This window comes from Pseudomonas sp. MM211 (assembly GCF_020386635.1).
In the GTDB taxonomy this organism is placed as follows: domain Bacteria; phylum Pseudomonadota; class Gammaproteobacteria; order Pseudomonadales; family Pseudomonadaceae; genus Aquipseudomonas.
Genome location: NZ_CP081942.1, coordinates 980,418 through 1,038,088, shown reverse-complemented (window position 1 = coordinate 1,038,088; position 57,671 = coordinate 980,418). Strand labels below are relative to the sequence as shown.

Below are 57,671 nucleotides of genomic sequence, written 5' to 3'. Positions count from 1 at the left end.
GTCGGTAATCAAAGCGCCGCCTCGACGGTGCGGGTAGACGCCACCTTGCCACCACGCCCGAGCATAGCGCCGAGTGATGGCAACGAATTGAGCGGCACCGCCCTACCGGGCACCACCGTACTGCTCACTGACGCAGCAGGTACGCCTATCGGCCAGGCGCCTGTCGATGGCCAGGGCAATTGGGTGTTTACACCAACGACTCCACTCGCGAACGGCACCACCGTAAACGCCACGATCAATGTCGGGGGTATCAGCAGCACGCCAGCTACCACCGTGGTCGACAGCGTCGCTCCAAATACCCCTACCATCAACGCCAGCAACGGCGCGCAACTGAGCGGCAATGCCGAAGCTGGGGCCACGGTGATTCTCACAGGCTCGGGTGGGGTCAGCATCGGTCAGGCTGTCGCTGATGCCACTGGTAACTGGACGTTCACGCCGGATACCGCGTTGGCCAACGGCACCGTGGTTACGGCAGTGGCTCGCGATGCCGCTGGCAATACCAGCGGCCAGGCAGCAACCGCCATCGATGCACTGGCGCCAGCAACGCCGACAATCAACGCCAGCAATGGCGTGCAGCTGGGCGGTAGCGCCGATGCAGGCAGCACGGTGGTGATCACGGATGCCAGCGGGCGCATCATCGGTCAGGTGACCGCCACGGCTGAGGGTACCTGGACGCTCACACCCTCCCCCGCACTGCCCAATGGTGCAGTGATCAGTGCCGTCGCTCGTGATGCACTTGGCAACACCAGCGCCGCAGTCAGCACCACCATCGATACCGTAGCTCCGGTTGCACCGACGATTTCGCCAAGCAATGGCATCGAACTCAGCGGCACCGCGGAAGCAGGCAGCACGGTGATCATCACCGGTGCAGGCGGAAGCCCAATTGGCCAAACCACGGCAAACGCGGGGGGTATCTGGAGTTTCACGCCCACTACCGCGGTGCCCAACGGCACTCAGGTCAGCGTGGTTTCACGGGATGCGGCGGGTAATACCAGCCCATCGGCGAGTACCGTCATCGATTCACAGGTGCCGGATCATCCGACCGTGAACCCGAGCAATGGCCTCTTACTGAGCGGTACCGCCGAAATCGGCAGCACGGTGATCATAACGGGTGCAGGTGTTATCCCGAGCGTCACCGTTAACGTCGACGCCAATGGCAATTGGAGCTTCGCGCCGGCCCAGGCACTGGCCAATGGCAGCCTAGTCACAATTGTGGCCCGAGATGCCTTGGGTAATGAGAGCGCGCCGGCCAGCATCCTGATCGACAGCGTCGCGCCATCGGCACCGCTGATCAACCCAAGCAACGGCCAGATCATCAGCGGCACCGCCGAAGCTGGTAGCACGGTGAACATCCGGGTGAACGGCAGCAGCATCGGCACCACCGAGGTCGATGCCAATGGCAATTGGACGTTTACCGCAACACCGCCCCTGGGCAACACCACCCAGATCAGCGCCACGGCGACCGATGCAGCAGGCAATGTCAGCCTTGTGGCCGAGGCCATAGTCGATGCGCTGGCTCCTGCCACCCCGGGCATCAACTCCAGTAACGGCGTGGTTCTGAGCGGTACTGCAGAGGTAGGTACCACGGTAATCATCACTGGGGCCGGCGGTGCCGCCATTGATCAGGCCATAGTCGATGGCGCCGGCAATTGGTCGTTCGTTCCACCCGTGGCGCTGACCAACAATACCCAGGTCACCGTGGTGGTTCGCGATGCGGCAGGCAACACTAGCCCATCGGCGAATCTGGTGATCGATACCGTGGCACCGATTGCCCCGACCGTTCAGCCGAGCAACGGCATATCACTGACCGGTAGCGCCGAGGCTGGCAGTACGGTGATCCTCACCGGCCCCGGCGGGGTCATCATCGGCCAGGCCACGGCGGGGCCTGGTGGGGATTGGAACTTCAGTCCACAACCACCCCTGCAGCACGGCGCCTTGATCAGCATCAGCGCACGGGATGCGGCCGGCAATACGGGAGCGTCTGCCAGCATCACCATCGACGCCATCGCCCCTGCAACACCCACCATCGCCGCCACCAATGGCGCATTGCTGCAGGGTACAGCGGAGGCTGGTAGTACCCTGACCCTCAAGGTCGATGGCAACACCCTCACCACGCTGATAGTGGGTGCCAGTGGTACCTGGAGCTTCGCCCCGTCTACGACACAGCCCAATGGCGCACTGGTCAGCGTGGAGTCCCGCGATGCGGCAGGCAACCTCAGTGCCTCGGCCAGTACCAGGGTCGACTCCATCCCACCGCCTCCGCCCTTCATCGCCGCCAGCAATGGGGCCGATTTGAGCGGTACCGCAGAGGCAGGCAGCACCGTGCGGCTGAGCGTCGGGGGTCTACAAATCGCCCAGGTCACCGCCGACGCCAACGGCAACTGGCACTTCACTTCGACCCCGGCACTGCCAGACAACACACTGGTCACCGCCATCGCCGTGGATGCCGCCGGTAACACAAGCGGCCCGGCCAGCGTGACGGTGGACGACTCCGGCCCTGACCTGCCAGTCGTTGCCCCCAGCAACGGCAGCCTGATCAGCGGTATCGCTGAACCGGGCAGTACAGTCACCATCCGCATTGCTGGTCAGCCAGACGTTCAGGTGACGGCCGACCCGATCTCCGGTGCATGGTCATCGACGTTTTTACCGGCACTCGCAAATGGCACTTCGGTCAGCGTCACGGCCACTGACGCCACCAACAATGTCAGTGCGCCGGCCGTCATCGTGATCGACAGCATGCCACCCGCGGTGCCAACCATCCAAGCCAGCAACGGCACCCTGCTGACCGGCACGGCCGAAGCGGGTAGCACGGTGATTCTCACCGGCACGGGCGGCGTGCAGATCGGCACCACTACCGCCAATGCCAGCGGCAGCTGGAGCCTCAATCTGGGTACCCCGCTCGCCAATGGCACGGTGGTAACCGTGGTCGCCCGAGATGCGGCCAGCAACATCAGCCCATCGGCAACCACTACCATCGACAATATCGCCCCCAATGCGCCGACCATCGTGGCAAGTAACGGCACCCAACTGAGCGGTAGCGCCGAAGCGGGCAGTACGGTAATCCTCACCGGCACGGGCGGCGTGCAGATCGGCATCGCCACCGCCGATAGCAACGGCGCCTGGGCATTCTCGCCAAGCCCCGCCCTGGCCAATGGCGTGGTGGTAACGGCGATTGCCAGAGATGCCGCTGGCAATAACAGCGGCTCGGTCAGTACCACCATCGACGCCGTGGCACCCGTTGCCCCGACCATTCAGCCGAGCAATGGCACGCTACTCACGGGCACAGCCGAAGCGGGTAGCACGGTGACCCTGACGGGTGTCAACGGCACCCTGATCGGCACAGTGGTCACTGGCACCAATGGCGTCTGGACGCTTTCTTCACCGCCCAACTTGGCCAATGGCACCGTGGTCAATGCCGTGGCTCAGGATGCCGCGGGCAACACCAGCCTCCCGGTCAGTACCACCATCGACAAGGTGGCACCCAACACGCCGAGCATTTCAATCAGCAACGGCACTGTGCTGACCGGCACCGCCGAGGCCGGCAGCACGGTCATCATCACGGGCCCTGGCGGCGCAGCGATTGGCCAAACCACGGCCAATGCCAGCGGCGCCTGGAGCTTCACCCCAGGTACGCCGCTGGCCCATAACACCGCGGTCACTGTGGTCGCCAAGGATGCTGCCGGTAATACCAGCACATCGGCGACCACCAACATCGACAGCCAGGCACCGAGCGCGCCGAGCAATCTGTTCGTTACGGCGGACGGTACGCTGCTCACCGGTAACGCCGAACCCAACAGCCAGGTGCGTATCGTGGTTAACGGCAACGTCGCCAATCCGATCACGGTGACGGCGACCGCAGCGGGTACGTTCGCCGCGGTACTGATCCCGGCACTGGTGGCCGGCCAGCCAATCGGCGTGACGTCCATCGATGCCGCAGGCAACGTCAGCGTATCCGCGAGCACCAACGCGCCCAACCTGTCGGCGCCGACCATCAGCGTTCCCGAGGCGGCCGATACCTACATCAATGCTGCCGAGGCCGCGGATGGTATTCAGGTACGCGTTGGCCTGGCCACCGGCGTACGCGCCGGTGACGTGGTTACTGTTACCTACACCGGCACCGGTGGTTACCAGTTCAACCAAGCCCATACTGTGACCGCCGCCGAGGCTCTGGCAGGCAGCGCCGTCGTGTCGGTAGTGCCACCCTCTGGCAGCTTCCCCCAAGGGGCGGCTTCGGTGACGGCGCATATCAACAATGGCGCCAACTCCCAGGCGGCGAACTTCACCGTCGATACCATCCCGCCGTCCTCTCCGGTGCTCGGTCTGGTCGGTAACCTGCTGACCATTTCCGGTGAGCCGAACAGTGAACTGACGATACGCATCGACCTGGGCGGCACGGTAGCCACCGCCACGGTTACCGCAAACAACGCGGGCCTGGCCTCGTTGAATCTGCTTACCGGGCTGAATATCGGCCTGAGCTACGATCAGCTGCTCAGCGCTCAGGTTTCGGTATCCGCCAAGGATCAGGCGGGCAACCAGAGCAACGTCGCGACACTGGGCCTGGGTACCAGCTTGCAGCAGCAACCCATCACCCTAGGCAACCTGGCCGTGGACGCCAATCTCAATCTGCTCAATCTTCCAGCCGCCCGGCTGGGCATCAGCGGCAAGACCGTGGCCGGTGCCGCACTGGCCGTCGAAGTGCTCACGCCGCTTGGCTATATCGGCATCGCCCCGCTGGCAGCCGATGCCAATGGCAATTTCTCGGTCAACCTGCTCAGCCCCACCGTGCTCAGCCAGCTAGGCTTGTCGCTCACCAACATCCTCAACCTTGGCGGCGATCTTGCACTGCGCATCACCGCAACCTCCGCCGGCAAGACCAGCGGCGTGTATACCGTCGACCTCGACCCGTTGGGCCTGCTCGGCCTGACCATCGGCAACGTGCGGGTCGATGGCACGGCAGCGGACGACATACTTTCCGGCAACGCGACCATCGCAGGCGAGCGCATCTTCGCTGGCGCCGGCAATGATCTGATCCTCAATGTCGGCTCCGGCGACCGCGTGGATGCAGGCGCAGGCAACGACACCATCCAGATCAAGGCCACCAACTTCGGCAACGTCGATGGCGGAACCGGGTTCGACACGGTGGTCTTCGATGGCGGGATCGACATCAACTATGGGGCCGCGGGAATCGGCACGTTCAGCAATATCGAGCGCATCGATCTCGGTACTGGTGATTCAGGCAGCACGCTGACCCTCACCGCTGCCGCCGTCGACGCCATGACCGACTCGAGAAACACCCTGCAGATCACCGGCGAAAGCAATGATGTGCTCAACCTCACGGCCAGCGCGCTGAAAACCGGGGCGCAGCAGATCGACGGCATCACCTACGACGTCTATACCTACGGAAGCACCACACTGTTGGTGGAAGAAAATACGGTACAGGTCGTGGTCAGTTGATAGGGAAGCCGTTGCGCAGTATGGATACACGTTGTTGTCACTGGGTCATGCGCGTCGCCTTCGCCCTGTGTTTGCCCGCCTCGGCGGCGGCCATGCCGGTCGATCAGGCGGTGCGCAGCGGGCTGGCCATTCACCCGCAAGTGCGTGCAGCGCTGTCTGAAGTCTCGCGCGCCGAAACCGAGGTGAAGATAGCCAGGGGCGGCTACCACCCATCGCTGTCACTCTCTGGCGGCCCTCAGGAATTCAACCTGGGCGAGACCGTCTACGACGTTACCGTCTCGCAGATGCTCTACGACTGGGGCCGTGTGGAAAGCCAGGTCGACACCGCCAAGGCAACGCAGCGCCAGCTCTCGGCCACCGCCGAAGTGACCCGCGAAGACGCCGCCCTGGATATCGTCGAAACCTACCTGGATGTACTGGTCGCCGACCGCCGCATCGACGCGGTACGCCGCCATATCCGTCTGCTCGACGACATCCGGGCGATGACCGAGGCGCGAGGTGCAGATGGCTATTCGGATCGCAGCGAACAGGATCGCGCCGGCCTGGAAATCTCCCGGGCCCAGGAGCAACTGGCCCTGGAAAAGGGCGCACGGCTCGATGCCGGCAACCAGTTCAACCTGCTGGTCGGAGCACTACCGGAGGGTCTTGCCGAGCCCCGGCCGCCCTCCATGCAGCGCTACCTGGCAACACGAGACCTGCCACGCATCATCAGCAGCTCGCCGCTTTATCAGCGCGCCGTGGAAGATACCAGCCTGGCCGAGGCCGAGCTGCGCGGCACCAAGGCGGCGCTGCTGCCGCAATTGAACCTGGAGGCCTCGGCGACGCGCCGGGAAATCGGCGGGCGCCTGCAGAACGATTCGATGGTCAACCTGCGCCTGCGCATGGACACCATCCAGGGGCTTTCCAATTTCCAGCGCCCCACTGCCGCCGCGCAGCGCCTGGAGTCGGCCAGTTGGGGGCAGGACGCCATCCTGCGTGACATCCGCCGCCAGTTGCAGAGCCTGTTCGATATCGGCGACTCCCTGCTCTGGCGCGAACATGCTCTCGCCGTGCAGGTGCGGGATTCGGAACAGGTCGGCGGCCTTTACCGTGAACAGTTCGAGGTCGGTCGCCGCGATGTGATCGACCTGCTTACCGTACAACGTGAACGCTTCGAGGCTGAGCGCCAGTTGATCGTGCTGCAGGTCGAACGCTTGCGCCTCGAGTACCGTGCCGCCGCGCAGATCGGTCTGCTCGGCCCCCTGTTGGAGAATGGCCTGAATGGATCCTGACAACCTGGCAACAGCGGGCAAGGGAGGCGATCAGGACCCACTGCGCCAGGGTCTGGTGTTGCTCTGCCGCCAGCTCGGCAGACCGGTGACAGGAGCCGAACTGGCCGATGGCATCGCCCTGGAGCAGGGCCGCCTGCCCCTGCGCATGGTCGCCCGCGCCCTGCGCCGTGCGGATATCGTCGCGCGGGTCGCCGAGGAGCCGCTCAAGCGGATCGACGATTACCTGCTGCCCGCCTTGCTGCTGCTCGAAGACGGACGCTGTGTGGTGCTGGTCAGCCAGCACGACGAACACGCCGAGATCCTCGTGCCCCATAGCGATGGCGGCGTACAACGCCTGACCATCGCCGACCTGCAGAGTATCTACAGCGGCATGGCGGTGTTCGCCAAATGCCGCTATCGCCCCGATGGCCGCGCCGAAGAATTCGCCAGCCCGACTCGCGAACACTGGTTCTACAGTGCGCTCAAGCGTCTGCGTCGCTCCTATGTCGAGGTAGCCGTAGCGGCCTTCATCGCCAACCTGCTGGCGATTGCCGCAGCGCTGTTCGCCATGCAGGTCTATGACCGCGTGGTGCCCAACGCTGCCTTCGACACCCTGTGGGTACTGGCCAGTGGCGTGGCCCTGGCTATCGTCCTGGAAAGCCTGCTGCGCGGTTTGCGCGCGCACTTGCTCAATACCCTTGGCAAACGTCTGGATCTGCAATTGTCGTCGCTGCTGTTCGAGCGGGTGCTCAATACCCGACTGGGCGCCAAACCCGCTTCGGTCGGCGCCTTCAGCACGCAGATTCGCGAGTTCGAGTCGGTACGCGAATTCTTCACCTCGTCTAGCGCGGCGGTGATCAGCGACCTACCCTTCGTGCTCATCTTTCTGCTGATCATCGCGCTGATCGGTGGGCATGTGGTCTGGGTGCCTGCGGTCGCCGCAGTGCTGATGGTGTTGCCCGGGCTGCTCGCTCAAGGTCGCCTGGCGCGGCTTTCCCGACAGAATCTGCGCGAGGGTGCAGTGAAGAACGGCATCCTTCTCGAATCCATCGAGCACCTGGAAACGGTCAAGGCCAGCCGCGCCGAAGGCCGCTGCATGCACCTGTGGGAAACCCTCACCGCGCAGCTGGCAGGCAGTGCCATGAAGACCCACAGCCTGACCTCGGCGCTCAGCTACGGGGTGAGCACGGTGCAACAGCTCTGCTACGTCGGCGTGGTGGTGTTCGGCGTGTACCGCATCAGCGATGGCTACCTGAGCATGGGTGCTCTGGTGGCCTGCTCGATTCTTTCCGCGCGAACCATCGCGCCGCTGTCACAGATCGCCAGCATTCTCGGCCGCTGGCAGCACACCAAGGTCGCCCTCGAAGGCCTCGACCAACTGATGACCGGATACCGGTGGAACGGCCCGCCGGCCAGCGCTTCGTACGCAAGGAAAACCTGGCAGGCGATTATCGTATTGAGCAGCTGCGCCTCAGCCACGATGACGCCCCGCCTATCGTCGACGTCAACGCCCTGAGCATTCGCGCAGGTGAGCGCATCGCCCTACTGGGCGGCAATGGCGCCGGCAAATCCACGCTGTTGCGCCTGCTCGCCGGGTTACTCGACCCCACTGCCGGGCGGGTGATGGTCGACGACATCAGCCTGACCCAGATCGACCCCGCGGATCGCCGCCGGCATATCGGTTACCTGCCTCAGGACATCGCCCTGTTCTACGGCACGCTGCGCGACAACCTCAATCTTGAAGGTGCTGCGGTCAGTGACGAGGAGCTGTTCGAAGCCCTCGACGGCGTCGGCCTGGGCGCCTGGGTGCGCAGCCACCCGCTGGGGTTGGACATGCCCATTCAGGGCAATGCCAGCCTGTCTGGCGGCCAGCGCCAGGCGGTCGGGCTGGTGCGCGTGCTGGTGCAGGATCCGCCCATCGTACTGCTCGACGAACCGACATCCTCGTTCGACCAGACCAGCGAAAAGCAGGTGGTCGAGTACCTGCAGCAGTGGATCACCGGGCGTACCCTGATTCTGGTCACCCACAAGAAGGTCATGCTCTCGCTGGTGGAGCGCGCCGTAGTGATGCGTCAGGGCCGGGTGATCATGGATGGCGCTCTGGATCAGGTGGTGCAGGACAACGTGGTGAACGCGCCAGCGGAAAACCGAGGAGGCAACCATGCCATCCAATGATCGCCTGCGCCGACAGCTCGAAGACCCGTTGCTGAGTGCCACCCACCCGCTGTTCCGGCCCCTGCTGTGGACGATTCTGGCTACCGTATTGTTGGCCATCGCGTGGGCTACCTGGGCCGAGCTCGATGAGGTGACGCGCGGTGATGGCCGCGTGGTGCCGTTCACCCGTATTCAGAAGATCCAGAGCCTGGAGGGCGGCATTCTCGATCGCCTGCTGGTCGGCGAAGGCGATCTGGTGGAGGTCGGGCAACCGTTGGTGCGGCTGGACGAAACGCGCTTTCGTACCTCGTTCCAGGAGTCGGCCAATCAGTCGGCGGCCATGCGCGCCACCATCGCACGCCTGGATGCCGAAGTGCTGGGCAAGGATCGCATCGCGTTCCCCGAGGATATCGACCCCGCGAGCCCCCTGGCCCGCTCCGAGCAGGAACTGTTCAAGTCGCGGCGCGACAAACTGCAGGATGGCGTCAGCGCCATCAACCGGCAGATACGCCTCTCGCAGCAGCAGCTGAACCTGGTCGAGCCGCTGGTGGCCAAACGTGCCGTGAGCCAGATGGAAGCGCTCAAGCTGAGCCAGGAGATCGCCACGCTCAACGGCAAACTCACCGAGCTGCGCAGCAGCTACTTTCAGGATGCTTACACCGAGCGGCAGAGCAAGAAGGCCGAACTCAGCGCCCTGGAGCCCATCGTCCAACAGCGGGAAGATCAACTACGCCGTACCGAGATCCTTTCACCGGTGCGCGGCCGGGTGAACACCGTGCTGATCAACACCCGAGGTGGGGTGATCCAGCCTGGCGAGCCGATCATGGAAGTGATCCCCGTGGAGGATCGGTTGCTGATCGAAGCGCGGATCAAACCCCGCGACGTGGCCTTCCTGGTGCCCGGCATGCCCACCAAGGTGAAGATCACCGCCTATGACTACAGCATCTACGGCTACCTGAACGGCACCCTGGAACAAATCAGCGCCGACACCATTGCCGAGGAAACGGCACAGGGCAAAGAGTTCTACTACGAAGTGCTGATCAAGACCGACGGCAGCCAGCTCAAGCGTCGCGATGAAATCCTGCCGATCATTCCGGGCATGGTGGCCGAGGTGGATATCCTCAGCGGCAAGCGCACGGTGCTCAACTATCTGCTCAGGCCGCTGCTGAAAGCGCAGCTTTACTGAGGGCCTGGCCAACACTCGCACGGCGGGTGAGGGTGCTTGGTGTTAGTCACAAAGTGCTATGGCGCCGTGCATATCCGCTTGCTATTACATATCTACTGGCAAGCCCTCTGTGTGTCATCGGCATCATCTCCCCGCCGACTTCATGTACAGGTGACCTGTGCCCAGCGGAACCAGCAGCTCGGGTTATACCCGCTGTATGTCCGCCGCATTGAGCGACTGCAACGGCGCGAGGATCAGGGAAGTGCCTCACTCTTCAGAAATACCTTCGGCTCACAAGCAGCGCGGTGCCGTCGCCGTCGAGTTTTCCATCGCCTTCATCATTTTCTTCCTGATTTTCTATGGCCTGGTGGGTTACAGCATTCCTTTCCTGCTTGGCGCTACCTACCAGGAGTTGGCCACCGAAGCCCTGCGCGATGCCATCCACTCGCCCGATACCCGCGCGCCCACGCCGGAACAACTCGCCCTCCATCAGCAGCGCGTGTTGCAGACAATGCGTAATTCCTGGCTGCCGGAGGCCTGGACGCAAACCTGCAACGGCTACGACGGCTTCCTGAAAACCGGCACGGTGTGGAGCGTGTGCGTACGCCACGGCAACCCTGAAAGCATCATGCCGCCGTTCTCCATCTTCGGCTGGAAGGTTCCACAGCTGCCCAGCGAGATACGCGGCGAAGCGACCATCCGCTTGTACAACGCAGGGTCGGGGAGCTGAGCATGAGGCGCATTCGATCCGATCTGCAGCGCCAGCGTGGTGCTTTCAGCATCCTCAGCGCCGCGACCCTGGTCATGGCGATCCTGTTTCTCGCCCTGGTGGTGGATAGCGGCCGCCTGTATCTGGAACAGCGCAAGCTACAGAAGCTCGCCGATACCGCAGCCCTGGAATCCATCTCCCGGCTTGAGTCGGGTAACTGCGCTCTCGATACCGCCAAGGCCCATCTCTATGCCCTCGAAAACGCCGCGTCCTACGGCTTTGTAGATGGGCTGACATCGTCCTGCGCGAGCATCGCGATCATCGACGGCCTGCGGGTACCGACAATCGATGCCGGTGGCAGAGCCGTCAGGGTCGTCACCAGCAGCCAGGTGCCTGCCAGCATCATCGTACGCACCGGTGGTCTGTTCGGCCTTCCCGGCAACTCCACCGTGAACCTGCAAGCCGTGGCGGTAGCCGAGAAAGACAGCGATCCGCTGACGGTATTCAGCGTCGGCGCCCAATTGCTCGACCTCAATGCCAACGGAGCGCTGCCAAGGCTACTGAAAGCCGCCGGGGCAGACATAAGCAGCCTGACGCTACTCGACTCCGAAGGCCTTGCGAATGCTCAGGTGACACCGGGCGAATTACTAAAAGCGCTTGGGGTGGAGGTTGGCATCAATCAATTAAAAGCGCTTACGCCAGAGGGATTGGCAGAATTAGTGGGTACCAAAGTCAATGCGGTCGGCATTCAAAAGCTGATCGATGTATCTGCAAAGCTGGTGACTCATAACGAGGCGTTGGCTGCTGATATCAGAGCGCTTGGTAGCGAGCTGGCCAACTCTACGTTGAAGGACGCCACGGTCAATCTGCTGGCGACCGATGAACGTCCCGGACTGTTGAAGCTCGTCACCGGGCCGGGCCGGGCCGTCGGGTCAGCATTGGATGCCAAACTCGCGCTTGGTGACGTGTTATCCACAGGCCTGATGACTGCCGTTCAGGGGCGCGGTTTGCTGGTGGATCAACTGAATCTTCTCGGGCTGGTGAAGGTGGAGCTTGGCGTAGTAGAACCCCCGGCCATCGGTATCGGCCCTCTAGGAACGACAGCATTCAACGCACAGACTCGCGTGCACATCAATATCGACAGCACGGGTGTTCCTCTAGCCAGCTCGCTGCTCAATATATTGGGCACCTCGATCAAGCTACCCATCATCCTCGACTTGGTGAGTGCCAGGGGCGAAGTGACGGATATCAACTGCTCTCTGGCAGAGCCGGAGGCGACCATCGAAGTCGAGTCCACGGTCGGCAATATCTGTATCGGCAATATGCCCAGCGGCACGCTATGGTCGACCCGCGCCAGTTGCACCGAATCAAACCTAGAGGACGCCAGCATTCTCAGGCTGCTGAACACCGACCTGATCAAGGGCAAGGCTGCAGTGCCACTGATTGGCACCGGCACCAATCCTGTTCGAGATGAGGTGACGCTAGCCGTGGACGAGTCCGATATAACCCAAGTCAATCAGTTGAAGATTGGCGACTCGATCGCCAACCTGCTTTCACAGGTCACCAGAATGATAGGGCTCGGGGTGCCAAAGGGGTCGGACGGCTCTCCAGGCTTTACCGCCGCCCAGGCTGCTCAGATCGCGGATAAATACCTCGCGGCTTACAGCAGCAAGGATGCCATTCGAGCGGCCATGAAAGCGGATGGGCTTAACTGGCCCAGACCCGTGCTGCTTTTACTGGATACGACGATGCCCGATGAGTGGCACAGTAAATTGAGTCTTATCAACTGCGCCACCAACAAGACTCGCTGTCGCGATGAACTGATTATCTCTTTGCAGACAAAAGCTCAGGGAGGGCTGCTGAACAGCGTCCTGACGGGCCTCGCCACCGCGCTCGGCCTGAGCAGTAACTCCCAGCCCTTGCTACTCACCATCCTGAATCCTGTGCTCGATCTGCTAAAACCACTGCTCAACTCCGTGGGCAGCGCGGTCAGCAGTCTGCTAACCAGCCTTGGCCTGGAACTGGGCAAAAGCGAAATCAAAGTCCACAGCATCAGCTGCGGCATCCCGCGCCTGGTTCAGTGAGGTGTGATGTGAAACGCAGCAAACGAAAAACCCAGCAAGGCGCCGTGGCCATCGAATTCGCCATGCTGTTCGGCGTGTTTTTCGTGGTGGTCTACGGGATCATCGCCTACAGCATTCCCATGCTGCTGATGCTGACCTTCAAGCAGGTCAGCGCCGATGCCGCCCGCGCCACCCTGCAGGTCGACCCCGGCAACGCCGCCTACACCCAGTTGCTCAGCCGGGAAGTCACCCGTGTGGTGGAACGCAGCTGGCTGCCGGACAGCTGGCTGGGTGGCAACTGCCCACCACCGGAGCAGGATGCCGCCGGTTTCAGCTGGACCAGCCTGCCCGGCCAGAATGGCCACCCCTCGTATGGCAATATCGCCCTCGATGCCCGCGACCCCAGCGCACCACGCTACGTGCTGCACGTGTGCCTGCAACGCCTCTACAACCACGAGGGCGCCAGCGATCAGAGGGCCATCGTGCCTACCCTGAGGTTGCTCGGTATCAGTATTCCCAGCCTCCCGGAGGAAGGCGGCAATGTGGTGATACGCGGCGCCACGACGGTTACCCTCTAAACAACGTCAGGCGCCGATCACGCCGCCATCGTCACGGCTGATGACCATCACCGAGGAGCGTGGATAGACACCGGGACGATGATCCGGGAAGGTCGAGCCGCCCTCTTCACCGGGATGCTGAATGCCCACGAACATGGTTTTGTAGTCCGGCGAAAAGGCCAGCCCTGTCACCTCGCAGCCCACCGGGCCAACCATGAAACGGCGGATCTCGCCTGTTTTGGGGTCGGCACAAAGCATCTGGTTGTTGCCCATGCCGGCGTAGTCACCCTTGTTGCTGTACTTGCCGTCAGTCTGGATCCAAAGGCGACCGCCGCCGTCAAAGCCGACACCATCCGGGCTATTGAACATGTTGTCGGCATTGATCGCATGGCTACCAGCCTGAGCCGTACCGGCATGCACAACGGGGTTGCCGGCGACCACGAACAGATCCCATTCGAAATCCGCCGCGGCCGCATCGTCACCGTGCTCGCGCCAGCGCAGGATCTGCCCGTACAGGTTGTTGGCTCGCGGGTTCGGACCGCCGACCGGCTGACCCTCCTCGCCACGCTTGCTGTTGTTGGTCAGGGTGCAGTAGACCTGGCCGTCCTGCGGGCTGACGGTGATCCACTCCGGGCGATCCATCCGCGTGGCGCCGACCTGAGTACCCGCCTGACGTGCACGAATCACCACGTCGGCCTGGCTGGCGAAGCCCTTCTCGGCGCTCAGGCCGTTCTTGCCCGCCGTCAGCTCGATCCAGCGGCCACGACCTTTGGGATGATCGGCATTGCCGTTACCTTCGTCGAAACGCGCCACATACAGCGTGCCATGGTCGAGTAGATGACGATTGGCCTTGGCATTACCGCGATCGAGGCGATCACGGGTGATGAATTTGTAGATGAACTCACCACGCTCGTCGTCGCCCATGTAGACCACCACGCGACCATCGCGGGTGGTCGTCAGAGCAGCGTTCTCATGCTTGAAACGGCCAAGGGCGGTGCGCTTGATCGGTTTGGCTTGCGGGTCGAACGGATCGATTTCGACGATCCAGCCATGGCGGTTCAACTCGTTGGGCGTCTTCGCCACATCGAAACGCGGATCGAAGTGGTGCCATTCGTTTTCCGCGCTGGCATGCAGCACGCTGAAGCGCTTCTGATCGGCAGTGAACTGCAGGCCTGCATCGCTGCTGCCGAAGCAGTCGCTGAAGTTCTCTTCACAGGTCAGGTAGGTGCCCCAGGGGGTCTGGCCGCTGGAACAGTTCTGGAAGGTACCGAGAACCTCGATGCCAGCCGGGTCGGCGGCGGTCTTGAGCAGCTCGTGGCCACGTGCCGGGCCGCTGACGTCCATCGGCAGGTTGCCATGCACCCGGCGGTTGTAAGGCGAGCCCTGAACGAACGCCCAGCCACTGGCACCGCGACGCACTTCGATCACCGTCACGCCCTCGGCATTCTGCGCCTTGCGCACGTCCTCGGCGGATTTCGGCAAACCGCCGTGAACCAGCAGGTAGCGGTAATTGACGTATTCATTGTTGATGGCCATCAACGCGCGATCCGCGTCGCCCGGCCAGGGAAAGAAACTCATGCCATCGGTGTTGTCACCGAACTGCTGCAGTTGCTCGGCTGCAGTGTTGCTGCCATCGCCCTTGAACGCCGGGCCACTGGCATGCAGCGGCTGGCCCCAACTGATCAATGTGCTGAACGAATAACCGGGCGGCAAGGTGATGGTATCGGCCGCGGACGCAGCAATGTTGTTGAAGCCGAGCAGCGGGCTGCCGACCGTTGCACTGATCGAGTCGGCCAACACGCTACGGCCCAGCAGACCACCACCGAGAAACAATGCGGCGCCAGTCAGCGCGCCTGCGCCGATGAAACGGCGTCGGGAAAGGGTCAAACGTTCAAGGTCAGTCAATTGATCGTCATGCATCACGGTGCTCCTGCTTTCTTCTGATGCGCAGGGACGCTATGTCACTAACATGACGATTGGATGACGAGTGGTTGCAGCGCGTGTCTGGCCACGGCGAAGTTATCGACAGGCAGGGTGATGTTCACAATTACCGTGACTTAGTCTGTGGATAACCTGGTAGCTCTCAGCCACAGGCCATATGAAACAAGCGCTCCAGGGATCTGTACAGAATCTGACCAGCAAACGTTCTTTATTCACAGGGTCTCTGGATAAATCTCGTGGGTACCTGTGCATAAGTCTGAAAAGCTCTTGTATTCAGTGGCCTGCACAGCATTGGATACTTTTTGAACAGCCTGCATCGCCACCCAAGCGGCTATGTCTAGAATCAAAACCGCCGTGTGCTGATCAACTCGTCCAGCACCCGCGAAGCCACCCGAAACACTATCGACGTGTGATCCTCGCCTGCTTCTACATGGAAATCGCTACGCAGCCCGTACTGCGACAGACCTTGCAGGCGCAGCTGCAGGGCGCGGGCATCCTGAATGCCCTGGGGCGCTTCGCGATCCCCTATCAACAGCGTCAGGCTGCTGTGGATAAGATCCAGCTGACCTGCGTGGGCCCGTTTGAAGAAAGCCTGCTCATGCTCCAGCAGGTAGCGATCACGCCACCATAGACTCGGGCTGATCGCCACCACGTGCTGGAACAAGGCGGGGCGGGTGAACAGCGTATAGATGCCAAACATCCCGCCAAAGGAATGGCCGACCAGGCTGCGCTGATCCTGATCGACCTTGAAGCGCTCGGCGACCCTGGGCATCAGGCGTTTCTCGATAAAGTCGAGAAACAGATCCTGCCCACCCTGGGGTGGCGTGTTGCGCTCGGCCGATTGCGGCGGCGACAGGTCGAACGCGCGGCGCTCGAAGTCCAGGGGCGTGTCGCTCGGGTAACCGATGGCCACCAGAATCGACCCGCGCAGCCGCTCCTGAGCACGCTTGGCGGCATGCAAGGCCGGGAAGTAGGCATTGCCGTCGAGCAGGTAGATCACCGGGTAGCCGCCGGTGTACGGCACATCGCCCTCCGGCTGGCTGATCATGATGCGGTACTCGCGCCCTTCGGCGCTTTTCATCATCCATTGCTCGGTACCGTCCAGCGCCACCGGCTCGGCCTGGGCGACCGCCAGGCTGCCCAGCAGTAGCGCGCTCAGCAAGGCACGCCGCCAACCTGCTGCGATCACCAGTTGTAGCTCAGGCTGGTGACCACGCTGCGCGCTTCGCCGCGGTAGCAATTGCTGTCCTGGCAATTGATGTAGCGCTTGTCGGTCAGGTTGCGGGCATTGAGGGCGAGGCGCACGCCATCCAGGCCACCGCCGAAGTCGTAGTGCACACCGGCATCGATCAGGGTGTAGGCCTCGTTCTTCAGGGTGTTGTCGCCGTTGCCGTAGGTGCTGCCGGTATAACGCGCACCGCCCGACACGCCGAGTCCGAACGGCAGACGGTAATCCAGCCAGAGTGATGCCATGTGACGCGGCACGTTCTTCGGCGCCTTGCCCTGATAGTCACTGTCCTTGGTGACTTCGGCGTCGTTGAAGCTGTAGCTGGAGGTCATTCGCAGGTTATCGCTCAGGTCGGAAACTGCTTCCAGTTCGAGGCCGCGAGAAACCTGCTCGCCAGTCTGAACCTGAAAGCTGCTGTTTGCCGGATCCCGCGTCACCACGTTGGTTTGTGTCAGGTGGTACAACGAGGCCGTGAGCAGGGTGCTGCTGCCCGGCGGCTGATACTTGAGGCCAATCTCGTACTGTTCGCCCTCGCTCGGCTCGAACAGTTTGCCAACGGAGTCGGAACCGCTCTGCGGCAGGAACGAAGTCGCATAGCTGGCGTAAGGGGCAAGGCCGTTGTCGAACAGATAGAGCGCACCTAGCGATCCGGTAGTAGCCGAATTGCTGGTCTTGCTGTTGACGTCTACGCCGAACTGGTCGCCATTGGAGCGCGCATGCACCCAGTCACGACGTAGCCCAGCGGACAGGCGCCAGCGATCGAGCTCGATCTGATCCTGCAGGTACATGCCTGCACGGTGCTCAAGGCCGTCCCTATCAACCAGAATGTTGTCCGGGTCAGAGATCGGCTGATGGTAGTCAGGCGCATCGAGATCAAGCGACGGAGCAGCACCCGTGGCATACACCAGGGCCGTGTCGAGCCAGGCGTAGTCCACCCCACTAACCACGGTGTGCTGCAGATTACCGGTGGCGAAACGGCTCACCAGACGAGTATCTGTGGATAACGTGGACATATCCTCGTAGCTGCCGGCGGTGCTGCGAGGAAGAATGTTGTCGACGCTAACCGGCCCAACATCCAGGTACTGATTGGTGGTATCCAACTGACCGTAACGCAGGTTCTGCTGCAGGCTGAAGGTCTCGTTGAAGGCGTGCTCGAACTCGTAGCCGATCGACCACTTGCGCTGCTCGAGCTTGTCGAAGTACTCGTCGCCCTGCCAGATATTGGTGAGGTGGCCGCCATCCTGATAGAGCATCGGCGACGCAGCCGTCTGCCGTTCCTGATACTGGGCCAGCAGCGTCAGGCTGGTATCCGGGTCGATCTGCCAGCTCAGCGAAGGCGCCAGCAGGCGCGTGTTGTTGTCCATCTGCTCGATGGAATACTCGGCATCACGATAGATGCCCACAGTGCGGAAAAGTACATCGCCCTCTTCATCCAGCTTGCCGCCGATGTCGAACTGGCCCTGCCGGTGGTCGTAGCTGCCGGCCTGCACCTCGACCTGGTTTTTCGCCAACAGGCTAGGCCGCTTGCTCACCCGATTGACCATGCCACCGGGGCTTATCTGTCCGTAAAGCACGGATGCCGGGCCTTTGAGCACCTCGATGCGCTCCAGGCTGTAGGCCTCGATGGAAGGCAAGGCTAACCAACCACTGCCAGCCTGACGCAGACCATCCAGAAAATCGGCGGACTGGGTGGTCTCAAAACCACGCACGTTGATGGTGTCGAACCGCGGATCCAGGCCCGAGCCGCCAACTCGCACGCCTGCCGTATAGGCGACCGCATCCTCGACCCGGTTGACCTTGCGATCGGCGATCTGCTCGGCCGTCACCACGCTGATGCTCTGGGCGGTTTCCAGGATCGGCCGGTCGCTCTTGGTCGCACTGCTGGCGTTGCTGGCGAAGTAACCGCCCGCCGGCTCGAAGGCACTCTGCGTCGCTGCGGCTTCGATGCTGGTGGCGTCGAGCTGCACACTGGATTCGGTTTTGCCCGGCAGCACCACGTACCCCGATGTGGTCTTGCGGGCGACCAAGCCACTGCCGCTGAGCAGCGTCGCCAACCCTTCCTCCAGCGAGCCGCCACCGGAAAGGCCCGGGCTACTCAGGCCGCGACCACATCGGGGGAATACGACAGGGTGATGCCCGCACGTTCGGCGAAAGCACTCAACGCCTGCTCCAGCGGCCCAGCCGCGATGCTCGGCGCGACGGCAGCGATAACTGGCGAGGCAGCCTGCACGGTGAGGCTCGCCGTGCCGCCGAGCAAGGCCAGCGCCAGGCAGATGGCACCCGACAATGTACGAGGCTGAGGCTGAAACGGCAGGGGGCTGGCAGAACGCATGACAGTATCCATTGAGAGAGTGATTCCCTCTAACCGGGCGAGCCGGAAAAGTCCGACAGGTTATTTCGCAAGACGCTCGCTGCATCGGCGCCTATAAGGCGAGAGCGGCCGGTCGCGATCTCGTGGGAGGGGCTTTAGCCAAGAGCTCTTTGCTCTTCAATAGAGCTCGCGGCTAAAGCCCCTCCTACAAAAAGAAAGCTCTGCATCCACCGTCCGCTTCTGCCTTCAAACAGCCACTCGCGATCCGCCTCAGGCCACCGGCATCACCCGTACCCACCAGCGCGTACGCTCGACGATCCTCACCGGCAGCAGGTGGGTGATGTTGCGCAACATCACTTCCGGCTCGTCCAGGCGGAAAACTCCGGAAAGATGTAGATCGGCCACGGCGGCATCGCAGCCCAGCCACCCCTTTCGATAGCGCCCCGCTTCGGCCAGGAAGTCGGCCAGACGAATGTCGCTGACCACCAGCAGACCGCGTGCCCAGGCAAAGGGGTCTATAGATCCTTGACCGAGGGTGGTCGTGCCGGCTGCTGACACACCGACCCCATCGCCAACCCGCAGCCGCAACTGGCCGGTTGCGGTGGACACCAGCACTTCGCCGCGCTGCACCCGAATCTCACTGTAATCGTCACGCTCGCGCAGCAGCACGCTGGCATCGCGGCCCTGGCACGTAGCGAAACGGCAGCGCGCGTGCCAGTCCGCGCCCTCCACCAATGCTTCACCAGCGCGCAGGATCAACTCCTGCCCCTCTACATCCAAAGCGCTGCCGGTATTGAGCACCACCTCGGCAGCCGCGCCCAGGCTGATGCGCCGACGCTCACCCGTCGCAGTGGCGAAGTCGGCCCGCCAGGTGGGCGAGGTCTGCGTCACCAACAGCGTGGCACCGCCCGCCACCAGGCCGAAACCAAGTAACTTCAGCGTGCGTCGCCGGCCCAGGTCGGCTTCGGCACGGCGCAATAAGGGGATGGTGTACGCCGCATCCGGCAGCTGGCTTGCCTGGAATAGCCCACCCATCTGCTGCAGGCGCTGCCAAGCCAGTCGATGACGCGCATCGCGCCCCAACCATTCCTGCAGTTGCTCATGTACCTCGCCACCAGCGTGATCGCGCAGACGCATCTGCCATTCAATGGCCGCGCATACGATGGCCTCAGGTAAACGCTCGGCGGCTACGCTCATAGCGCTGCCTCGAAGCAGCCCCGGTAACAGTGCAACAAAGCGCTGGCCACGTGCCGCTCGACGGTACGGCTGGAAATGCCCAGTTGCTCGGCAATCTGTTGATGGGTCAGGCCGCTGAGCTGATAGAGCAGGAAGGCCTCGCGTATGGCGGGCTTGAGGCCGTCGAGCAAGGCGGCGATTCGCTCCAGGCACTCTAGCGCTTCGTGGCGTACTTCCGGCGACGGGTGACTGGCTTCGGGCAACTGTGCCAATGCGTCGAGGTAGGCACGCTCCAGCGCATCACGTCGCCAATGGTCGATCACCAGGCCGCGGGCGACACGAACCAGCAACGCGCGTGGTGCGCGATCACTGATCGGCTTGCCACGCGTCAGCAGCCGCACGAAGGTGTCCTGAGCCAGATCCGCTGCCTGCTGCGAACAGCCGAGCGAACGCCGCAGCCAGCCACTTAGCCAGCAGTGGTGCGTGCCGTAGAGAACATCGAGCGGAACGATGGAATCCGTTTCAGGTAGCGACATGGACGCCCTCCGAGGCCGACAAGCGCAAACAACAGCGTGGATATGCTGGCGACCGCGCACATTATTCGCGAATCGTTCTTATTACAACCACTGACGTAGATCAGCCGACGGGTAGAGTCAGGAAATACGGCCCAGTGCGCGATCCGTCCGGTAGCACGGCAATGGCAGAGATTCGAGCGCTGATATATGATCCATATACATTTCGTATATCAGGAGCACCCATGGGCATCGTCAACATCGAAGACGAGCTGCACGATCAGATTCGTAAGGCGAGCAGCGTGTCGTGCCGCTCGATCAACGCCCAGGCCGGCTTCTGGATCCGCATCGGCATGTTGTGCGAGATGAACCCGACGCTGAGTTTCAACGAAGTGATCGCCGCAGAGATGCGCGCTGCCGGTGTGGTGCCCCCTCGCCATGTGGAAGCAGCGGTATGATCAAGAAGCCGGAAGAGATCGCCCTCATGGCGGAATCCGGCAGGCTGCTGGCATCCGTATTCAGCCATTTGGATAGCCTCAGTCTGCTGGGCATGTCGACCCTGCAGGTCAACGACCTTGTGGATAACTTTATCGTCCAGCAGCTCCAGGCCCGCCCTGCCAGCAAGGGGCAGTACGGCTATGCCTATGCGCTGAACGCCTCACGCAACGAGGTGGTGTGTCACGGCGTACCCAGTGCCGGCGAGACTCTACAAAGCGGTGACCTGGTGAACTTCGATATCACCCTGGAGAAGAACGGCTACATCGCCGACTCCAGCAAAACCTACCTGATCGGCGACGTTTCTCCACAGGCCCGGCAGCTTGCCGCAGTTACCTATGAAGCAATGTGGAAAGGCATCCAAGCCGTGCGCCCGGGCGGCCGGCTGGGCGATATCGGTCACGCTATCGAAAAGCACGCCCGAGCCCACGGCTACTCGGTGGTGCGCGAGTACTGCGGGCATGGCATCGGCAAGGAAATGCACGAGCCGCCGGAGGTGCTGCACTGGGGCAAAGCAAAAACCGGCCTGACCCTGCGCGAAGGCATGGTTTTCACCATCGAACCGATGATCAACCAAGGCCAGCCTGGGGTGCGTACCGAACGCGATGGCTGGACCGTCGTAACCCGTGATGGCCAGCTGTCGGCGCAGTTCGAACACACCGTAGCGGTTACCGGTGATGGTGTACGCGTGTTGACGCTGCGTCCTGAGGAACATCACTTACTGTCAGCTGACATTCACAAATGAGTGCTCCCTTGCGGAGCACTCATTGTATAGGAGCCCCTTTGGCATTTCGGGCTGGCACCACGCATACGCTTCCAGGGCTCGCGCTCATCCCTTTCGCTGAAAGCTGCTGGCTCACCAGTCAATCCGCCGCAGGTGCTCCGTAACGCCAGCGCGTGTAGTGATGCAGGGTCAACAAGCCGCAGATGACCATCAGCGGAATCAGCAGCACGCCCGAGATTATCGCGCCCCACCAGGCAACGCCCGATTGCCAGGTCTGCCCCTTGCCTTGCGCCACCACCACCAGCCGCGTGGCTACTTCAGCAAAGCGTGCATCGGGTGTCAGCACGTTCACCTGAAGGCGATAGTCCCCAGGCTCCATGGGAATGCGCGCTACGGCACGAGTAATCTCGTCACTGCCATAGCTGGTTAACTCTTGCCCTACGTCTCCCTGCCCTTCGGACACCCGCTCACCTGCCGGAGTCAGCAGCTTCCAGGCCACCGTCATCGGCGCTGGCGGATACTCGACCCACTGCTCATTTTCCCAGATCGGCCCGCCAGACAGCTTGCGCACCGTATACAGCGGCAGCTCACCGGTAGAAAACACCACAGCCAAGGTATCGAACTCGAGGGTTCGAACCTTGACCGGAAATTCCAGGGTGCTGTCCTGGTCGAGCCGTACCGGCACATCCAGCGGAAGCGTCGTCGCCCAAACAGAGAACAAACGAAGCGTGACAACCAACAGCAACAGGCTTAACCCCATGCTGGCCCAGAGAATCGCTTTGCTCTTGTGACTCAATGCTCGACTCCTTAACGACCGATCCAGCTAAAAAGATCTGCAAGGCTACGCGATATGCCTGCACATTTTCCGTTACTCAACCGTTACCGATTTTGCGAGATTGCGCGGCTGGTCGACGTCGGTGCCGCGCAGCACAGCCACGTGGTAAGACAGCAACTGCAGCGGCAGGGTGTAGAGGATCGGCGCCAGGGCGTCGTGGATGTGCGGCATGTTCACCACGTGGGTGCCTTCGCCATTGCTCATTCCGGCCTGCTCGTCGGCGAACACCAGCAGCTCGCCGCCACGGGCACGGACTACCTGCAGGTTGGACTTGAGCTTGTCGAGCAGCTCGTTGTTCGGCGCGATGGTGACCACCGGCATATCTGCATCCACCAGGGCCAGCGGGCCGTGTTTCAGTTCACCGGCCGGGTAGGCTTCGGCGTGGATATAGGAGATCTCCTTGAGTTTGAGCGCGCCTTCCATCGCCACCGGGTACTGAGCGCCGCGGCCCAGGAACAGGGTGTGGTGCTTCTCGGCGAACAGCTCGGAGACCTTCTCGACAATCTTGTCCATGGCCAGCGCTTCGTCCAGGCGGGCCGGCAGGCGGCGCAGCTCTTCGACGAGTTCGGCAGCCACACCGTCTTCCAGGGTGCCTTTGACCTGGCCGAGGGCCAGGGTCAGCAGCATCAGGCCGACCAGTTGAGTGGTGAAGGCCTTGGTCGAGGCGACGCCGATCTCGGGGCCGGCGTGGGTCAGCAGGGTCAGGTCGGATTCACGCACCAGCGAGCTGATGCCGACGTTGCAGATGGCCAGGCTGGCCAGGTAACCGCCGTCGGCCTTGGCGTTGCGCAGGGCGGCCAGGGTGTCGGCGGTCTCGCCGGATTGGGAGATGCTGACGAACAGGGTGTCCGGCTGCACCGCTACGCGGCGATAGCGGAACTCGCTGGCCACTTCGACCTGGCAAGGAATGCCCGCCAGCCCTTCAAGCCAGTAACGGGCGACCATGCCGGCGTGGTAGCTGGTACCGCAGGCGACGATCTGTACGTTGCGCACCTTGGTGAACAGCTCGGCAGCCTGAGGGCCGAAGGCCTGTACCAGCACATGATCGCTGCCCAGACGGCCTTCCAGCGTGCGCTGCACGACGGTGGGCTGTTCGTGGATTTCCTTGAGCATGAAGTGGCGGAACGCGCCCTTGTCGGCCGCATCGGCGCCTTCGTGGTACTGCACCACTTCTCGCTGCACGACATTGCCGTGGGTATCCCAGACCTGCACGCTGTCTCGCTGGATCTCGGCGATATCACCTTCTTCCAGGTACATGAAACGATCGGTGACCTGGCGAAGGGCGAGCTGGTCAGAGGCGAGGAAATTCTCACCCAGGCCCAGACCCACCACCAGCGGGCTGCCACTGCGCGCGGCGAGCAGACGATCAGGACGGGCGGCGCTGATTACGGCCAGACCGTAAGCACCCTGCAGCTGCTTGACCACCGCCTTCAGCGCGTCAGCGAGGTCGCTCTGCGTTTTCAGGGTGTGATCGAGCAGGTGCACGATGACTTCGGTATCGGTATCGGAACTGAAGGTATAACCCAGGCCCTGTAGGCGCTCGCGCAGCGGGCCGTGGTTTTCGATGATGCCGTTGTGCACGACAGCCAGCTGATCACTGGAGAAGTGTGGGTGAGCATTGTTCTCGGTCGGCACGCCATGGGTCGCCCAGCGGGTGTGGGCGATACCCAGACGACCTGGCAGCGGCTCGCTGTTCAGCGCGCTTTCCAGTTCGCTGACCTTGCCGACGCGACGACGACGCTGCAATGCGCCTAGATCATCGACCAGCGCCACACCGGCGCTGTCGTAGCCGCGGTACTCGAGGCGCTTGAGGCCCTCGACCAGCACAGCGGTGATGTTACGTTCGGCGATGGCGCCTACGATGCCACACATAGCGTTCTCCTCAGGAAGCGTCAGCTACCGCGCAGATCAACTGGATCCCGCGAGCCAAGAGTTGTTCATGCGCCTCGTCAGCGAGGCGCTCATCGGTAATCAGGGTGTGCACGCTGCTCCAGGGCAGCTCGAGATTGGGGATGCGGCGGCCGATCTTGTCGCTCTCGACCATCACGATCACTTCACGGGCCACCTCGGCCATCACCCGTGAAAGGCCCAGCAATTCATTGAAGGTGGTGGTACCGCGCTGCAGATCGATGCCGTCGGCGCCGATGAACAGCTGATCGAAATCATAGGAGCGCAGCACCTGCTCGGCGACCTGCCCCTGAAAGGAGTCCGAGTGCGGATCCCAGGTGCCGCCGGTCATCAGCAGCACCGGCTCGTGCTCGATGTCGCTCAGGGCGTTGGCCACGCTCAGCGAATTGGTCATCACCACCAGGCCGGGCTTGTGGCCCAGCTCGGGAATCATCGCCGCCGTGGTGGTGCCGCTGTCGATGATGATCCGCGCATGCTCGCGAATCCGCGCTACACCGGCACGGGCGATCGCTTGCTTGTAAGGGGAAATCGGCTGACTGCTCTCGACGATCAGTTCCTGGGGCAACGGCACCGCACCGCCATAGCGGCGTAGCAACAGGCCATTGGTTTCCAGAGCGGCGAGATCCTTGCGGATGGTCACTTCGGACGTCGCGAAGCGCTTGGCCAACGCGTCCACGCTCACCTCACCCTGCTCGGCGAGCAAGGTGAGAATGGTGTGACGACGCTGCGGTGTGTTGCGCTTCGACATGCTTAAGTTTCGATTCGAAAGATAATGGAGCAAATCAAAACCTAACGAAGCTTTAGAGTCAAGTTACCGAGCAAGCAAATTGTCGATAAAGTTATCCACAACTCCAGCTTTCCGATGCTTCGCCACCCTTTCAGTTGAGGGTCAGCTTGACCCCAAAACCGATCAGAAACAGCCCAGCCAGCTTTTCGAGACCCCTGCCAATGCGAGGGTTGGCACGCATGCGCTCCGCCAGCAAATGGCTGCAGAGCACCACTATCAGCCCGTAAAGAAAGGTCAGTACCGCAATGGTCACGGCCAAAAAGCCGAAGGTGAGGATGCCCTGATGACGCTGCGGGTCGATGAACAGCGGAAAGAAAGCCATGTAGAAGATGATGGCCTTGGGGTTGAACAGGGTGATCAGCAAGGTCTGCCGCAGGTACTGGCGCGGTTTTATATCTAGGGTTGGCGCAGCGCCTGGCTTGGCCAGCAACATCCGCGCGCCCAGCCAGATCAGATAAGCAGCGCCCAGCCACTGCACCAGATGGAAGGCGGCGGGATAAGCCTTGAGCAAAGCAGCCACTCCGGCTACAGCCAGCCACATCAGCACTTGATCACCGAGGATGATGCCCAAAGTCGATGCCAGACCGCCGCGAAACCCACCCTTGCCTGTGGATAAGATCAGCGCCAGGTTCCCGGGGCCAGGAATCGCCAGCAGTACGATGAAGGCCACCACAAAAGCACTGTAATCCGTTACACCGAACATGCGTTGACTCCTGTATGTCGTGATGAAGCGAAGCCAGCTATCTAGCGGTTATCCACAGGCTCATCGGTAGCTGGTATTTCCTGGGTATCGCTTCGCTCAACCCAAGCTACGGGAGCTTACCGCTTCTTTTCAGGGCGCTGCCAGCCTTCGATATTGCGCTGGCGGCCACGGGCGACGGCCAGGTTCTTGGGTGGCACGTCATTGGTAATGGTCGAGCCGGCAGCCGTGTTGGAACCAGCACCGATATCCACAGGTGCAATCAGCGAGTTGTTGGAGCCGATGAATACATCCTCACCGATCACCGTCTGATGCTTGTTGGCGCCATCGTAGTTGACGGTGATGGTGCCAGCGCCAATGTTGGTACGCGCGCCGATGACGGTGTCACCCAGGTAGGTCAGGTGACCCGCCTTCACGCCCTCACCCAACACGGCATTCTTCAGCTCCACGAAGTTACCTACATGGGCCTTGGCGCCCAGCACGCTGCCAGGACGCAGGCGGGCGAACGGGCCGCAATCGGCACCCTCACCCACTTCGGCACCTTCCAGATGGCTGTTGGCCTTGACGATGGCGCCCTTGCGCAGGGTGCTGTCCTTGACCACGCAGTTGGGACCGATCTGCACATCGTCTTCGATGATCACCCGGCCCTCGAGGATCACGTTGACGTCGATGGTCACATCACGGCCCACGGTGACATCGCCGCGCACATCGAAACGATGTGGGTCACGCAGGGTGACGCCCTGCGCCATCAGGCGGCGGGCGATGCGCTGCTGGTAATGACACTCCAGCTGCGACAGCTGGATGCGGTCGTTGGCACCGAGCACTTCCATCTCGTCGGCGGCACGTTCGGTGGCCACCACCAGGCCGTCGGCCACTGCCATGGCGATCACGTCGGTCAGATAGTACTCGCCTTGGGCATTGCTGTTCGACAGCCGCCCCAGCCAGTCGGCCAGACGCTTGCCCGGCACCGCGAGAATGCCGGTATTGCCTTCGCGGATCTGCCGCTGCGCTTCGCTGGCATCCTTGTGCTCGACGATGGCCTGCACCACGCCCTGATCGTCCCGCACGATGCGCCCGTACCCAGTTGGATCGGCGAGCTCGACGGTGAGCAGGCCGAGCTGGTCGTCATTGACCAGAGCCAGCAGACGCTGCAAGGTCGCGGTCTCGATCAGCGGCACGTCACCGTAGAGGATCAGTACGGTCTCGGCACTGAGCTGCGGCAGCGCCTGAGCCACCGCGTGGCCGGTGCCGAGCTGCTCGGCCTGGATGACGAAATTCAGGTCGTCCGCCGCCAGTCGCTCACGAACCTTCTCGGCGCCATGCCCGATCACCACCTGAATGCTCTGTGGCTGCAGGCTGCGGGCGGTGTCGACGACGTGACCGAGCATGGGCTTGTCGGCCACCGGGTGCAGGGCCTTGGGCAGAGCGGAACGCATGCGGGTGCCTTGGCCGGCGGCGAGGATGACGATATCGAGGGACATGGGGAGCGGTTCCTTGGCAATCGCAGCCACGCGGGTCGGCTGCGAAATGAAAACGGCAGAAAAGCAAAAGGGTAGCCAAGGCTACCCTTTTACCAAGCAACGATGAAGCCCGCAGGTATCAGCTACCGCCGAACTTCTTGCGCAGTTGCTGGACGGTGCGCAGCTGGGCTGCGGCCTCGGCCAGACGCGTAGCGGCAGAACCGTAGTCGAACTCGGCACCCTGCTCGCTCAGCGCTTTCTCGGCAGCCTTGACGGCTTCCTGAGCAGAGGCTTCGTCCAGGTCGGCGGCACGTTGCACGGTATCGGCAAGTACCTTGACCATGCTCGGCTGCACTTCGAGGAAGCCACCGGAGATGTAGAACACCTCGGTTTCGCCACCCTGCTTGACCAGACGAATCGGGCCCGGCTTGAGGTCGGTGATCAGCGGTGCGTGGCCCGGGGAAATCCCCAGATCACCCAGGTTGCCGTGGGCGATCACCATTTCGACCAGACCGGAGAAGATCTCGCCTTCTGCGCTGACGATGTCGCAATGGACTGTCATAGCCATATCTAGCCTCACGTAAGCGCCCGTTGCCGGGCGCACGGGTGATTACAGTTTTTTCGCTTTCTCGATGGCTTCTTCGATGCCGCCGACCATGTAGAACGCCTGCTCCGGCAGGTGATCGTAATCACCTTTGAGGATGCCGCTGAAACCAGCGATGGTGTCCTTCAGGGAAACGTACTTGCCAGGCGAACCGGTGAAGACTTCGGCCACGAAGAACGGCTGGGACAGGAAGCGCTGGATCTTACGAGCACGAGATACCAGCTGCTTGTCTTCTTCCGACAGTTCGTCCATGCCGAGGATCGCGATGATGTCCTTCAGCTCTTTGTAGCGCTGCAGCACGTACTGAACGCCGCGAGCGGTGTCGTAGTGCTCCTGGCCGATCACGTTCGGGTCCAGCTGGCGCGAAGTCGAGTCGAGTGGATCGACCGCTGGGTAGATACCCAGGGAAGCGATGTCACGGGACAGTACGACGGTGGCGTCCAAGTGGGCGAAGGTAGTCGCCGGGCTCGGGTCAGTCAGGTCGTCCGCAGGTACGTATACGGCCTGGATCGAGGTGATCGAACCGGTCTTGGTCGAAGTGATGCGTTCTTGCAGAACACCCATTTCTTCGGCCAGGGTCGGCTGATAACCCACTGCAGACGGCATACGGCCGAGCAGTGCGGATACTTCGGTACCGGCCAGGGTGTAGCGGTAGATGTTGTCCACGAAGAACAGAACATCACGGCCTTCGTCACGGAACTTCTCGGCCATGGTCAGGCCGGTCAGTGCTACGCGCAGACGGTTGCCTGGTGGCTCGTTCATCTGACCGTAGACCAGGGCTACCTTGTCGAGAACGTTGGAGTCCTTCATCTCGTGGTAGAAGTCGTTACCCTCACGAGTACGCTCACCCACACCGGCGAACACGGAATAACCGCTGTGCTCGATGGCGATGTTACGGATCAGTTCCATCATGTTCACGGTCTTGCCGACACCGGCACCACCGAACAGACCGACTTTACCGCCCTTGGCGAACGGGCAAACCAGGTCGATAACCTTGATGCCAGTTTCCAGCAGCTCGTTGGAGCCAGCTTGCTCGGCGTAGGTCGGCGCAGGACGGTGAATGCCCCAACGCTCTTCTTCGCCAATCGGGCCAGCTTCGTCGATTGGGTTGCCCAGTACGTCCATGATGCGGCCCAGAGTTTTCACCCCGACCGGTACCTGGATGCCTGCGCCAGTGCTGTCGACGTCCAGGCCACGTTTCAGGCCTTCGGTCGAACCCATCGCAATGGTACGCACCACGCCGTCGCCCAGCTGCTGCTGAACTTCCAGAGTGGTTTCGGCGCCGACTACTTTCAGCGCTTCATAAACACTCGGCACCTTGTCACGCGGGAATTCCACGTCGATGACGGCGCCGATGATTTGAACGATACGTCCGCTACTCATCTTTGGTTCCTCTGAATATTTGAACCGTTAAACCGCGGCAGCGCCGCCGACGATTTCCGAAATTTCCTGGGTGATCGCTGCCTGACGTGCCTTGTTGTAAACCAACTGCAGGTCTTTGATGATATCGCCAGCGTTGTCGGTGGCATTCTTCATCGCAATCATCCGCGCGGCCTGTTCGGCTGCGTTGTTCTCGACCACTGCCTGGTACACCTGCGACTCCACGTAGCGCACCATCAGCCCGTCAAGCAGCTGCTTGGCGTCGGGTTCGTACAGGTAGTCCCAGTGGTGTTTCAGCTCCTGATCCGGATCGGCCACCAGTGGAATCAACTGCTCCACGGTCGGCTTCTGGGTCATGGTATTGATGAACTTGTTGGAAACCACGGACAAACGGTCGATGCGCCCTTCCAGGTAAGCATCGAGCATCACCTTGACGCTGCCGATCAGATCATTGATCGACGGCTCTTCGCCGAGGTGGCTGATCGCAGCGACGACGTTGCCACCAAAGTTGCGGAAGAATGCCGCGCCCTTGCTGCCAACCACGCAGAGATCGATCTCCACGCCGCGCTCGCGGTTTGCCGACATGTCCTTGACCAGGGCCTTGAACAGGTTGGTATTCAAGCCACCACACAGACCACGGTCCGAACTCACCACCACGTAACCGACGCGCTTTACTTCGCGTTCGATCATGAAGGGATGACGGTATTCCGGGTTGGCGTTGGCCAAATGACCAATTACCTGGCGGATACGCTCCGCGTAGGGACGGCTAGCTGCCATGCGCTGTTGTGCCTTGCGCATCTTGCTGACCGCCACCTTTTCCATGGCGCTGGTGATCTTCTGCGTGCTTTTGATGCTCGCAATCTTGCTGCGAATCTCTTTTGCGCCTGCCATTTCACACCTATCGGGTTAGCAGGCGGGCGCCATTTGGCGCCCGCTGCGGCTTACCAGGTTTGGGTGGCCTTGAACTTCTCGATACCGGCTTTCAGCTGGCCATCGATGTCGTCATTGAAGTCACCCTTCTCGTTGATCTTCGCCATCAAGTCGGCGTGATCACGGTTGAAGAAGGCGATCAGAGCCTGCTCGAAGCTGATGATCTTGGCGACTTCGATGTCGGTCAGGAAACCACGCTCAGCGGCATACAGCGACAGCGCCATGTCCGCGATGGACATTGGAGCGTATTGCTTCTGCTTCATCAGCTCGGTAACGCGCTGGCCGTGCTCAAGCTGCTTGCGGGTGGCTTCGTCCAGGTCAGAAGCGAACTGGGCGAATGCCGCCAGCTCACGGTACTGAGCCAGAGCGGTACGGATACCACCGGAGAGCTTCTTGATGATCTTGGTCTGTGCAGCACCACCCACACGGGATACCGAGATACCGGCGTTGACGGCCGGACGGATACCCGAGTTGAACATGGCCGATTCCAGGAAGATCTGACCGTCGGTGATCGAAATCACGTTGGTCGGAACGAACGCGGAAACGTCGCCAGCCTGGGTTTCGATGATCGGCAGAGCGGTCAAAGAACCGGTCTTGCCAGTCACGGCGCCATTGGTGAACTTCTCGACATAGTCTTCGGAAACGCGCGAAGCACGCTCCAGCAGACGGCTGTGGAGATAGAACACGTCGCCCGGGTAGGCTTCACGGCCTGGCGGACGGCGCAGCAGCAGGGAGATCTGACGGTAAGCAACGGCCTGCTTGGAGAGGTCGTCGTACACGATCAGCGCATCTTCACCGCGGTCACGGAAGTATTCGCCCATGGTGCAGCCGGCGTAAGGAGCCAGGAACTGCAGCGCAGCGGATTCGGAAGCCGAGGCAGCCACCACGATGGTGTTGGCCAGGGCGCCGGACTCTTCTAGTTTGCGAACCACGTTGGCGATGGTCGATTGCTTCTGACCGATGGCTACGTAGACGCAGAAGATGCCGCTTTTCTTCTGGTTGATGATGGCGTCGACTGCTAGAGCAGTCTTACCGATCTGACGGTCACCAATGATCAGCTCGCGCTGGCCACGGCCTACCGGGATCATGGCATCGACCGACTTGTAACCGGTCTGCACCGGCTGGTCGACCGACTTACGCCAGATCACGCCAGGTGCAACTTTCTCGACTGCGTCGGTGGCTTGAGCATTGATCGGGCCTTTGCCATCGATCGGGTTGCCCAGTGCGTCGACAACGCGACCCAGCAGTTCCGGACCAACCGGAACTTCCAGGATGCGGCCAGTGCACTTGGCGCTCATGCCTTCGGCCAGGGTGGTGTACGCACCCAGGATTACAGCACCTACGGAGTCTTGCTCCAGGTTCAGTGCCATACCGTAGACGCTGCCCGGGAACTCGATCATTTCGCCGTACATGACGTCGGCGAGACCGTGAATGCGCACGATACCGTCAGACACGCTGACGACAGTGCCTTCGTTTCGGGCTTGGGAAGAGACGTCGAGTTTATCGATACGTCCCTTGATGATTTCACTTATTTCGGAAGGATTGAGTTGCTGCATAGCTCTGCTGCCCCTTCAAACTCAAGATTTCAATGCTTCGGCCAGCTTCGCGATTTTGCCGCGAACTGAGCCATCGATAACCAGGTCGCCGGCGCGGATCACGACACCACCAATCAAGGTAGCGTCCTCCGCAGCATGCAGGCGCACTTCCCGGCCGAGCCGTGCACTGAGAACCTTGGCGAGTTTGTCTTGCTGTTCATCGCTCAATGCGAAGGCACTGGTGACATCCACGTCGATCGACTTCTCTTGTTCGGCCTTGTACAGCTCGAACAGCGAGTAGATTTCCGGCAACAGGGCCAGACGATCGTTCTCTGCGACAACGTGGATGAAATTGCGTACCTGGGCGTCGAACTTGTCACCACACACCTCAACAAAGGTGGTGGCCTTGTCTGTACTCGTCAAACGCGGAGCCTTGAACACGCGCTGCAGCGTGGCGTCCTGAGACACCGCCGCTGCCAGGCCAAGCATGGCTGACCAAGAGGCCAGCTGCTGGTGAGCCTGGGCGTATTCGAAAGCCGCCTTAGCGTAAGGTCGGGCCAACGTGGTCAGTTCTGCCATGATCGCGCCCTCGCTTAAATTTCGGCTGCCAGTTTGGAAACCAGCTCCGCATGCGCGTTTTGGTCGATAGATACGCCCAGAATCTTCTCGGCACCACCGACGGCCAGAGCACCCACTTGGGCACGCAGGGCATCTTTGATGCTGTTGATTTCCTGTTCGATCTCGGCCTGAGCCTGAGCCTTCACACGATCCGCTTCGACGCGAGCCTGATCACGGGCTTCGTCGACAATCTGGGTACCGCGTTTCTTGGCTTGCTCAATGATCTCAGCAGCCTGTGTCTTGGCTTCGCGCAGTTGCTGACCCGCTTTCTCTTGGGCCAACTCCAGATCACGAGCCGCACGACTGGCAGCATCCAGACCTTCTGCAATCTTCTTCTGACGTTCTTGCAAAGCCGCAATGACCGGAGGCCATACGAACTTCATGCAGAACAGCACGAAGATGAAAAAGGCAACGGATTGGCCAATCAGGGTTGCATTAATGTTCACGCCAACACCTCGCTCGTTCGTTGTCCATCACACCAATCAACTCGAAAATTCGAGTGATCAGCCAGCGATTTGACCAACGAAGGGGTTCGCGAAGGTGAAGAACAGTGCAATACCAACACCGATCATGGTCACGGCGTCGAGCAGGCCGGCGACGATGAACATTTTCACTTGCAGCATTGGAACCATTTCCGGCTGACGCGCAGCGCCTTCCAGGAACTTGCCGCCCAGCAGGCCGAAGCCGATGGCGGTACCCAGAGCGCCCAGGCCAATCAGCAGTGCAACAGCGATCGCGGTCAGACCAACTACAGTTTCCATCTTTCCTCCCGACTTTTTACGTCGTATTGGTTTAGGTTTTTCTAAGGGTAAAGCGGTAAAGCAAAATCGTTACTTCCAGTGCCCTTGCGGGCGCTCCAGCCGAGGCTGGAATCCATCGAAAACGCCACGCATCCAGCCACCTGGAGCGCAGCACGCCATCAATGGCTGTCTTCGTGCGCCATCGACAGGTAGACGATGGTCAGCATCATGAAGATGAATGCCTGCAGCGTGATGATGATCAAGTGGAAAACTGCCCAGGCCCACTGCAGTACGCCTGCCAGTGCTGCCAACAGAATGCCGCCGCCGAACATCACCGCGATGAGGATGAAGATCAGCTCGCCAGCGTACAGGTTGCCGAACAGACGCAGAGCGAGAGAAATCGGCTTGGCGATCAGGGTCACAAACTCCAGCAGGAGGTTGACCGGGATCAGCAGAATTTTCACGAAAATGTTCTTGGCACTGAACGGGTGCATGGTCAGTTCGCCGAGGAAGCCGCCGATGCCCTTGACCTTGATGCTGTAGAAAATGATCAGCGCGAATACCGACAGGGCCATGCCCAGTGTCGCGTTCGGGTCAGTGGTCGGCACGGCGCGGAAGAACAGGTGCTCGTTACCGGAGATCTTGGCGGCAGCGACCGGAATCCAGTCCACCGGCACCAGATCCATCAGGTTCATCAGGAAGATCCAGACGAAGATGGTCAGGGCCAGCGGCGCGATCAGCGCGTTACGGCCGTGGAAGGTGTCCTTGACGCTGCCGTCGACGAACTCGACCAGTACTTCAACGAAGTTCTGCAGACCGCCCGGTTGGTCCGAGGTGGCGCGCTTGGCGGCAGCCTTGAACAGGAAGATGAAGATCAGACCCAGCACCACAGAGATGCCCAGGGTATCGAGGTGGAAAGCCCAGAAGCCCATTTCTTTGGCTTCTTCAGCGGAGTGGGCGAACCCCCAGCCATTCACAGGATGCTGACCATAGGTCAGATTCTGCAAGTGATGCTGGATATAACCCGAAGCGGTTTCTGCAGCTGCCATAAATCCCTCAAACGCTCTAAGGCTTTAAAAGTTATCTCTTCATCAGCAAGGGTGCGAACCAGTTGACCAATTGGGTCAGCAGGAATACGCCGAACAACGCCAGCGCATCCAAAGGCTTCACACCTGCAAACACCAGCGCAAAAAGCACCGCTGTCAGAACCAGTTTCCCAGCTTCACCGGCGTAGAACGACCGGACGATAGCTTGGGCCGCCCGCGCTCCGGAAAACCGGAATGCCTTGTGGGCGAAGTACACATTTGGCAGCCAGGCGATCAGGCCACCGTACAAGCCTGAATATCCGCCGATCGAGCCCCGCCAGTGCCAGCAGGCAGCGGCAAGAACCAATGCCACGATCAGTTGAGCCAGTAGAACAGGAAACACCGGCAGTCGATGGAATGGCAGGCGTTTTGGCGTGCGTATATCCATCATTTTTCCCGGTAGATCGTACTCAGACTTCGTTACCAAGCTAATCAATAACTTGGCACATTTTGTGCCGCCGAAATGCGCGCAGAGTATAGGGGCGGTTCCCACCCCGTTCAACTGCTCGAAAGCCTTTTCGCACTAGTGCTGCGGCAGCAATTGTTTCAGCGGATGTGGGCTAGAACGCCCTGGAGTTCATCGAGGGAATTGTAGCGGATGACCAATTGGCCTTTGCCCTTCTGCCCATGCTTGATCTGCACCGGAGAGCCCAGGCGCTCAGCCAGGCGCTGTTCGAGGCGACTGATGTCAGGATCGACCTTGGCAGGGGCTGCAGGCTTTTCCTGGGTGTTCAGCCATTGCCGAACCATTGCCTCGGTCTGACGGACGGTGAGCCCGCGTGCGACAACGTGTCGCGCTCCTTCTGTCTGCTGTTCGGCAGGCAGGCCAAGCAAAGCACGAGCATGGCCCATTTCCAGATCACCATGGGAAAGAAGGGTTTTCACTTCTTCGGGCAGGGCGATCAGGCGCAGCAGATTGGTGATGGTCACCCGCGATTTGCCGACAGCTTCAGCGACCTGTTGCTGGGTGAGCTGAAACTCCTGCTGCAAACGCTGCAGGGCCATCGCTTCTTCGATCGGGCTGAGGTCTTCGCGCTGGATGTTCTCGATCAGCGCCATGGCGATGGCAGCTTCGTCTGGCAGTTCACGTACCAGAGCTGGGATGCGGTCGAGGCCAGCTTGCTGAGTCGCTCGCCAGCGGCGTTCACCCGCAACGATCTCGAAACGGCCGCCACCCACCGGACGTACCACGATAGGCTGCATCACGCCGTGGGCCTTGATCGACTGGGCCAGCTCTTCGAGCGCTGTGGCATCCATATCGCGGCGTGGCTGATACTTGCCGCGCTGGATCAGATCCAGGGGCAGGTGCTGCAACTCACTGGTATCAGCCTTGACCGCTTCTTCCTCCAGGGCGTCGACACTGGAGCCCCCTAACAGGGCGTCCAGGCCTCGTCCCAGCCCACGTTTCTTGGCGGCCATGCACAAATTCCTTATACGTTTGCGGTGTGGGCGTTCGCACGCTGGCGGCGAACCAGCTCGCCAGCCAGCGCCAGATAGGCGATCGCACCACGAGATTGCTTGTCGTAAACCAGCGCCGGCATGCCAAAGCTTGGCGCTTCGGCCAGACGCACGTTACGCGGGATCACGGTTTGATAGAGCGTGTCAGGGAAATGTTCCTTGAGCTGCGCCGATACATCGTTGGTCAGGCTGATGCGCGGGTCATACATGGTACGCAGCAGGCCTTCGATCTTCAGCGACGGATTGAGCAGCTTGCCGATGCGCTGGATGCTGTTGACCAGGTCGCTCAGCCCCTCGAGTGCGTAGTACTCGCACTGCATGGGAATGATCACCCCATCGGCGGCGACCAAGGCGTTGACGGTTAGCATGGACAGCGCCGGTGGGCAGTCGATGAGGATGTAATCGTAATTCTCGCGGATCGGCGCCAGTGCATAACGCAGGCGGCTTTCCTTCATCTTCATTTCCAGCAGACCGACCTCCGCCGCAGTGAGGTCACGGTTGGCCGGCAGCAGTTGGTAACCGCCATGCTCGGAGAACTGCATGGCCTCGACCAGATTGCATTCACCGACCAGTACGTCGTAGATGGAATGCTCCAGCGCCTGCTTGTCCACACCGCTGCCAGTGGTGGCGTTGCCCTGTGGGTCGAGGTCGATGAGCAGCACACGGCGTTTGGTCGCAACCAGGGAAGCCGCCAGGTTGATGCAGGTCGTGGTCTTGCCCACCCCACCTTTCTGGTTGGCGATTGCGAATACTTTAGCCATGTTGCCGTTCCCCCTAAACCGAGCGACGCAGTATCAACAGATGGCGCTGACCTTGGCAACCGGGAACCTTGAGCACGTGGGTTGCAGTGAGACGGAAGTCCGCTGGCAATGCCTGCAGCTCGTCGTCCGGATGCACACCCTTCATCGCCAGCCACTGGGTCTCTGTATCGCCAAGATGGCGCGTCCAGTTGGAAAAATCTTCCAGTGAGCTGAAAGCCCGCGAGCAGATACCGCTGAACGGCTGCTCAGGCATGAAGCCTTCCACACGACTGTGGATAACTTCCAGGTTGGCCAGCTTCAGCTCGAGTTTCACTTGCGTGAGGAAGCGGGTTTTCTTGCCGTTGGAATCGAGCAGCGTGAAGCGCCGCTGCGGAAACAGGATGGCCAGCGGAATACCCGGCATGCCGCCGCCACTGCCAACGTCCAGCCAGTTATCCCCAGCCTCGGCGACGAAGGGCACCACGCTAAGGCTGTCGAGTAAATGCCGCGAAACCATCTCGTCAGGGTCGCGCACGGCGGTCAGGTTGTAGGCCTTGTTCCACTTGATCAGCAATGCCAGGTAAGCGAGCAATTGCTCGTGTTGCTGCTCGGACAGGGTGACGCCCAGTTCTAGCGCGCCTTGTTGCAATTCTTCGGCATGACGAGACGTAACGGACATCAGGCGGTCTGCTCCAGCTGGCGACCGGCGCCACGTTTCTTCAGGTGAATCAGCAACAGGGAAATCGCTGCCGGGGTGACGCCCGGAATCCGTGATGCCTGGCCCAGGGTCTGCGGACGCGCATTACCCAGCTTGTGCTGAATCTCTTTCGATAGGCCAGAAATGTTGGCGTAATCGATGTCTTCCGGCAGCGCGGTATCTTCACTGGCGCGCAGACGAGCGATCTCGTCCTGCTGACGCTCGATGTAGCCGGCGTACTTGGTCTTGATCTCGACCTGTTCGGCGACCTGTGGATCCTCGGCGCCTTCACCAGTCACCTCGACCAGTCCAAGGTAATCGATCTCCGGGCGCGACAGCAGGTTGAGCAGGTTGTACTCGTGGGTCAGCGGCGTACCGAAACGCTCGACGATAGCATCGCCCTGAGGCGTGTTCGGGCGTACCCAAGTGCTTTTCAAGCGCTGCTCTTCGCGGGTGATGCCTTCACGCTTGGTCTCGAAGGCTGCCCAGCGTTCATCATCCACCAGGCCCAGCTCGCGGCCTTTCTCGGTCAGGCGCAGATCGGCGTTGTCTTCGCGCAGGATCAGCCGGTACTCGGCCCGCGAGGTGAACATGCGGTACGGCTCCTGGGTACCCAGGGTGATCAGGTCGTCGACCAGCACGCCGATGTAAGCCTCGTCACGGCGCGGGCACCAGCTGTCCTTACCCTGGGCACGCAATGCGGCGTTGGCACCGGCCAGCAGGCCCTGTGCACCGGCTTCTTCGTAGCCGGTGGTGCCGTTGATCTGCCCGGCGAAGAACAAGCCGCCGATGACCTTGGTCTCTAGGCTGTACTTCAGGTCACGGGGATCGAAGTAGTCGTACTCGATGGCGTAGCCCGGACGCACGATATGAGCGTTCTCCATCCCGCGGATGCTTTGCACTATCTGCAATTGCACGTCGAACGGCAGCGAGGTGGAGATTCCGTTGGGGTACAGCTCGTGTGTGGTCAGGCCTTCCGGCTCGATGAACACCTGGTGGCTGTCCTTGTCGGCGAAGCGGTGAATCTTGTCTTCGATCGACGGGCAGTAACGCGGCCCGACACCTTCGATGACCCCGGAATACATCGGCGAACGGTCGAGGTTGGCCGCGATGATTTCGTGGGTACGCGCATTGGTGTGGGTTATCCAGCAGCTCACCTGGCGAGGATGCTGTTCCTTGTTGCCCATGAACGACATCACCGGAATCGGCGTATCGCCTGGCTGCTCGGTCATCGCCGAGAAGTCCACCGAGCGACCATCGATGCGCGGTGGCGTACCGGTTTTCAGCCGACCGACACGCAGCGGCAGTTCACGCATACGTTTGGCCAGGGCATTCGAAGGCGGATCACCAGCGCGACCACCGGAATAGTTCTGCAGACCGATGTGGATAAGTCCACCGAGGAAGGTGCCGGTGGTCAGCACCACGGAATCGGCGAAGAAACGCAGACCCATCTGGGTGACCACGCCTTTGACTTCGTCCTGCTCGACGATCAGGTCGTCAGCAGCCTGCTGGAATATCCACAGGTTGGGCTGGTTTTCCAGGATCTCGCGTACCGCGGCCTTGTACAGGATGCGGTCAGCCTGGGCACGGGTCGCACGTACTGCGGGGCCTTTGCGGCTGTTGAGTACGCGGAACTGGATGCCGCCCTTGTCGGTGGCAATCGCCATGGCGCCACCCAGGGCGTCGATTTCCTTGACCAGGTGGCTTTTGCCGATCCCGCCAATAGCCGGATTGCAGCTCATCTGCCCGAGGGTTTCCACGTTGTGGGTTAGCAGCAGGGTTTTTACGCCCATGCGCGCCGCTGCAAGCGCAGCCTCGGTACCGGCATGGCCGCCGCCGATGACGATCACCTGAAAACGGGAAGGGAAATCCACCACGCACCTCGTGCCTGTTGAGAAGGGAGCTTTTTAGTTTGAAAGCGAGAAAGGGCGGCAAGTATAGGGACTTAGCCAGGTTGAAAGAAGCCTTTTGAACAAAAAATAGCCAATTGGTCAGCGATCATTTTGTACGACTGCCAGATGTGCTTCATCCCTGTCAGGACATCGTGTTTGGTAGGCAGAGGGTCTCAAGGTAAATAAAAGAATAAAGAATGATTTTTTTATAAAGCTTGTTTTTATGTTTATAAATGGTCTCCGCGATTTCTGTGGATAGATCCCTACAGGCCAGTAACCACTTAGTGTACAGCGATGTATGAAAGCGGGATTATCCTGGGCGGAGGGTGTTAGGTAGCAGTGATCAGCCTGTGTGTAAAAGGGGTACTTATTCACAGGGTGGTTTATCCCTAGCTTTGTCACCGGGTTATAGGCATAGCTTAGAGGCGGTTTTCCACAGGGTTTATTTTCCCTGTGGAAATCCACTTTTCACTCTCAACTGAAGGTGAGCATTGAAATGGGCAGTTCGTAGCTAGCTGTATACGCGCAGCATTCCCTGCCACCACCTGCGTGGGTGACTGCGGACGGAGTGCTATTGATGACTGGGTGGGAGGCGCACGTGCAGACGCGTTGGATCATTGCCTGATCCACTGACGGGGAGTGTATGGCTGGGGATAAGTGCGAGGTCAGTACCAGGCCGAGAGCACCGCTTGGTGATCTCGGCAATGCCGCTGCATCCAGAAGCGGTTATTTACCGATGCAGAAGCTCGAGAAGATGCGCCCCAGCAGATCGTCGGAGCTGAAGGCGCCAGTGATCTCACCCAGCGCCTGTTGGGCCTGACGCAGGTCTTCGGCAAGCAGCTCTCCAGCGCCTGCCAGCGTCAATTGAGCGTGCCCATGGTCAAGATGGCGCTGAGCCTGATGCAGTGCATCCAGGTGGCGACGGCGGGCACTGAAGCCACCTTCTGCCGTTTGCTGGAAGCCCATGCAGGCCTTCAGGTGTTCGCGCAGCAATTCCAAACCTTCGCTGGACTTGGCCGATAGCACCAGCGTGGTGTGGCCATCAGCGCTGGTCTGCAGGCCAACTTTCTCGTTAGATAAATCCGCTTTGTTGCGGATCAGTGTGATCCGTGCGGAGTCCGGCCGTTGCTCGAGAAACTCCGGCCACAGAGCAAAAGGATCATTGGCCTCGGGCGCGGTAGAATCGACCACCAAAAGCACCCGATCCGCTTCGCCAATGGCCTTCAGCGCCCGCTCTACACCGATCCGCTCGACCTGATCCTCGGTATCACGCAGCCCGGCGGTATCGATCACGTGCAGCGGCATGCCATCGATGTGGATATGTTCACGAAGCACATCCCGCGTAGTGCCGGCGACATCGGTGACGATAGCGGCCTCGCGCCCCGCCAGGGCATTGAGCAGGCTGGATTTACCCGCATTCGGGCGCCCGGCGATCACCACGTTCATACCATCGCGCAGCAACGCACCCTGGCCAGCCTCGCGTAAAACTGTGGATAACTGCGCACGTACGCCTTCGAGCAGGCTCAGTACATGGCCATCGGCCAGAAAGTCGATTTCCTCTTCAGGGAAGTCGATGGCAGCTTCCACGTAGATGCGCAGGCTGATCAGGCGTTCGGTTAACTCGTGCACACGCCGGGAGAATTCGCCCTGCAGCGAGCGCACGGCATTACGCGCAGCCTGTGCAGAACTGGCCTCGATCAGGTCGGCAATGGCTTCCGCCTGAGCCAGGTCGAGCTTGTCGTTGAGGAAGGCGCGCTCACTGAACTCACCCGGCCGAGCCTGGCGTGCGCCAAGCTCCAGGCTGCGCTGCAGCAGCATGTCCAGTACGACTTGGCCACCATGGCCCTGCAACTCGAGCACATCCTCACCGGTGAAGGAATTGGGGCCTGGGAAAAACAGCATCAGGCCTTCGTCGATCACTTCTCCGACATTGTCATGCCAGGCACCGTAGTGCGCATGCCGCGGTGTCGGTTCGATGCCGCTCAGGGTGATGGCGATTATCCGTGCACGTGGGCCGGAGACCCTCACGATGCCCACGCCACCACGTCCCTGGGCAGTGGCGACGGCAGCGATGGTTTCAGGTGATATGGACATACGATTCTCCAAACGCTGGATAGCAGAACGCCCCACGAGGGGGCGCTCTGTCTGTAGCTGGCGAAGCGTGGTAGATCAGGCCGCGGAAGCCTTGGTCTGCGCTTCGATCTTGCGGGTAATGTACCACTGCTGGGCGATGGACAGGACGTTGTTGACCACCCAGTACAGCACCAGACCTGCAGGGAACCACAGGAAGAAGAAGGTGAAAATGATCGGCATCATCTTCATCACACGAGCTTGCATGGGATCCGGCGGCGTCGGGTTGAGCTGCTGCTGGATGAACATGGTGGCGCCCATGATGATCGGCAAGATGAAGAACGGATCCTTGATCGACAGGTCTGTGATCCACAGGATCCATGGCGCCTGACGCATCTCGACGGACTCCAGCAGAGTCCAGTACAGAGCCAGGAACACCGGCATCTGCACCAGGATCGGCAGACAGCCACCCAGCGGGTTGATCTTCTCTTTCTTGTACAGCTCCATCATCGCCTGGGACATCTTCTGGCGATCGTCACCGAACTGTTCTTTCAGTGCCTGCAGCTTTGGCGAAACGGCGCGCATGCGGGCCATGGAACGGTAGCTGGCAGCCGACAGGGGGAAGAATGCCAGCTTGATGATCAACGTCAGGACGATGATCGAGAAGCCCCAGTTACCCAACAGGTTGTGGATATGTTCCAGCAACCAGAAGATCGGCTCGGCAAGGAACCACAGAATGCCGTAGTCGACCGTCTTATCCAGACCTGGCGACAGCGCAGCGAGATCCTTCTGGATCTTCGGGCCGGCATACAGGGTGGTGCTGGTCTGGCCTTCAGCACCGGCCGGAATGCTCAGTGCTGGGCCGGTGTAGCCAATGATGTAGTTACCCTGGCTGTCCTTGCGGGTCTGCACCAGGTTGGTGTCGTCTTTCGACGGAATCCATGCGGTCACGAAATAGTGTTGTAGCCAGGCGATCCAGCCGCCCTGTACGGATTCCTTGAGGCCCTGCTTGTCGATGTCTTTCATCGACACCTTGGTGTAGGGCTTCTCGGCAGTCCACAGCGCTGCACCGAGGTAGGTAGCAGTGCCGGTGGCGGTGCTGGAGGACGGGTCACCACTGTTGTCGCGCTTCAGTTGGGCGAACAGGTTACCGGTCCAGGCCGCACCGCTCTGGTTATCGATCAGATAGGAAACGCCGATCTGGTAACCGTTGCCGTTGATGCAACCCGCTTTCTTCTGCTCCACTTCCTTGGCCGAACAACCTGCGACGAGGCCACGGTTGAAGGTGAAACGCTTGATGTAGTTGACGCCGGCTTCGCTGAACTTCAGATCGACTTGCAGTTGATCCTGACCGTCAGCCAATTGATAGACGCGCTGCTCGCTGCTGTACAGCGGGCGGCCGTTGGCACGGGCGTCAGGGCCATTGGCGCCGGTCAGGCCGCTCTGTGCCAGATACAGGTGCTCACTACCATTGTCGAACAGCTGGAAGGGCACATCGGGACGATCCTGACGACGCGGGTAGTGCGGCAGTTGCAAGCGCACTACATCACCACCGCGCGGATCGATGGCCAGATCCAGAACGTCGGTCTTGACCTGGATCAGCTCATCGCTGACAGCAACGGCGGCTTCCACCGGGCTTGGATCGGTGCCGTCGGCATTCGCCGTCGGGACATCGTCGTTACTGGCAACGGAAGCAGTTTCCGGCAGGCTCGGGGCGGCTTTGCTGGTCGAAGCTGTCTGATTCGGCAGAGCGGCCTGGCCGTAGTCCTGGTTCCATTGGAGAACCATCATGTAGGACACGACTGCCAGGGCGACGATCAGGATCGAGCGTTTGATATCCATGATTATTCGGCCATCGAAGAGGAACGGGAGTGTTTCGCGAGGGGCACCGGATCGTAGCCTCCGGGATGCCAGGGGTGGCAGCGTCCCAGACGACGAACGGTCAGCCAGCCACCACGCAGGACGCCATGGGTTTCGATGGCTTCAAGCGCGTAGCAGGAACAAGTGGGGTAGAAACGACAATGACTGGCCATCATTGGACTGATGGCGTACTGGTAAAACCGGATTGGAGCTTGAACCAGTTTACGCATGGGGATTGTCGTTCACCCCGGTCTGGGCATCGGCCTGTTGGGCTGGTTTGCTGCGCGCCAGGCGTTTCCACAGCTTGCCGAACTGTTGAGACAGCTCGGCATTCTGCAGATCACCCAGGCCTTTACGCGCGACCACCACGATGTCCCAGCCCACCAGGTTGTCCTGGTTTAGGCGGAACGACTCGCGGATCTGGCGTTTCAGGCGATTGCGCTCAACAGAGAGCTTGACGCTCTTCTTCCCGATCACCAGACCTAGGCGTGAATGATCAAGCTCATTGTTGCGCGCAAGCAGCAGGACACTCTTGCCCGGCGCTTTGCCGCTGGGAGAGTCGAAGACTGCCTTGAATTGCCGGGGAGTTAGCAGGCGCTTCTCCCGGCCGAAGCCTCGACTCACCACAAGACTGGAAAATCAGACTGCGAGGCGAGCACGGCCCTTGGCGCGACGACGCGACAGGACGGCACGGCCGTTCTTGGTAGCCATGCGAGCACGGAAGCCGTGGGTACGAGCGCGTTTGATGGTGCTGGGTTGGAAAGTGCGTTTCATGATGCGGTTACCTGGTTGTCGACAACGGGCCGGAATGGCCCCCGTTTTAAGAGACCGGCGATTCTAGACAAAGCCGCAGGCCAGGTCAATTTCCAACCAGGTGTTTTCGAGATAGATAAATATATAAAGGAAAGAATCTTTTAAGAAGAGCTTGTTATTGTTTTTATATTTAAGTAATCCATGTTCTGTGGATAAGTGCCTGTAGGCCTTTGCGGCCAAGGCTCAAATGAGTTTGAAACTCTGTCAGAAAGCGGTGCTGTAGGTGTTGGATACGTGGGTATAAGCTGGGGATGAAAGGGCTATTTACCCACAGGCCGATTATCCACCGAGTTTCCCCTAGGGTTGCGCACTGATCTCAGGGGGCTTTATCCACAGGGTTTATAGTTATTCATCCATCATGTAACGCGTTGATTTGGCATGTACTGAACGGCTTTCGTATGTGGATAACTCGGGCTACGGAGGCTACAATAGCGGCTGTTTTTGACTCAGCGTTTTTGATCAGGGGATGTCCGTGTCCGTGGAACTTTGGCAGCAGTGCGTAGAACTTCTACGTGATGAACTGCCTGCCCAGCAATTCAACACCTGGATCCGTCCACTACAAGTAGAAGCTGAAGGCGATGAGCTGCGTGTCTACGCACCTAATCGTTTCGTACTCGACTGGGTCAATGAAAAGTACATGAGCCGTATGCTCGAGCTGCTTGGTGAGCGTGCATCGGGTGTGGTGCCCGCCATATCGCTGTTGATAGGCAGCCGTCGTAGTTCCGCGCCGCGAGCTGTACTGACGGCTTCACCTTCGTTGCCGGTTTCTAATTACAGCAGCCCATCACCGTCTGCCCCCGCGCCGCAGGTCAGTGCACCGCCGCCGAAACCTCCGGCGCAGTCCGAACCTTCTCGAGCCAGCTTTGATTCCATGGCCGGCGCCGCATCCAGCGTTGCCCCGGCTCGTAATGAACGCAATGTGCAGGTAGAGGGTGGCCTTAAGCACACCAGTTACCTCAATCGGACGTTTACCTTCGACAACTTCGTTGAGGGTAAGTCGAACCAGCTGGCTCGCGCTGCAGCCTGGCAGGTAGCGGACAATCCCAAGCACGGTTACAACCCGCTCTTCCTTTATGGGGGCGTGGGTCTCGGCAAGACGCATTTGATGCACGCGGTGGGTAACCACCTGTTGGCAAAGAACCCTAATGCCAAGGTCGTTTACCTGCATTCCGAGCGTTTCGTGGCTGACATGGTCAAAGCGCTGCAGCTCAACGCCATCAACGAATTCAAGCGTTTCTACCGTTCGGTGGATGCGCTGCTGATCGATGACATCCAGTTCTTCGCCAAGAAGGAACGCTCCCAGGAAGAATTCTTTCATACCTTTAATGCGCTTCTTGAAGGTGGCCAGCAGGTGATTCTCACCAGCGACCGTTACCCGAAAGAGATTGAAGGTCTGGAAGAGCGCCTGAAGTCGCGCTTCGGCTGGGGCCTGACCGTTGCGGTCGAGCCGCCGGAGCTGGAAACCCGTGTGGCGATTCTGATGAAAAAGGCCGACCAGGCCAGAGTCGATTTGCCCCATGATGCGGCGTTCTTTATTGCCCAGCGTATTCGCTCCAACGTGCGTGAGCTGGAAGGTGCGTTGAAGCGCGTGATCGCGCATTCGCACTTTATGGGCCGCGATATCACCATCGAGCTGATTCGTGAGTCGCTGAAGGATCTGCTAGCCCTACAGGACAAGCTGGTCAGCATCGACAATATCCAGCGCACTACGGCCGAGTACTACAAGATCAAGATCTCCGATCTGTTGTCCAAACGCCGTTCACGATCCATTGCCAGGCCGCGTCAGGTGGCGATGGCGTTGTCCAAGGAACTGACCAACCACAGCCTGCCGGAAATCGGTGTGGCCTTCGGCGGCCGCGATCACACCACGGTATTGCACGCCTGTCGTAAGATTGCTCAACTTAGGGAGTCCGACGCGGATATTCGCGAGGATTACAAGAATCTGCTGCGTACACTGACCACTTGATACGCAACTCCACGCACGAGGCAAGGGACTAGACCATGCACTTCACCATTCAACGCGAAGCCCTGTTGAAACCCCTGCAACTGGTCGCCGGCGTCGTGGAACGCCGACAGACCTTGCCGGTTCTTTCCAATGTTCTGCTGGTCGTCGAAGGCCAGCAGTTGTCGCTGACCGGTACTGACCTTGAGGTCGAGCTGGTCGGGCGTGTGACGCTGGAAGATGCTGCCGAGCCAGGTGAAATCACCGTACCGGCCCGCAAGCTGATGGATATCTGCAAGAGCCTGCCGTCCGACGCGCTGATCGACATTCGTGTCGACGAGCAGAAGCTGCTGGTCAAGGCCGGTCGCAGCCGTTTTACGCTGTCCACCTTGCCTGCCAACGATTTCCCTACCGTCGAAGAAGGCCCGGGTTCGCTGACGTTCGATCTGGTGCAGAGCAAGCTGCGTCGCCTGATCGAACGCACCAGCTTCGCCATGGCCCAGCAGGACGTCCGTTACTACCTCAACGGCATGCTGCTGGAAGTGCAGACCGGTGTGTTGCGCGCTGTCGCCACCGATGGCCATCGCCTGGCGATGTGCTCCATGGAAGCCAGCATCGAGCAGGTCGAGCGCCACCAGGTGATCGTGCCGCGTAAAGGCATTCTGGAACTGGCCCGTCTGCTTACCGAGCAGGATGGCACCGTCAGCATCGTTCTGGGTCAGCACCATATTCGTGCGACCACAGGCGAGTTCACCTTCACCTCCAAGCTGGTCGACGGCAAGTTCCCGGATTACGAGCGCGTGTTGCCCCGTGGTGGTGACAAGCTGGTCGTTGCCGATCGTCAGGGTCTGCGTGAAGCCTTCAGCCGCACCGCAATTCTGTCGAACGAAAAGTACCGCGGCATTCGTCTGCAACTGGCTGCAGGCCTGCTGAAAATCCAGGCCAACAACCCGGAACAGGAAGAAGCCGAAGAAGAAATTGCCGTCGAGTACAACGGTGGCGCGCTGGAGATTGGTTTCAACGTCAGCTATCTGCTCGATGTGCTGGGCGTGATGACCACCGAGCAGGTACGTCTGATTTTGTCTGACTCCAACAGCAGTGCGCTGGTGCAGGAAGCCGACAATGACGATTCCGCTTATGTCGTCATGCCGATGCGCCTGTAATTGGCGCTGCCGCTAATCGGCAACCCAGGCGTTATTGAAATCAGCTTTGGTATGTTCGGGTCAGACACTGACCCGCTACATCCAAAGCTGATTTCGTTTCTGGCAGTGCTATTTGTTCGCCCTTCTCCACGACGGCCCGCTTCATGTCCCTGATCCGCATTAACCTGACCGCGGTGCGCAACCTGCAGCCGTCGACGCTGATGCCCTCCCCGCGCATCAATATCCTCTATGGCGCCAACGGCAGCGGTAAAACCAGTGTGCTTGAAGGCATCCACCTACTGGGACTTGCACGTTCATTTCGCAGCGCTCGGCTGTTGCCTGTCATCCAGTATGAGCAGCAGGTCTGCACCCTGTTCGGTCAGGTCAGTCTGGGTGATGGTCGGCAGAGCAATCTGGGCGTTTCACGGGATCGTCAGGGCGAGTTTCAGATTCGCATCGATGGGCAGAACGCGCGCAGTGCCGCGCAGCTTGCTGAAACCCTGCCGTTGCAGCTGATCAATCCGGACAGCTTCCGCTTGCTAGAAGGCTCTCCAAAAATCCGCCGGCAGTTTCTCGATTGGGGAGTGTTCCACGTGGAACCTCGTTTTCTCCCTGCCTGGCAGCGCCTCCAGAAGGCCCTCAAGCAGCGGAACTCGTGGCTTCGCCGTGGTACACTTGATGCCGTTTCTCAAGCGGCCTGGGATCGTGAGTTGTGCTTGGCCAGCGATGAAATCGACAGTTATCGGCGATCCTACATACAGCAGCTCAAGCCTGTCTTCGAGCGCACCCTGAGCGAGCTGGTTGAGCTTCAGGGGCTCACGCTGAGCTACTACCGGGGATGGGATAAAGACCGTCCCCTGAATGAAGTGCTGACGTCTTCCCTGTTGCGTGACCAGCAGATTGGGCATACCCAATCCGGGCCGCAGCGAGCAGACCTCAGGTTGAGGCTTGGCGCGCACAACGCAGCGGATATCTTGTCCCGCGGCCAGCAGAAGCTGGTGGTGTGTGCCTTACGGATTGCCCAAGGGCATTTGGTTGATCAGGCCAAGCGTGGCCAATGTATCTATCTGGTGGATGACTTACCGTCAGAACTGGATGAACAACACCGCCGCGCATTGTGCCGTTTGTTGGAAGATTTGAACTGCCAGGTATTCATCACCTGCGTAGACCATGAATTGTTGAGCGATGGCTGGCAAACGGATACGCCGGTTTCCATGTTCCACGTGGAACATGGACGTATCACCCAGACCTCGACCACCGGGAGTGAAGCATGAGCGAAAACCAAACGTACGACTCCAATAACATTAAGGTTCTTAAGGGCCTGGATGCCGTACGCAAGCGGCCTGGCATGTACATCGGCGACACTGATGACGGCAGCGGTCTGCACCACATGGTCTTCGAGGTGGTCGATAACTCCATCGACGAAGCCCTAGCGGGGCATTGCAGCGATATCACCATTACCATCCACCCGGATGAGTCGATCAGTGTGCGCGATAATGGCCGTGGTATTCCGGTCGATATTCACAAGGAAGAAGGCGTCTCTGCTGCCGAGGTCATCATGACCGTGCTGCACGCCGGCGGTAAGTTCGACGACAACAGCTACAAGGTTTCTGGCGGCCTGCACGGCGTGGGTGTTTCGGTGGTCAACGCCCTCTCCAAAGAGCTGGTGTTGACCATTCGCCGCAGCGGCAAGATCTGGGAACAGACCTACATTCACGGTGTGCCACAAGCACCTATCGAGGCTGTTGGTGACAGCGATACCACAGGTACGCAGATTCACTTCAAACCGTCCGCAGACACCTTCGCCAACATTCACTTCAGCTGGGACATTCTGGCCAAGCGCCTGCGCGAGCTGTCGTTCCTGAACTCCGGCGTTGGCATTCTCCTGAAGGATGAGCGTACTGCCAAGGAAGAGCTGTTCAAGTATGAAGGTGGCCTGCGTGCATTTGTTGAATACCTGAACGTCAACAAGACTGCCGTGAACCAGGTGTTCCACTTCTCCGTACAACGCGATGATGGCGTTGGTGTAGAGGTGGCGTTGCAGTGGAACGACAGCTTCAACGAGAACCTGCTGTGCTTCACCAACAACATTCCTCAGCGTGACGGTGGTACCCACCTGGCGGGCTTCCGCTCGGCGCTGACGCGCAACCTGAACAACTATATCGAGCAGGAAGGTCTGGCCAAGAAACACAAGGTCGCCACCACCGGTGACGATGCCCGTGAAGGCTTGACCGCGATCATCTCGGTCAAGGTTCCAGACCCAAAGTTCAGTTCGCAGACCAAGGACAAACTGGTCTCCTCCGAAGTGAAAACCGCGGTCGAGCAAGAGATGGGCAAGTTCTTCTCTGACTTCCTACTCGAGCATCCAAACGAAGCCAAGCTGATCGTCGGCAAGATGATCGACGCTGCCCGAGCCCGTGAAGCCGCGCGTAAAGCCCGTGAGATGACCCGCCGTAAAGGCGCGCTGGATATCGCAGGCCTGCCAGGCAAACTAGCCGACTGCCAGGAGAAAGACCCAGCCCTCTCCGAACTGTACATCGTGGAGGGTGACTCCGCGGGCGGTTCTGCCAAGCAGGGCCGTAACCGAAAGACCCAGGCGATTCTGCCGCTCAAGGGCAAGATCCTCAACGTCGAACGTGCGCGTTTCGATCGCATGATTTCCTCTCAGGAAGTCGGCACGCTGATCACCGCTCTGGGCTGTGGCATCGGTCGCGAGGAATACAACATCGACAAGCTGCGTTACCACAACATCATCATCATGACCGATGCTGACGTCGACGGTTCGCACATCCGTACCCTGCTGCTGACCTTCTTCTTCCGTCAGTTGCCTGAGCTGGTCGAGCGCGGCTACATCTACATTGCTCAGCCACCGCTGTACAAGGTCAAGAAGGGCAAGCAGGAGCAGTACATCAAGGACGACGAGGCCATGGAGGAATACATGACCCAGTCGGCGCTGGAAGATGCCAGCCTGCACGTCAACGAAGCCGCTCCGGGCCTATCGGGTACTGCCCTGCAGGAGTTGGTCGGCGATTACCGGACCGTGATGAAGACCCTCAAGCGTCTGTCGCGTCTGTACCCAATGGAGCTCACCGAGCACTTCGTGTATCTGCCGGGCGTAAGCACCGAGCTGATGGCTGACAAAGCCTCTATGGAAAGCTGGCTGGCCCTGTTCGACGCCCGCCTGAAAACCATGGAAAAGTCTGGGCTGGCTTACAAAACCAGCCTGCGCGAAGACACCGAGCGTCACCTGTGGCTGCCTGAGGTCGAGCTGGTTTCACACGGCAACTCCAGCTACATCACTTTCAACCGTGATTTCTTCACCAGCAACGATTACAAGACCGTCACCAGCCTGGGCGACCAGCTGAACAGTCTGCTGGAAGAAGGCGCTTACGTGCAGCGTGGCGAGCGCAAGAAGCCGGTCACCACCTTCAAGGACGCCCTGAACTGGCTGATGACCGAAAGCACCAAGCGTCACAGCATCCAGCGATACAAAGGTCTTGGCGAGATGAACCCGGATCAACTGTGGGAAACCACCATGGATCCTGAGGTTCGTCGCATGCTCAAGGTACGTATCGAAGACGCCATCGCCGCGGATCAGATCTTCAACACCCTGATGGGCGACGAAGTAGAACCGCGCCGCGACTTCATCGAGACCAACGCCCTGGCGGTGTCCAACCTCGACGTTTGATGTCATTCGGTAGTGCATAAAAAACCCGGCCTTGAGCCGGGTTTTTTATTATTAATCAGCTATTTACTGATCGATAAGCGAGCCCTTCACGCCCACCAGTAGCGCACCATATGGAAGAACACTGGGGCGGCGAAGCACACTGAGTCGAGGCGGTCGAGCATGCCGCCGTGGCCTTCGATCATATGGCCCCAGTCTTTCACGCCGCGATCGCGTTTGATCGCCGACATCACCAGGCCACCGGCAAAGCCGAGCAGGCACACCAGCAAGGCGAACAGGCCGGCCTGCCAGAAGGCGAACGGGGTGATCCAGTACAGCGAGGCGCCGATCAGAGTGGCCAGTGCCACGCCACCGAAGAAGCCCTCCACGGTCTTCGACGGCGACAGGTTGGGGGCAATCTTGCGTTTACCGGCCAGCTTGCCGCAGACGTACTGCAGCACGTCTGATATCTGCACGACAATCACCAGCCAGGCGATCAACAGCAGGTTGCGGCCCTCGTAGCCGGCGATCTCCAAGGTCAGCAGCGCCGGTACGGTGGATATGCAGTACACGGCAATCATCAGCCCCCACTGCACCTTGGAGGTACGCTCCAGGAAGCGCGTGGTATCGCCACCCAGCGAAGACAGGATTGGCAGCAGCAGGAACAGGTAGACCGGAATGAAGATGGCGAACAGGCCGTACCAGCCGATACCGATCAGCAAGTACTGCATCGGCAGCGCGAAGTAGAACGCGGCGATCAGTGCGGGGTAGTCGCTGCGCCGCGTTGGTGTCAGGGTCATGAACTCGCGCAGGGCATAGAACGACACGCAGTAGAACAGCACCACCACGCCGATATTGCCGAACAGAAAGGCAAAGCCGATCACCAGCACCATCACCCACCAGGCATTGATGCGGGCGTTGAGGTTGTCGATGACCGCGTGCGGGCCTGGGCCGGCGCGTCGTTTCAGCAGCCAGCCGACCAGGCTGGCGAGGAGCAGGATGCCGCCAATGCCGGCGAACAACAGCAAGGTATTGCGATCCATCTCAAACCTCCTCGGGAGCCAGGGCCAGCAGGGAATTACGCGCGCGTTCGAGGAAGGCGTCTTTGCCCTCCTCTTCGCCCATGCCCAGTGGTGCGCCGAAATTCAGCGTGCATAGCAGCGGTAATGGCAGGGCTCGGCCTTTGGGCATTACCCGGTTGAGGTTGGCGATCCATACGGGGATCACTTCAACGTCCGGGCGCGCCTTGGCCAAGTGGTAGAGACCGCTCTTGAATGGCAGTAGGCCGTCCTCGAGGTTGCGGGTGCCTTCCGGGAAGACGATCAGCGAATCGCCCTCGCCCAGCGCATCGATCATTGCCTGCAGTGGATTGGCGCTGGTGTCGCTGCGTTGGCGGTCGACCAGCACGCCATTGAACACCCGCTGGATCAGGAAGCTGCGCAGCGTGCCCTTCATCCAGTAATCCGAACCGGCTACCGGGCGGGTGCGTTTGCGCAGTTCGGCGGGCAGCGACGCCCAGAGCAGCACGAAGTCGCCGTGGCTGCTGTGGTTGGCGTAGTAGATGCGCTGCACCGGCTGCGCGGTACTACCGAGCCACAGGGCCCGGGCACCGGTGAGCAGGCGCGCGCCGGAGGTGATGAAAAAGGCGACCAGGGACGCAAGCATGGATATTTCCTTATCCGAATCGAACCTGTGAAAGCCATGGCATCAGCACGATGGCCGCCAAGGCAACGAGGAGTTGCAAGTTGAACCAGAGTATCTGCATCCGCAGCAGGCGCAGTGCACCTTGGCTGCGTTGTTGCCAGGAGCGCGAACTGTCGCTGACCTTGCGGCCTAGCATGAGGAGCGCTTGATCGAGTTCCGCAGTGCGCCTGTCGAGTTGCTCAGGTGCCGCGGCGAGGCTGCTGAATAGTTCGGCATCCAGGGCCACCCGCAGGGCGTAGTACTTTTGCAGCAGGCCGCAGACCAGCAAAAGTACGCACACTGCGCCTCCCGTGGTGAGCGCCATGAAACCAAGCAAAGGCCCTAGACCAATGATCAGAGCCAGCAGGGTCAACGCGCTGGATAGATGGTCGATGGCCTTGCCGCGGCGCAACAGTCCAGCGACCAGTTGCAGGTGCATTTCACTGGCCATGCAAGGCGCCTCCCGAAATGGCCGCCGGTTGGCTCAATATGCCCTCCAGCGCCTGTAAATGAGCGTTTCCCAGCACAGCCTGTGGGCGGGCCTGGCGAAGCAGCGAAACGGCCTCTGCGACGCTCGTGCAACGGCCACTGTGCAACAGCCAGGCGGCGATCGCGGTAGCGCTACGTGAGTAGCCCAGTGCGCAGCACACCAACACGGGGCCGTGCTGGCGAAGATCGTCGATGGCCACTGCCGCCTGCAGGCAATGCGCGGTGCTCGGGGCGATCAGATCGAGGCAGGCCAGCTCTCGGTAGGGTTTGTCCTTAACACGGCACGGCAACTCGGCACACAGGTCGGCGATTGCCGCAAAAGCCTGCTCTTCTCCCCGTCCGGGAATGCGTCCGAGCCAGACGCCGTCGGCTACCTCGTCGGGTTGCGGGTGCTTGCGTGTCCAGGCCCGCGAGTTGATCCAGGCGGCGGCCAGATAGGGGGCCAGCAGCCAATTGCTGGCAGCACTGAGACGACCGTCGGCACGCTTTTGGAAACCCTGTGCATCGAACAGTGCGTAGTTCAGCGCCACCATCAGCAACGACAATGCCGGCCACAGCAACCATAGAGCGAAGCCACCGAAGTGCATCGCCAGCGCACTGCACAGCGCCGCACCGAAGGCGTAGCGCAAGGCCAGCCGCCAGCGCTGCGGATCACGGGCCAGGCGCCAGGCGAACAGTGGGCTGCGCCCTTCGCTGGGCCATAGCCACAGGCACAGGAAGCCGGCGAGCATGCCAGTCGGCACGTCGATGAAATGATGCTGCCAGGTGGTCAGTACCGAAAGGCCGATCAGAGCGAACCAAACGTGCAACACAACACGCCATATACCAACCGCCGAATGGGCAAAGCAGGCCCACAGCACCACCAGCAGGGTGATGTGTAGCGACGGTGCCTGATTGAAGGGTTTGTCGAAACCCATCAGCACGTCGAACATCAGCCCGAACAAACCGTCCAGCGCCGGACGGTCGAAGGTGAAACGCAGCGGCCAGAGCAGGAAGCAGCTGATGCAGATCACCTGAGCGGTCAGCAGCCGCAAGCCGAGCCGATCCACTGCACAACGGGTAGCCGGCAGCAGGAAGGCCAGGCCGTAGAGCAGGTCGATCGACCAGTAGGGAATGATCGTCCAGGGCCACAGGGGAATCTGCCGCTCCCAGGCGAATACCAGGCTGCCGACGTCATCGCGCTGGCCGGTGAACCAGTTGGCGAAGCCGTAGGTGCCGAAGAACAGCGGCGCGAGCAGTAGCAGCCAGAGTACGCCGCGCTTCCATAACCCGCTCTCGCGGATGACCGCGGCGGGCGTCATCAAGACACCCGCTGGGCCAGGGATACGCTGAAGATGCCCCACTCGTCGATGCGCTGGGTCAGTTTGCGAAAGCCGGCAGCCTCCACCAACTGATCCATTTCTGCCTGACTGCGGCGGCGCATCACCCAGGCCTGGCCGTCACGGTGGCTGGTCAGCGCGCGGGCGATCAGCTCCAGCTGCGGGTGCCAGGGCTGGCCGGTATAGATCAGGTAACCGCCCTCTTCCACGGCTGCCGCCAGGCCTGCCAGCGAGTCGCCGATCATCTGGTTGCTGCCGAACAATTCATAGAGGCCGGAGACTACCGCCAGCGTCGGCTTCGGATCCAGCGCAGCCAGGTCGGCCTTGTCGAAGGCATCGCCTTTGACGAAGCGAGCGATGCTGCCCAGGCCCTTCTGCTCGATCAGCGCTGCACCGTCGCGCACGTTGATGTCGCTGTAGTCACGCAGCAGGATCGAGTCGGGCTTTTCGGTACCCTGCTCCAGCGCCTCGAGGATATAGCGGCCGTGGCCGGCAGCGATATCGACGATGCGTACCTGGCGATCCTGCTCACGCAATTTACCCATGGCCAGGCGCAGCAGTTCTTCGGCGTGCACCTTGCGCTGACGAATGCCCCGCCAGCCGATGGAGTTCAGGTAGTTGCGATCGATCAGCCGGCCCACTGGCGAGCTGCCGGTGGGCGTATTGCGGTACACGTAATCCAGGGTACTGCCGGAATCGAAACCGGTGTCGAAGCCCAGTTTCACGCCCGCAGACACACTGCTGCCGAGCCTCATGCTGGCCCGCGTGGCGCGCCAGTAAAGATCCCGAGGCGAGTTTTTCGGCAGCGGCGCCGCCAGTTCTTCGGCCTCGGCGCAACTCCAGCCCAAACGATCGGCATCCAGCAGAGAGGGCCTTTGCAGCGGCCCTTCGAAGGTCTTCAGGACGAAACGGCGAATGCGCGTGAGGGCATGGGAACGATCACGCTCGCCCAGGGTGTCGTGGAAGAACCCGGGGAGGATGTGCATTTCCTTGTCCAGGCTACCCAGACGATGGAAGAACTGCTCCTGGGGTTTGCGGTGCACCACGAAATCGCTGCCGGAGATCAGCAACTGGGTGGGGATCTGGATCGCCTGCGCGTCGGCGACCACGCGTTCGGCGGCGTCGTACAGGCCCAGCAGCATGTTCACCGAAATGGCGCGGGTGATCAGCGGGTCGTTGTCGAACGAGGCGATGCGTTGCGGGTCGTGGCTGAGGAACTTGGCTTTGACGTAGCTGTTGACGAAGAAATTGCCGCGCCAGGCGCGCATCAGCTTCAACCCTGGCCGTGCGAACGGTACGTACAGCTTGACCTTGAAGGCTGGCGAGGCAAGCACCAGCGCGCGGATCTTCGGGGCGTAGTCGTGTGCCCAAGTAGAGATGATCACCGCGCCGACGCTTTGCGCCAGTATCACCATGTCTGCGGTATCGATGCCGTGGGTATTGGCGATGTGATCGATGAAGGTCTGCACATCGCGCACGCTGGTGGCGAAGCTCGGACTGTCGCCGCGCGCGCCCGGTGATTCGCCGTGGCCGCGCGCGTCCCAGGCGAAAAAGTCGAAACCCTGCAGGCCCAGTTCCTCGACCAGATGGGCCATGCGCCCGCCGTGTTCGTGGCCGCGATGAAACATGACGATGGCGCGGCGTGGCGAGTCTGGCTGTGCATCCACAGCAGGCCAGTGACGGTAGAACAGGCTGACGCCGTCGTGGGTCGTGAAGGTATTCGAGCGAGCTTCTGTCATTGGAGCATCCTTATTCCACAGTGGGGGAAGCCGCTTGCGCCAAACCCTGGCGTACGCGGTTGTATAGCGTGTACAGCAGCAGTGCGGTGATGACCGCCAGAATCGGATTTATCCAGCTCAGTGGCAGCAGCGCGGTGGCGACACCGGCACCGAGTACGCCGAAGCAGAAGGCGCGATCGCTTTTGCCCATTGGGCCGTCGTAGCGGCGCGAGGCGCCGACCATGGGGCCCATGACGCCGGCGTATTCGGTGATCAGCGCGGCGATGACCAACAGCACCACCAGCACGGGAGAAACCCCGGGCGACAGCGCGAAGGGCAGGAACAGCGCGGCATCGGCAATCACGTCGCAGAGTTCGTTGAGGTACGCACCGAGCGTGGACTGCTGGCCGAATTCACGGGCGAGCATGCCGTCCACCGCGTTGAGCGCCATACGCAGCAGCATCCACAGCGGGATCAGCGCGAACAGCCAGAGGCGATCGGGAAAGATGGCGAGTAGCAGGCCGATCAGCACCGACACGATGGCAGCGCTCAGCGTGACCTGATTGGCGGTCACGCCACGGTCGAAGAGGCGCTGCACCAATGGGCGCAGCAGGTTTTGAAAGCGGGGTTTGAGCTGGTAAATCGAAAGCATGTTTGGAACTCCATTCCTTCATGTTTCTTAGAACCTGCCCAAAGCCCCGCTGCGCATCGGCCCTGCTGCGTTAAAAACAGGCTCTAGCTCGCGAGACCTTGAACAGGTTCTTGGATTGACGCCAGCTTAGCCGGTTGAGCACCCACTAAGCGATACGCCAACGTGATGGTTGTCATGTTGCCGCATGAAAACTTATGCCCAATTTATCGACATTTCAGGTACCGATAAAAATCCAGTTTTATCAGTACCTTGAGAGGGCTATTTAAATTTTAGGATAAAACCTTCAACAGGTTATCCACAGATCGTGACGGCTCAGGCGAGATCGTTGGCTGTCTCTACGGCGGTGCTCTGTGGATCGAGTGCACCGAGTTCTTGCTGCGCCTGACTGACCCACGCGAAAGCACGGTCGTTGAGGTTGGCAATCGCTCGTGGGCCTTCGCCTTCGGCAAACAGCGGCGGGCCGAATATCACCTGTATGGTGCCGGGCTTCTTGCCCCAGCCTTCCTTCGGCCAGAATTGCCCGGCGTTATGCGCGACAGGCAGTACGGGTAGCTTGCTGTTAACCGCCAACGCGGTGCCACCGCGAGAAAACTTGCCGATCTGGCCGTCCGGAATGCGTGTGCCTTCCGGGAATACCAGTACCCAGGCACCCTGCTCCAGGCGTGCGCGGCCCTGGCTGGCGAGTTGCTTGAGTGCGGCTTTGGGGTTGCTGCGATCAATGGCGATCGGCTTGAGCATGGCCATCGCCCAGCCGAAGAACGGCACGTACAGCAACTCGCGTTTGACCACCTGGCTCAACGGCTCGAAGTAGGCACACAGGAAGAAGGTTTCCCAGGTGCTCTGGTGCTTGGCGAGGATCACGCAGGGCTGATCGGGAATGTTTTCCTGGCCCTTGATCTCGTAGCGGATGCCAGCAACCACCTTGGCCAACCAGACGGCGCAGCGGCACCAGTTCTGCACCACGAAACGATAACGCGCCCGGAATGGCAGGAACGGCGCGACGAACACGCTGATGATGCACCAGACGAACGAGCTGGAAGACAGCAACAGATAGAAGAGGAAGGTTCTGAAGAACTGCACTGTCGACATGTGAGCAATTACCGTTGCAGGCCTGGCCTGCGCTATCAAGTGAGAAGCTGTGCGGCGACCGCCGCCAGATCATCGAATACCAGCGTATCGGCTGGCAGTGGCTTGGCCAGGGTACGAGCACC

At 60.6% G+C, this 57,671-nt stretch carries 48 protein-coding genes and 2 pseudogenes (2 of these 50 cut by a window edge); 13 read left to right on the top strand and 37 right to left on the bottom strand.

Going from position 1 to position 57,671, the window contains the following annotated elements; translation table 11 throughout:
- The 7 genes and pseudogenes from K5Q02_RS04635 to K5Q02_RS04605 form a co-directional block, all read left to right on the top strand.
- Positions 1-5,454, top strand: the 3' portion of a protein-coding gene (locus tag K5Q02_RS04635; RefSeq protein ID WP_225836873.1) for an Ig-like domain-containing protein. Its footprint begins 4,878 nt before the window's first position; 5,454 of the gene's 10,332 nt are visible here — the last part of the coding sequence; its start codon lies off the left edge, out of view; its stop codon occupies positions 5,452-5,454.
- Positions 5,455-5,474: 20 nt separating this feature from the next.
- Complete coding sequence (locus K5Q02_RS04630) at positions 5,475-6,725, top strand: TolC family protein (protein WP_225836871.1); 1,251 nt, start codon at positions 5,475-5,477, stop codon at positions 6,723-6,725.
- A pseudogene (locus tag K5Q02_RS04625) lies at positions 6,715-8,879 on the top strand (type I secretion system permease/ATPase). The gene K5Q02_RS04630 and the pseudogene K5Q02_RS04625 overlap by 11 nt, the downstream one beginning before the upstream one ends.
- Positions 8,866-10,044, top strand: a complete 1,179-nt coding sequence (locus K5Q02_RS04620) for an HlyD family efflux transporter periplasmic adaptor subunit (RefSeq protein WP_225836869.1) — start codon at positions 8,866-8,868, stop codon at positions 10,042-10,044. The pseudogene K5Q02_RS04625 and the gene K5Q02_RS04620 overlap by 14 nt, the downstream one beginning before the upstream one ends.
- Positions 10,045-10,285: 241 nt before the next feature.
- Positions 10,286-10,753, top strand: coding sequence for a TadE/TadG family type IV pilus assembly protein (locus K5Q02_RS04615; RefSeq protein WP_225836866.1), 468 nt, complete (start codon positions 10,286-10,288; stop codon positions 10,751-10,753).
- 2 nt (positions 10,754-10,755) lie between these two features.
- A complete protein-coding gene (locus K5Q02_RS04610) occupies positions 10,756-12,816 on the top strand; it encodes a pilus assembly protein TadG-related protein (RefSeq protein ID WP_225836863.1) in 2,061 nt (686 codons plus the stop codon).
- 8 nt (positions 12,817-12,824) lie between these two features.
- Positions 12,825-13,373, top strand: a complete 549-nt coding sequence (locus K5Q02_RS04605) for a TadE/TadG family type IV pilus assembly protein (RefSeq protein ID WP_225836860.1) — start codon at positions 12,825-12,827, stop codon at positions 13,371-13,373.
- A 6-nt stretch (positions 13,374-13,379) separates the two neighbouring features.
- Here K5Q02_RS04605 and K5Q02_RS04600 read toward each other — a convergent pair whose 3' ends face one another.
- The 6 genes from K5Q02_RS04600 to K5Q02_RS04575 all read right to left on the bottom strand — a co-directional run bounded on the left by K5Q02_RS04600 (position 13,380) and on the right by K5Q02_RS04575 (position 20,544).
- Positions 13,380-15,272, bottom strand: a complete 1,893-nt coding sequence (locus tag K5Q02_RS04600; protein WP_225836850.1) for a PhoX family protein — start codon at positions 15,270-15,272, stop codon at positions 13,380-13,382.
- 364 nt (positions 15,273-15,636) lie between these two features.
- Positions 15,637-16,482: an alpha/beta hydrolase gene (locus tag K5Q02_RS04595; RefSeq protein ID WP_225836848.1), complete on the bottom strand. Its 846-nt coding sequence runs from the start codon at positions 16,480-16,482 to the stop codon at positions 15,637-15,639.
- Positions 16,479-18,575 (bottom strand): TonB-dependent siderophore receptor, encoded by a 2,097-nt coding sequence (locus K5Q02_RS04590; protein ID WP_225836835.1) that lies wholly within the window; start codon positions 18,573-18,575, stop codon positions 16,479-16,481. The genes K5Q02_RS04595 and K5Q02_RS04590 overlap by 4 nt, the downstream gene beginning before the upstream one ends.
- A gap of 41 nt (positions 18,576-18,616) precedes the next feature.
- The gene (locus tag K5Q02_RS04585; protein WP_225836833.1) at positions 18,617-18,853 is read right to left on the bottom strand and encodes a hypothetical protein; all 237 of its coding nucleotides are present in this window, start codon (positions 18,851-18,853) and stop codon (positions 18,617-18,619) included.
- A 249-nt stretch (positions 18,854-19,102) separates the two neighbouring features.
- Complete coding sequence (locus tag K5Q02_RS04580) at positions 19,103-20,029, bottom strand: DUF4880 domain-containing protein (RefSeq protein WP_225836828.1); 927 nt, start codon at positions 20,027-20,029, stop codon at positions 19,103-19,105.
- Complete coding sequence (locus K5Q02_RS04575) at positions 20,026-20,544, bottom strand: sigma-70 family RNA polymerase sigma factor (protein WP_225836826.1); 519 nt, start codon at positions 20,542-20,544, stop codon at positions 20,026-20,028. Before K5Q02_RS04575 ends, K5Q02_RS04580 begins: the two co-directional genes overlap by 4 nt.
- A gap of 221 nt (positions 20,545-20,765) precedes the next feature.
- Here K5Q02_RS04575 and K5Q02_RS04570 point away from each other — a divergent pair, with 221 nt between their 5' ends.
- Positions 20,766-20,978 (top strand): ParD-like family protein, encoded by a 213-nt coding sequence (locus tag K5Q02_RS04570; protein ID WP_225836815.1) that lies wholly within the window; start codon positions 20,766-20,768, stop codon positions 20,976-20,978.
- Positions 20,975-21,760, top strand: a complete 786-nt coding sequence (gene map, locus K5Q02_RS04565; protein WP_225836813.1) for a type I methionyl aminopeptidase — start codon at positions 20,975-20,977, stop codon at positions 21,758-21,760. The genes K5Q02_RS04570 and map overlap by 4 nt, the downstream gene beginning before the upstream one ends.
- Positions 21,761-21,878: 118 nt before the next feature.
- Here the strand turns inward: map and K5Q02_RS04560 are convergent, their stop codons facing one another.
- The 23 genes from K5Q02_RS04560 to rpmH form a co-directional block, all read right to left on the bottom strand.
- Complete coding sequence (locus K5Q02_RS04560; protein ID WP_225836811.1) at positions 21,879-22,535, bottom strand: hypothetical protein; 657 nt, start codon at positions 22,533-22,535, stop codon at positions 21,879-21,881.
- Between the two features lie 72 nt (positions 22,536-22,607).
- Complete coding sequence (gene glmS, locus K5Q02_RS04555) at positions 22,608-24,446, bottom strand: glutamine--fructose-6-phosphate transaminase (isomerizing) (RefSeq protein ID WP_225836809.1); 1,839 nt, start codon at positions 24,444-24,446, stop codon at positions 22,608-22,610.
- 10 nt (positions 24,447-24,456) lie between these two features.
- The gene (locus tag K5Q02_RS04550; RefSeq protein WP_225836808.1) at positions 24,457-25,230 is read right to left on the bottom strand and encodes a DeoR/GlpR family DNA-binding transcription regulator; all 774 of its coding nucleotides are present in this window, start codon (positions 25,228-25,230) and stop codon (positions 24,457-24,459) included.
- Between the two features lie 130 nt (positions 25,231-25,360).
- Positions 25,361-25,972 (bottom strand): LysE family transporter, encoded by a 612-nt coding sequence (locus tag K5Q02_RS04545; RefSeq protein ID WP_225836807.1) that lies wholly within the window; start codon positions 25,970-25,972, stop codon positions 25,361-25,363.
- 116 nt (positions 25,973-26,088) lie between these two features.
- Positions 26,089-27,450 carry a bifunctional UDP-N-acetylglucosamine diphosphorylase/glucosamine-1-phosphate N-acetyltransferase GlmU gene (gene glmU, locus K5Q02_RS04540; protein ID WP_225836806.1) on the bottom strand — a complete coding sequence of 454 codons (1,362 nt, stop codon included), beginning with the start codon at positions 27,448-27,450 and terminating at the stop codon, positions 26,089-26,091.
- Between the two features lie 118 nt (positions 27,451-27,568).
- The gene (locus K5Q02_RS04535) at positions 27,569-27,997 is read right to left on the bottom strand and encodes a F0F1 ATP synthase subunit epsilon (protein WP_042554474.1); all 429 of its coding nucleotides are present in this window, start codon (positions 27,995-27,997) and stop codon (positions 27,569-27,571) included.
- Between the two features lie 42 nt (positions 27,998-28,039).
- A complete protein-coding gene (gene atpD / locus K5Q02_RS04530; protein ID WP_131179397.1) occupies positions 28,040-29,416 on the bottom strand; it encodes a F0F1 ATP synthase subunit beta in 1,377 nt (458 codons plus the stop codon).
- 27 nt (positions 29,417-29,443) lie between these two features.
- The gene (gene atpG, locus K5Q02_RS04525) at positions 29,444-30,304 is read right to left on the bottom strand and encodes a F0F1 ATP synthase subunit gamma (protein ID WP_042556077.1); all 861 of its coding nucleotides are present in this window, start codon (positions 30,302-30,304) and stop codon (positions 29,444-29,446) included.
- Between the two features lie 50 nt (positions 30,305-30,354).
- Positions 30,355-31,899: a F0F1 ATP synthase subunit alpha gene (gene atpA, locus K5Q02_RS04520; RefSeq protein WP_225836803.1), complete on the bottom strand. Its 1,545-nt coding sequence runs from the start codon at positions 31,897-31,899 to the stop codon at positions 30,355-30,357.
- Between the two features lie 21 nt (positions 31,900-31,920).
- Positions 31,921-32,457 carry a F0F1 ATP synthase subunit delta gene (locus K5Q02_RS04515; RefSeq protein ID WP_225836801.1) on the bottom strand — a complete coding sequence of 179 codons (537 nt, stop codon included), beginning with the start codon at positions 32,455-32,457 and terminating at the stop codon, positions 31,921-31,923.
- A 14-nt stretch (positions 32,458-32,471) separates the two neighbouring features.
- The gene (locus tag K5Q02_RS04510; protein WP_225836800.1) at positions 32,472-32,942 is read right to left on the bottom strand and encodes a F0F1 ATP synthase subunit B; all 471 of its coding nucleotides are present in this window, start codon (positions 32,940-32,942) and stop codon (positions 32,472-32,474) included.
- A 57-nt stretch (positions 32,943-32,999) separates the two neighbouring features.
- Positions 33,000-33,257, bottom strand: coding sequence for a F0F1 ATP synthase subunit C (gene atpE, locus K5Q02_RS04505; RefSeq protein WP_003097235.1), 258 nt, complete (start codon positions 33,255-33,257; stop codon positions 33,000-33,002).
- 158 nt (positions 33,258-33,415) lie between these two features.
- Complete coding sequence (gene atpB / locus K5Q02_RS04500) at positions 33,416-34,285, bottom strand: F0F1 ATP synthase subunit A (RefSeq protein WP_225836799.1); 870 nt, start codon at positions 34,283-34,285, stop codon at positions 33,416-33,418.
- 31 nt (positions 34,286-34,316) lie between these two features.
- Entirely contained in the window at positions 34,317-34,709 is a 393-nt protein-coding gene (locus K5Q02_RS04495) for a F0F1 ATP synthase subunit I (protein WP_225836798.1), read from the bottom strand.
- Between the two features lie 158 nt (positions 34,710-34,867).
- A complete protein-coding gene (locus tag K5Q02_RS04490; protein WP_225836797.1) occupies positions 34,868-35,740 on the bottom strand; it encodes a ParB/RepB/Spo0J family partition protein in 873 nt (290 codons plus the stop codon).
- An 11-nt stretch (positions 35,741-35,751) separates the two neighbouring features.
- Positions 35,752-36,540 (bottom strand): ParA family protein, encoded by a 789-nt coding sequence (locus K5Q02_RS04485; RefSeq protein WP_225836796.1) that lies wholly within the window; start codon positions 36,538-36,540, stop codon positions 35,752-35,754.
- 13 nt (positions 36,541-36,553) lie between these two features.
- Positions 36,554-37,198, bottom strand: a complete 645-nt coding sequence (gene rsmG / locus K5Q02_RS04480; protein WP_442963960.1) for a 16S rRNA (guanine(527)-N(7))-methyltransferase RsmG — start codon at positions 37,196-37,198, stop codon at positions 36,554-36,556.
- On the bottom strand, positions 37,198-39,090 hold the full coding sequence (gene mnmG / locus K5Q02_RS04475; protein ID WP_225836795.1) for a tRNA uridine-5-carboxymethylaminomethyl(34) synthesis enzyme MnmG: 1,893 nt from the start codon (positions 39,088-39,090) through the stop codon (positions 37,198-37,200). The genes rsmG and mnmG overlap by 1 nt, the downstream gene beginning before the upstream one ends.
- Positions 39,091-39,834: 744 nt before the next feature.
- A complete protein-coding gene (mnmE, locus tag K5Q02_RS04470) occupies positions 39,835-41,202 on the bottom strand; it encodes a tRNA uridine-5-carboxymethylaminomethyl(34) synthesis GTPase MnmE (protein WP_225836793.1) in 1,368 nt (455 codons plus the stop codon).
- Positions 41,203-41,277: 75 nt separating this feature from the next.
- A complete protein-coding gene (gene yidC, locus K5Q02_RS04465) occupies positions 41,278-43,020 on the bottom strand; it encodes a membrane protein insertase YidC (RefSeq protein ID WP_225836791.1) in 1,743 nt (580 codons plus the stop codon).
- A gap of 2 nt (positions 43,021-43,022) precedes the next feature.
- Positions 43,023-43,268, bottom strand: a complete 246-nt coding sequence (gene yidD, locus K5Q02_RS04460) for a membrane protein insertion efficiency factor YidD (protein WP_013793567.1) — start codon at positions 43,266-43,268, stop codon at positions 43,023-43,025.
- Positions 43,261-43,662 carry a ribonuclease P protein component gene (gene rnpA, locus K5Q02_RS04455; protein ID WP_225836789.1) on the bottom strand — a complete coding sequence of 134 codons (402 nt, stop codon included), beginning with the start codon at positions 43,660-43,662 and terminating at the stop codon, positions 43,261-43,263. The genes yidD and rnpA overlap by 8 nt, the downstream gene beginning before the upstream one ends.
- A gap of 15 nt (positions 43,663-43,677) precedes the next feature.
- On the bottom strand, positions 43,678-43,812 hold the full coding sequence (rpmH, locus tag K5Q02_RS04450) for a 50S ribosomal protein L34 (RefSeq protein WP_003213577.1): 135 nt from the start codon (positions 43,810-43,812) through the stop codon (positions 43,678-43,680).
- Between the two features lie 511 nt (positions 43,813-44,323).
- Between rpmH and dnaA the strand changes: the two genes are divergently transcribed.
- From dnaA to gyrB, 4 genes and pseudogenes are all read left to right on the top strand, one after another.
- Positions 44,324-45,817 carry a chromosomal replication initiator protein DnaA gene (gene dnaA, locus K5Q02_RS04445; RefSeq protein ID WP_225836787.1) on the top strand — a complete coding sequence of 498 codons (1,494 nt, stop codon included), beginning with the start codon at positions 44,324-44,326 and terminating at the stop codon, positions 45,815-45,817.
- 35 nt (positions 45,818-45,852) lie between these two features.
- Positions 45,853-46,956: a DNA polymerase III subunit beta gene (gene dnaN / locus K5Q02_RS04440; RefSeq protein ID WP_225836785.1), complete on the top strand. Its 1,104-nt coding sequence runs from the start codon at positions 45,853-45,855 to the stop codon at positions 46,954-46,956.
- Between the two features lie 143 nt (positions 46,957-47,099).
- Positions 47,100-48,202 (top strand): annotated as a pseudogene (recF, locus tag K5Q02_RS04435) (DNA replication/repair protein RecF).
- Between the two features lie 3 nt (positions 48,203-48,205).
- Positions 48,206-50,623: a DNA topoisomerase (ATP-hydrolyzing) subunit B gene (gene gyrB, locus K5Q02_RS04430; protein ID WP_225836781.1), complete on the top strand. Its 2,418-nt coding sequence runs from the start codon at positions 48,206-48,208 to the stop codon at positions 50,621-50,623.
- Positions 50,624-50,709: 86 nt separating this feature from the next.
- On the opposite strand, the gene K5Q02_RS04425 is transcribed toward gyrB, so the two are convergent.
- From K5Q02_RS04425 to gmhB, 8 genes are all read right to left on the bottom strand, one after another.
- Entirely contained in the window at positions 50,710-51,642 is a 933-nt protein-coding gene (locus K5Q02_RS04425; RefSeq protein ID WP_225836779.1) for a phosphatidate cytidylyltransferase, read from the bottom strand.
- Position 51,643: 1 nt separating this feature from the next.
- The gene (locus K5Q02_RS04420; protein WP_225836768.1) at positions 51,644-52,264 is read right to left on the bottom strand and encodes a lysophospholipid acyltransferase family protein; all 621 of its coding nucleotides are present in this window, start codon (positions 52,262-52,264) and stop codon (positions 51,644-51,646) included.
- Positions 52,265-52,274: 10 nt separating this feature from the next.
- Positions 52,275-52,721 (bottom strand): hypothetical protein, encoded by a 447-nt coding sequence (locus K5Q02_RS04415; protein WP_225836766.1) that lies wholly within the window; start codon positions 52,719-52,721, stop codon positions 52,275-52,277.
- Position 52,722: 1 nt separating this feature from the next.
- Positions 52,723-54,072 carry a phosphatase PAP2/dual specificity phosphatase family protein gene (locus K5Q02_RS04410; protein ID WP_225836763.1) on the bottom strand — a complete coding sequence of 450 codons (1,350 nt, stop codon included), beginning with the start codon at positions 54,070-54,072 and terminating at the stop codon, positions 52,723-52,725.
- Positions 54,072-55,829 carry a bifunctional alpha/beta hydrolase/class I SAM-dependent methyltransferase gene (locus tag K5Q02_RS04405; protein WP_225836761.1) on the bottom strand — a complete coding sequence of 586 codons (1,758 nt, stop codon included), beginning with the start codon at positions 55,827-55,829 and terminating at the stop codon, positions 54,072-54,074. Before K5Q02_RS04405 ends, K5Q02_RS04410 begins: the two co-directional genes overlap by 1 nt.
- Before the next feature lie 10 nt (positions 55,830-55,839).
- Positions 55,840-56,460: a CDP-alcohol phosphatidyltransferase family protein gene (locus tag K5Q02_RS04400; RefSeq protein ID WP_225836758.1), complete on the bottom strand. Its 621-nt coding sequence runs from the start codon at positions 56,458-56,460 to the stop codon at positions 55,840-55,842.
- Positions 56,461-56,772: 312 nt separating this feature from the next.
- Positions 56,773-57,549 (bottom strand): lysophospholipid acyltransferase family protein, encoded by a 777-nt coding sequence (locus K5Q02_RS04395; protein ID WP_225836756.1) that lies wholly within the window; start codon positions 57,547-57,549, stop codon positions 56,773-56,775.
- 35 nt (positions 57,550-57,584) lie between these two features.
- On the bottom strand, positions 57,585-57,671 hold the 3' portion of the coding sequence (gmhB, locus tag K5Q02_RS04390) for a D-glycero-beta-D-manno-heptose 1,7-bisphosphate 7-phosphatase (RefSeq protein ID WP_225836753.1). 444 nt of this gene lie beyond the right edge of the window; only the last 87 of its 531 coding nucleotides appear in the window; the start codon falls outside the window, past its right edge; its stop codon occupies positions 57,585-57,587.

Coding starts and splice junctions, on each gene's coding strand:
- K5Q02_RS04600 (WP_225836850.1), bottom strand. CDS start 15,272: ATGCATGACGATCAATTGACTGACCTTGAACGTTTGACCCTTTCCCGA.
- map (WP_225836813.1), top strand. CDS start 20,975: ATGATCAAGAAGCCGGAAGAGATCGCCCTCATGGCGGAATCCGGCAGG.
- K5Q02_RS04545 (WP_225836807.1), bottom strand. CDS start 25,972: ATGTTCGGTGTAACGGATTACAGTGCTTTTGTGGTGGCCTTCATCGTA.
- K5Q02_RS04585 (WP_225836833.1), bottom strand. CDS start 18,853: ATGCGTTCTGCCAGCCCCCTGCCGTTTCAGCCTCAGCCTCGTACATTG.
- K5Q02_RS04620 (WP_225836869.1), top strand. CDS start 8,866: ATGCCATCCAATGATCGCCTGCGCCGACAGCTCGAAGACCCGTTGCTG.
- K5Q02_RS04515 (WP_225836801.1), bottom strand. CDS start 32,457: ATGGCAGAACTGACCACGTTGGCCCGACCTTACGCTAAGGCGGCTTTC.
- K5Q02_RS04575 (WP_225836826.1), bottom strand. CDS start 20,544: ATGTCGCTACCTGAAACGGATTCCATCGTTCCGCTCGATGTTCTCTAC.
- K5Q02_RS04490 (WP_225836797.1), bottom strand. CDS start 35,740: ATGGCCGCCAAGAAACGTGGGCTGGGACGAGGCCTGGACGCCCTGTTA.
- yidC (WP_225836791.1), bottom strand. CDS start 43,020: ATGGATATCAAACGCTCGATCCTGATCGTCGCCCTGGCAGTCGTGTCC.
- gyrB (WP_225836781.1), top strand. CDS start 48,206: ATGAGCGAAAACCAAACGTACGACTCCAATAACATTAAGGTTCTTAAG.
- K5Q02_RS04420 (WP_225836768.1), bottom strand. CDS start 52,264: ATGCTTGCGTCCCTGGTCGCCTTTTTCATCACCTCCGGCGCGCGCCTG.
- K5Q02_RS04610 (WP_225836863.1), top strand. CDS start 10,756: ATGAGGCGCATTCGATCCGATCTGCAGCGCCAGCGTGGTGCTTTCAGC.
- K5Q02_RS04425 (WP_225836779.1), bottom strand. CDS start 51,642: ATGGATCGCAATACCTTGCTGTTGTTCGCCGGCATTGGCGGCATCCTG.
- K5Q02_RS04550 (WP_225836808.1), bottom strand. CDS start 25,230: ATGTCGAAGCGCAACACACCGCAGCGTCGTCACACCATTCTCACCTTG.
- atpG (WP_042556077.1), bottom strand. CDS start 30,304: ATGGCAGGCGCAAAAGAGATTCGCAGCAAGATTGCGAGCATCAAAAGC.
- atpD (WP_131179397.1), bottom strand. CDS start 29,416: ATGAGTAGCGGACGTATCGTTCAAATCATCGGCGCCGTCATCGACGTG.
- K5Q02_RS04535 (WP_042554474.1), bottom strand. CDS start 27,997: ATGGCTATGACAGTCCATTGCGACATCGTCAGCGCAGAAGGCGAGATC.
- K5Q02_RS04485 (WP_225836796.1), bottom strand. CDS start 36,540: ATGGCTAAAGTATTCGCAATCGCCAACCAGAAAGGTGGGGTGGGCAAG.
- rpmH (WP_003213577.1), bottom strand. CDS start 43,812: ATGAAACGCACTTTCCAACCCAGCACCATCAAACGCGCTCGTACCCAC.
- K5Q02_RS04400 (WP_225836758.1), bottom strand. CDS start 56,460: ATGCTTTCGATTTACCAGCTCAAACCCCGCTTTCAAAACCTGCTGCGC.
- glmU (WP_225836806.1), bottom strand. CDS start 27,450: ATGTCCCTCGATATCGTCATCCTCGCCGCCGGCCAAGGCACCCGCATG.
- K5Q02_RS04410 (WP_225836763.1), bottom strand. CDS start 54,072: ATGACGCCCGCCGCGGTCATCCGCGAGAGCGGGTTATGGAAGCGCGGC.
- atpB (WP_225836799.1), bottom strand. CDS start 34,285: ATGGCAGCTGCAGAAACCGCTTCGGGTTATATCCAGCATCACTTGCAG.
- K5Q02_RS04395 (WP_225836756.1), bottom strand. CDS start 57,549: ATGTCGACAGTGCAGTTCTTCAGAACCTTCCTCTTCTATCTGTTGCTG.
- K5Q02_RS04580 (WP_225836828.1), bottom strand. CDS start 20,029: ATGAGCGTAGCCGCCGAGCGTTTACCTGAGGCCATCGTATGCGCGGCC.
- K5Q02_RS04405 (WP_225836761.1), bottom strand. CDS start 55,829: ATGACAGAAGCTCGCTCGAATACCTTCACGACCCACGACGGCGTCAGC.
- dnaN (WP_225836785.1), top strand. CDS start 45,853: ATGCACTTCACCATTCAACGCGAAGCCCTGTTGAAACCCCTGCAACTG.
- K5Q02_RS04630 (WP_225836871.1), top strand. CDS start 5,475: ATGGATACACGTTGTTGTCACTGGGTCATGCGCGTCGCCTTCGCCCTG.
- rsmG (WP_442963960.1), bottom strand. CDS start 37,198: ATGTCCGTTACGTCTCGTCATGCCGAAGAATTGCAACAAGGCGCGCTA.
- atpE (WP_003097235.1), bottom strand. CDS start 33,257: ATGGAAACTGTAGTTGGTCTGACCGCGATCGCTGTTGCACTGCTGATT.
- mnmE (WP_225836793.1), bottom strand. CDS start 41,202: ATGTCCATATCACCTGAAACCATCGCTGCCGTCGCCACTGCCCAGGGA.
- glmS (WP_225836809.1), bottom strand. CDS start 24,446: ATGTGTGGCATCGTAGGCGCCATCGCCGAACGTAACATCACCGCTGTG.
- yidD (WP_013793567.1), bottom strand. CDS start 43,268: ATGCGTAAACTGGTTCAAGCTCCAATCCGGTTTTACCAGTACGCCATC.
- K5Q02_RS04495 (WP_225836798.1), bottom strand. CDS start 34,709: ATGGATATACGCACGCCAAAACGCCTGCCATTCCATCGACTGCCGGTG.
- K5Q02_RS04570 (WP_225836815.1), top strand. CDS start 20,766: ATGGGCATCGTCAACATCGAAGACGAGCTGCACGATCAGATTCGTAAG.
- K5Q02_RS04415 (WP_225836766.1), bottom strand. CDS start 52,721: ATGCACCTGCAACTGGTCGCTGGACTGTTGCGCCGCGGCAAGGCCATC.
- atpA (WP_225836803.1), bottom strand. CDS start 31,899: ATGCAGCAACTCAATCCTTCCGAAATAAGTGAAATCATCAAGGGACGT.